This window comes from Flagellimonas nanhaiensis, assembly GCF_003382275.1.
GTDB classification, from domain to species: Bacteria; Bacteroidota; Bacteroidia; order Flavobacteriales; family Flavobacteriaceae; genus Flagellimonas; species Flagellimonas nanhaiensis.
Map to the genome: position 1 here is coordinate 57,672 of NZ_QTJX01000004.1, position 57,671 is coordinate 115,342.

57 protein-coding genes and 1 other RNA gene (2 of these 58 cut by a window edge) are annotated in these 57,671 nt (G+C 40.2%); 25 read left to right on the forward strand and 33 right to left on the reverse strand.

Annotation, left to right across the window (positions count from 1 at the left end; genetic code table 11):
* The 7 genes from DX873_RS15030 to DX873_RS15060 all read right to left on the reverse strand — a co-directional run.
* Positions 1–134 carry the 5' portion of a DUF3817 domain-containing protein gene (locus tag DX873_RS15030; RefSeq protein ID WP_116185326.1) on the reverse strand. Its footprint begins 166 nt before the window's first position, so only the first 134 of its 300 coding nucleotides appear in the window; its start codon is at positions 132–134; its stop codon lies beyond the left edge, outside the window.
* On the reverse strand, positions 134–685 hold the full coding sequence (locus DX873_RS15035) for a PepSY-associated TM helix domain-containing protein (RefSeq protein WP_116185327.1): 552 nt from the start codon (positions 683–685) through the stop codon (positions 134–136). Before DX873_RS15035 ends, DX873_RS15030 begins: the two co-directional genes overlap by 1 nt.
* Before the next feature lie 12 nt (positions 686–697).
* Positions 698–2,089: a dihydrolipoyl dehydrogenase gene (lpdA, locus tag DX873_RS15040; protein ID WP_116185328.1), complete on the reverse strand. Its 1,392-nt coding sequence runs from the start codon at positions 2,087–2,089 to the stop codon at positions 698–700.
* A gap of 119 nt (positions 2,090–2,208) precedes the next feature.
* Complete coding sequence (locus DX873_RS15045; protein WP_116185329.1) at positions 2,209–2,745, reverse strand: DUF1572 family protein; 537 nt, start codon at positions 2,743–2,745, stop codon at positions 2,209–2,211.
* Between the two features lie 2 nt (positions 2,746–2,747).
* Positions 2,748–3,152: a peptide-methionine (R)-S-oxide reductase MsrB gene (msrB, locus tag DX873_RS15050; protein WP_116185330.1), complete on the reverse strand. Its 405-nt coding sequence runs from the start codon at positions 3,150–3,152 to the stop codon at positions 2,748–2,750.
* A 23-nt stretch (positions 3,153–3,175) separates the two neighbouring features.
* Positions 3,176–3,670, reverse strand: coding sequence for a peptide-methionine (R)-S-oxide reductase MsrB (msrB, locus tag DX873_RS15055; protein ID WP_116185474.1), 495 nt, complete (start codon positions 3,668–3,670; stop codon positions 3,176–3,178).
* 108 nt (positions 3,671–3,778) lie between these two features.
* Positions 3,779–4,366: a collagen-like protein gene (locus DX873_RS15060; protein ID WP_116185475.1), complete on the reverse strand. Its 588-nt coding sequence runs from the start codon at positions 4,364–4,366 to the stop codon at positions 3,779–3,781.
* A gap of 151 nt (positions 4,367–4,517) precedes the next feature.
* On the opposite strand from DX873_RS15060, the gene glgB reads away from it, so the two are divergent.
* The 5 genes from glgB to DX873_RS15085 all read left to right on the forward strand — a co-directional run bounded on the left by glgB (position 4,518) and on the right by DX873_RS15085 (position 11,701).
* Entirely contained in the window at positions 4,518–6,413 is a 1,896-nt protein-coding gene (glgB, locus tag DX873_RS15065; protein WP_116185476.1) for a 1,4-alpha-glucan branching protein GlgB, read from the forward strand.
* Between the two features lie 95 nt (positions 6,414–6,508).
* Complete coding sequence (locus tag DX873_RS15070; RefSeq protein ID WP_116185331.1) at positions 6,509–8,908, forward strand: glycoside hydrolase family 31 protein; 2,400 nt, start codon at positions 6,509–6,511, stop codon at positions 8,906–8,908.
* A gap of 38 nt (positions 8,909–8,946) precedes the next feature.
* A complete protein-coding gene (locus DX873_RS15075) occupies positions 8,947–9,756 on the forward strand; it encodes a M48 family metallopeptidase (RefSeq protein ID WP_116185332.1) in 810 nt (269 codons plus the stop codon).
* 109 nt (positions 9,757–9,865) lie between these two features.
* Entirely contained in the window at positions 9,866–11,191 is a 1,326-nt protein-coding gene (locus DX873_RS15080; protein WP_116185333.1) for an MFS transporter, read from the forward strand.
* A gap of 21 nt (positions 11,192–11,212) precedes the next feature.
* Entirely contained in the window at positions 11,213–11,701 is a 489-nt protein-coding gene (locus tag DX873_RS15085) for a nuclear transport factor 2 family protein (RefSeq protein WP_116185334.1), read from the forward strand.
* 56 nt (positions 11,702–11,757) lie between these two features.
* On the opposite strand, the gene DX873_RS15090 is transcribed toward DX873_RS15085, so the two are convergent.
* From DX873_RS15090 to DX873_RS15105, 4 genes are read right to left on the reverse strand one after another with little or no spacing between them, the layout of a single operon-like run.
* Positions 11,758–12,483 (reverse strand): head GIN domain-containing protein, encoded by a 726-nt coding sequence (locus DX873_RS15090; protein ID WP_116185335.1) that lies wholly within the window; start codon positions 12,481–12,483, stop codon positions 11,758–11,760.
* A 36-nt stretch (positions 12,484–12,519) separates the two neighbouring features.
* Positions 12,520–13,611 (reverse strand): DUF4097 family beta strand repeat-containing protein, encoded by a 1,092-nt coding sequence (locus tag DX873_RS15095; protein ID WP_116185336.1) that lies wholly within the window; start codon positions 13,609–13,611, stop codon positions 12,520–12,522.
* Positions 13,592–14,152 (reverse strand): hypothetical protein, encoded by a 561-nt coding sequence (locus DX873_RS15100; protein ID WP_116185337.1) that lies wholly within the window; start codon positions 14,150–14,152, stop codon positions 13,592–13,594. Before DX873_RS15100 ends, DX873_RS15095 begins: the two co-directional genes overlap by 20 nt.
* Before the next feature lie 2 nt (positions 14,153–14,154).
* A complete protein-coding gene (locus DX873_RS15105) occupies positions 14,155–14,712 on the reverse strand; it encodes an RNA polymerase sigma factor (protein WP_116185338.1) in 558 nt (185 codons plus the stop codon).
* 219 nt (positions 14,713–14,931) lie between these two features.
* On the opposite strand from DX873_RS15105, the gene lon reads away from it, so the two are divergent.
* Positions 14,932–17,382 (forward strand): endopeptidase La, encoded by a 2,451-nt coding sequence (lon, locus tag DX873_RS15110; protein ID WP_116185477.1) that lies wholly within the window; start codon positions 14,932–14,934, stop codon positions 17,380–17,382.
* A gap of 85 nt (positions 17,383–17,467) precedes the next feature.
* Here the strand turns inward: lon and DX873_RS15115 are convergent, their stop codons facing one another.
* Positions 17,468–18,379 (reverse strand): PLP-dependent cysteine synthase family protein, encoded by a 912-nt coding sequence (locus tag DX873_RS15115; protein WP_116185478.1) that lies wholly within the window; start codon positions 18,377–18,379, stop codon positions 17,468–17,470.
* 259 nt (positions 18,380–18,638) lie between these two features.
* On the opposite strand from DX873_RS15115, the gene cmk reads away from it, so the two are divergent.
* Complete coding sequence (gene cmk, locus DX873_RS15120; protein WP_116185339.1) at positions 18,639–19,331, forward strand: (d)CMP kinase; 693 nt, start codon at positions 18,639–18,641, stop codon at positions 19,329–19,331.
* 46 nt (positions 19,332–19,377) lie between these two features.
* On the opposite strand, the gene DX873_RS15125 is transcribed toward cmk, so the two are convergent.
* The 5 genes from DX873_RS15125 to DX873_RS15145 all read right to left on the reverse strand — a co-directional run bounded on the left by DX873_RS15125 (position 19,378) and on the right by DX873_RS15145 (position 22,661).
* Positions 19,378–20,160, reverse strand: coding sequence for a GNAT family N-acetyltransferase (locus tag DX873_RS15125; RefSeq protein WP_116185340.1), 783 nt, complete (start codon positions 20,158–20,160; stop codon positions 19,378–19,380).
* Between the two features lie 7 nt (positions 20,161–20,167).
* Positions 20,168–20,704: a TetR/AcrR family transcriptional regulator gene (locus tag DX873_RS15130; RefSeq protein WP_116185341.1), complete on the reverse strand. Its 537-nt coding sequence runs from the start codon at positions 20,702–20,704 to the stop codon at positions 20,168–20,170.
* 209 nt (positions 20,705–20,913) lie between these two features.
* Positions 20,914–21,681, reverse strand: coding sequence for a toll/interleukin-1 receptor domain-containing protein (locus tag DX873_RS15135; RefSeq protein ID WP_116185342.1), 768 nt, complete (start codon positions 21,679–21,681; stop codon positions 20,914–20,916).
* The gene (locus DX873_RS15140; protein WP_116185343.1) at positions 21,671–22,135 is read right to left on the reverse strand and encodes a DUF4760 domain-containing protein; all 465 of its coding nucleotides are present in this window, start codon (positions 22,133–22,135) and stop codon (positions 21,671–21,673) included. The genes DX873_RS15135 and DX873_RS15140 overlap by 11 nt, the downstream gene beginning before the upstream one ends.
* A 145-nt stretch (positions 22,136–22,280) precedes the next feature.
* A complete protein-coding gene (locus tag DX873_RS15145) occupies positions 22,281–22,661 on the reverse strand; it encodes a LysM peptidoglycan-binding domain-containing protein (RefSeq protein ID WP_116185344.1) in 381 nt (126 codons plus the stop codon).
* Between the two features lie 266 nt (positions 22,662–22,927).
* On the opposite strand from DX873_RS15145, the gene rpsA reads away from it, so the two are divergent.
* The 9 genes from rpsA (at position 22,928) to DX873_RS15190 (ending at position 31,902) form a co-directional block, all read left to right on the forward strand.
* Positions 22,928–24,796, forward strand: a complete 1,869-nt coding sequence (rpsA, locus tag DX873_RS15150) for a 30S ribosomal protein S1 (protein ID WP_116185345.1) — start codon at positions 22,928–22,930, stop codon at positions 24,794–24,796.
* Between the two features lie 201 nt (positions 24,797–24,997).
* Positions 24,998–25,537: a bifunctional pyr operon transcriptional regulator/uracil phosphoribosyltransferase PyrR gene (gene pyrR, locus DX873_RS15155; RefSeq protein WP_116185346.1), complete on the forward strand. Its 540-nt coding sequence runs from the start codon at positions 24,998–25,000 to the stop codon at positions 25,535–25,537.
* Between the two features lie 6 nt (positions 25,538–25,543).
* A complete protein-coding gene (locus DX873_RS15160) occupies positions 25,544–26,470 on the forward strand; it encodes an aspartate carbamoyltransferase catalytic subunit (RefSeq protein ID WP_116185347.1) in 927 nt (308 codons plus the stop codon).
* A 1-nt stretch (position 26,471) separates the two neighbouring features.
* Complete coding sequence (locus tag DX873_RS15165; protein ID WP_116185348.1) at positions 26,472–26,804, forward strand: ribonuclease Z; 333 nt, start codon at positions 26,472–26,474, stop codon at positions 26,802–26,804.
* The gene (locus DX873_RS15170) at positions 26,801–27,706 is read left to right on the forward strand and encodes a ribonuclease Z (protein WP_116185349.1); all 906 of its coding nucleotides are present in this window, start codon (positions 26,801–26,803) and stop codon (positions 27,704–27,706) included. The genes DX873_RS15165 and DX873_RS15170 overlap by 4 nt, the downstream gene beginning before the upstream one ends.
* A gap of 77 nt (positions 27,707–27,783) precedes the next feature.
* Positions 27,784–28,431 (forward strand): pyridoxamine 5'-phosphate oxidase, encoded by a 648-nt coding sequence (gene pdxH, locus DX873_RS15175; RefSeq protein ID WP_116185350.1) that lies wholly within the window; start codon positions 27,784–27,786, stop codon positions 28,429–28,431.
* A gap of 10 nt (positions 28,432–28,441) precedes the next feature.
* The gene (locus DX873_RS15180) at positions 28,442–28,930 is read left to right on the forward strand and encodes a SixA phosphatase family protein (RefSeq protein WP_116185351.1); all 489 of its coding nucleotides are present in this window, start codon (positions 28,442–28,444) and stop codon (positions 28,928–28,930) included.
* A complete protein-coding gene (gene ppk1 / locus DX873_RS15185; protein WP_116185352.1) occupies positions 28,931–31,009 on the forward strand; it encodes a polyphosphate kinase 1 in 2,079 nt (692 codons plus the stop codon).
* 11 nt (positions 31,010–31,020) lie between these two features.
* Positions 31,021–31,902 (forward strand): Ppx/GppA phosphatase family protein, encoded by an 882-nt coding sequence (locus DX873_RS15190; protein ID WP_116185353.1) that lies wholly within the window; start codon positions 31,021–31,023, stop codon positions 31,900–31,902.
* A 1-nt stretch (position 31,903) separates the two neighbouring features.
* Here the strand turns inward: DX873_RS15190 and DX873_RS15195 are convergent, their stop codons facing one another.
* Positions 31,904–32,485 carry a MiaE family protein gene (locus tag DX873_RS15195; protein WP_116185354.1) on the reverse strand — a complete coding sequence of 194 codons (582 nt, stop codon included), beginning with the start codon at positions 32,483–32,485 and terminating at the stop codon, positions 31,904–31,906.
* Positions 32,486–32,544: 59 nt separating this feature from the next.
* Positions 32,545–34,353, reverse strand: coding sequence for a DNA polymerase III subunit gamma/tau (locus DX873_RS15200; RefSeq protein WP_232520954.1), 1,809 nt, complete (start codon positions 34,351–34,353; stop codon positions 32,545–32,547).
* Positions 34,354–34,444: 91 nt separating this feature from the next.
* Between DX873_RS15200 and rnpB the strand changes: the two genes are divergently transcribed.
* An RNA gene (rnpB, locus tag DX873_RS15205) (RNase P RNA component class A) lies at positions 34,445–34,777 on the forward strand.
* Here the strand turns inward: rnpB and DX873_RS15210 are convergent.
* From DX873_RS15210 to DX873_RS15220, 3 genes are read right to left on the reverse strand one after another with little or no spacing between them, the layout of a single operon-like run.
* Complete coding sequence (locus tag DX873_RS15210) at positions 34,775–35,311, reverse strand: RsmD family RNA methyltransferase (protein WP_116185355.1); 537 nt, start codon at positions 35,309–35,311, stop codon at positions 34,775–34,777. The genes rnpB and DX873_RS15210 overlap by 3 nt on opposite strands.
* Positions 35,311–36,144, reverse strand: coding sequence for a DUF3822 family protein (locus tag DX873_RS15215; protein ID WP_232520955.1), 834 nt, complete (start codon positions 36,142–36,144; stop codon positions 35,311–35,313). Before DX873_RS15215 ends, DX873_RS15210 begins: the two co-directional genes overlap by 1 nt.
* Positions 36,125–36,859, reverse strand: a complete 735-nt coding sequence (locus DX873_RS15220; protein WP_116185357.1) for a hypothetical protein — start codon at positions 36,857–36,859, stop codon at positions 36,125–36,127. Before DX873_RS15220 ends, DX873_RS15215 begins: the two co-directional genes overlap by 20 nt.
* A gap of 107 nt (positions 36,860–36,966) precedes the next feature.
* Here DX873_RS15220 and DX873_RS15225 point away from each other — a divergent pair, with 107 nt between their 5' ends.
* From DX873_RS15225 to DX873_RS15250, 6 genes are read left to right on the forward strand one after another with little or no spacing between them, the layout of a single operon-like run.
* A complete protein-coding gene (locus DX873_RS15225; protein ID WP_116185358.1) occupies positions 36,967–38,400 on the forward strand; it encodes an ATP-dependent DNA helicase in 1,434 nt (477 codons plus the stop codon).
* A gap of 30 nt (positions 38,401–38,430) precedes the next feature.
* Positions 38,431–38,994 carry a DUF4126 domain-containing protein gene (locus DX873_RS15230; RefSeq protein ID WP_116185480.1) on the forward strand — a complete coding sequence of 188 codons (564 nt, stop codon included), beginning with the start codon at positions 38,431–38,433 and terminating at the stop codon, positions 38,992–38,994.
* Positions 38,995–39,033: 39 nt separating this feature from the next.
* A complete protein-coding gene (gene kdsB, locus DX873_RS15235) occupies positions 39,034–39,747 on the forward strand; it encodes a 3-deoxy-manno-octulosonate cytidylyltransferase (RefSeq protein ID WP_181899526.1) in 714 nt (237 codons plus the stop codon).
* Positions 39,738–40,445: an HAD family hydrolase gene (locus tag DX873_RS15240; protein ID WP_116185360.1), complete on the forward strand. Its 708-nt coding sequence runs from the start codon at positions 39,738–39,740 to the stop codon at positions 40,443–40,445. Before kdsB ends, DX873_RS15240 begins: the two co-directional genes overlap by 10 nt.
* Positions 40,445–41,572, forward strand: coding sequence for an iron-containing alcohol dehydrogenase family protein (locus tag DX873_RS15245; RefSeq protein WP_116185361.1), 1,128 nt, complete (start codon positions 40,445–40,447; stop codon positions 41,570–41,572). The genes DX873_RS15240 and DX873_RS15245 overlap by 1 nt, the downstream gene beginning before the upstream one ends.
* Before the next feature lie 44 nt (positions 41,573–41,616).
* On the forward strand, positions 41,617–42,156 hold the full coding sequence (locus tag DX873_RS15250) for a 1-acyl-sn-glycerol-3-phosphate acyltransferase (RefSeq protein ID WP_116185362.1): 540 nt from the start codon (positions 41,617–41,619) through the stop codon (positions 42,154–42,156).
* Here the strand turns inward: DX873_RS15250 and DX873_RS15255 are convergent.
* The 9 genes from DX873_RS15255 to thrA form a co-directional block, all read right to left on the reverse strand.
* Positions 42,153–42,647 (reverse strand): hypothetical protein, encoded by a 495-nt coding sequence (locus DX873_RS15255; protein ID WP_116185363.1) that lies wholly within the window; start codon positions 42,645–42,647, stop codon positions 42,153–42,155. The two genes, DX873_RS15250 and DX873_RS15255, sit on opposite strands and share 4 nt — an antisense overlap.
* A gap of 67 nt (positions 42,648–42,714) precedes the next feature.
* Entirely contained in the window at positions 42,715–43,425 is a 711-nt protein-coding gene (locus DX873_RS15260) for a YebC/PmpR family DNA-binding transcriptional regulator (protein ID WP_116185364.1), read from the reverse strand.
* A 70-nt stretch (positions 43,426–43,495) separates the two neighbouring features.
* Positions 43,496–43,783 carry a 4a-hydroxytetrahydrobiopterin dehydratase gene (locus tag DX873_RS15265; RefSeq protein ID WP_116185365.1) on the reverse strand — a complete coding sequence of 96 codons (288 nt, stop codon included), beginning with the start codon at positions 43,781–43,783 and terminating at the stop codon, positions 43,496–43,498.
* Between the two features lie 25 nt (positions 43,784–43,808).
* Positions 43,809–44,630, reverse strand: a complete 822-nt coding sequence (locus DX873_RS15270; RefSeq protein WP_116185366.1) for a sugar nucleotide-binding protein — start codon at positions 44,628–44,630, stop codon at positions 43,809–43,811.
* A gap of 3 nt (positions 44,631–44,633) precedes the next feature.
* Positions 44,634–45,548, reverse strand: a complete 915-nt coding sequence (locus DX873_RS15275; RefSeq protein WP_116185367.1) for a glutaminase — start codon at positions 45,546–45,548, stop codon at positions 44,634–44,636.
* Complete coding sequence (gene gcvT, locus DX873_RS15280) at positions 45,545–46,633, reverse strand: glycine cleavage system aminomethyltransferase GcvT (protein ID WP_116185368.1); 1,089 nt, start codon at positions 46,631–46,633, stop codon at positions 45,545–45,547. Before gcvT ends, DX873_RS15275 begins: the two co-directional genes overlap by 4 nt.
* 102 nt (positions 46,634–46,735) lie before the next feature.
* Positions 46,736–48,031 (reverse strand): threonine synthase, encoded by a 1,296-nt coding sequence (gene thrC, locus DX873_RS15285; RefSeq protein WP_116185369.1) that lies wholly within the window; start codon positions 48,029–48,031, stop codon positions 46,736–46,738.
* 4 nt (positions 48,032–48,035) lie between these two features.
* Complete coding sequence (locus tag DX873_RS15290; RefSeq protein WP_116185370.1) at positions 48,036–48,959, reverse strand: homoserine kinase; 924 nt, start codon at positions 48,957–48,959, stop codon at positions 48,036–48,038.
* Between the two features lie 2 nt (positions 48,960–48,961).
* Positions 48,962–51,406, reverse strand: coding sequence for a bifunctional aspartate kinase/homoserine dehydrogenase I (gene thrA, locus DX873_RS15295; RefSeq protein ID WP_116185371.1), 2,445 nt, complete (start codon positions 51,404–51,406; stop codon positions 48,962–48,964).
* A 254-nt stretch (positions 51,407–51,660) separates the two neighbouring features.
* Between thrA and DX873_RS15300 the strand changes: the two genes are divergently transcribed.
* Entirely contained in the window at positions 51,661–53,190 is a 1,530-nt protein-coding gene (locus DX873_RS15300; RefSeq protein ID WP_116185372.1) for an NAD(P)H-hydrate dehydratase, read from the forward strand.
* Here the strand turns inward: DX873_RS15300 and DX873_RS15305 are convergent.
* Together DX873_RS15305 and DX873_RS15310 are read right to left on the reverse strand one after the other, a co-directional pair.
* Entirely contained in the window at positions 53,187–53,606 is a 420-nt protein-coding gene (locus tag DX873_RS15305) for an STAS/SEC14 domain-containing protein (RefSeq protein WP_116185373.1), read from the reverse strand. The two genes, DX873_RS15300 and DX873_RS15305, sit on opposite strands and share 4 nt — an antisense overlap.
* A gap of 156 nt (positions 53,607–53,762) precedes the next feature.
* Positions 53,763–56,318, reverse strand: coding sequence for an ATP-dependent Clp protease ATP-binding subunit (locus tag DX873_RS15310; protein WP_116185374.1), 2,556 nt, complete (start codon positions 56,316–56,318; stop codon positions 53,763–53,765).
* Positions 56,319–56,579: 261 nt separating this feature from the next.
* Between DX873_RS15310 and gyrA the strand changes: the two genes are divergently transcribed.
* Positions 56,580–57,671 carry the start of a DNA gyrase subunit A gene (gene gyrA / locus DX873_RS15315; protein ID WP_116185375.1) on the forward strand. The gene runs 1,479 nt beyond the window's last position, so only the first 1,092 of its 2,571 coding nucleotides appear in the window; it begins with the start codon at positions 56,580–56,582; its stop codon lies off the right edge, out of view.

The following is a 57,671-nucleotide window of genomic DNA, read 5'->3' on the forward strand; positions in this document are numbered from 1 at the left end:
CCACCATGGGCGTAGCCTACAATCTTGTTGGGTTCCAATATTCCTGCCCAATGTTTCAAGGGCATGGTCATTCCAAACAATAGCAAATAAGAAATTCCTTCAAGGATTGCCGTATATCTAAATAGTTTGAGCATTAGGCGAACAGAATTAAGAACAATATTGGAAACAGAACCCCGGTCAAGGCCAATTTCCAGCCTCGTTTTCTAAAACTGTTCTTTCCTTTGGTGATGAACAATCCTGTAAATGCAATTAGCAACATGGCTGCCCCAAAAATATCGGAATACCAAATCCAAAAATTGTTGGTACTCTTATGAAGAAACATGGTATGCCCCAACAATGGAACTTTTCTTTTGTACTCCAAAAAGCCTTTTCCGCTGTTTATGTTGATATCCAGGGTAATGTTGCGCTTAAAACTAACGCGAAGCTCCTCTCCCCGGATTCGGTGACCATCGTATTTATCCTGTAAATCCCATTTTTCGGCAATAGACCTTATGAACTCCTCAGAATCTAGGCTTTTAGGGTTATCTGGTAAAGCAATTTGAACTTCTTCGCTTTCATAGGCATAATCCATGGGATACCAATCTTGCCTGTGATTCAAAATAATACCCGAAAACGAGAAAGCGATAATAAGGCCGATATAGAAATATGCAATATCCCTATGGATATTTCTATTGTTCCATTTCATATAAAAATGTACTTACAGGTGAATTACTTCGTCATAGGCATCGGCTACAGCCTCCATAACCGCTTCGCTCATGGTAGGGTGCGGGTGCACTGCTTTAAGAACTTCGTGTCCGGTGGTTTCCAGCTTTCTTGCTACAACCGCTTCCGCAATCATATCCGTAACCCCAACACCGATCATGTGGCAACCCAACCATTCTCCATATTTGGCATCAAAAATTACTTTGACAAAGCCTTCAGGAGTACCGGAAGCTTTGGCCTTTCCGCTTGCAGAAAATGGAAATTTACCCACTTTTATATCGTAACCTTGCTCTCTGGCCTGTTTCTCTGTTAAGCCTACGGAAGCCACTTCGGGCACACAGTAGGTGCATCCTGGAATATTGCCATAATCCAAAGCTTCAACGTGCATACCTGCAATCTTTTCTACGCAGAGGATTCCTTCTGCCGAGGCAACGTGTGCCAATGCCTGTCCAGGAGTTACGTCTCCTATGGCATAATACCCAGGGATGTTGGTCTGATAGTAATCGTTTACCAAAATTTTATCTCTGTCTACGGCAATACCCACATCTTCCAAGCCAATATTTTCAATATTGGTTTTAATTCCTACTGCTGAAAGAACAATGTCAGCCTCAAGAACTTCTTCTCCTTTTGAAGTTTTAACGGTAGCTTTAACCCCATCTCCAGAAGTATCCACATGGGTAACTTCTGCTGAGGTCTTTATTTTAACCCCTGCTTTTTTGAAACTGCGTTCCAATTGCTTGGATACATCTTCATCTTCAACAGGAACAATATTGGGTAGATACTCCACTACAGTTACTTCAGTGCCCATGGAGTTGTAGAAATAGGCAAACTCAATACCTATGGCACCACTACCTACCACAATCATTTTCTTGGGTTGCTTTTCTAGGGACATGGCTTCTCTATAGCCTATAACCTTTTTGCCATCCTGTGGTAGGCTGGGAAGCTCTCGGCTTCTTGCTCCGGTGGCTATAATGATATGGTCAGCAGAATATTCAGCTGCATCACCATGCTCGCCCTTGACCAATACTTTTTTTCCGGGCTGTACTTTTCCGAATCCATTGAGCACCTCAATCTTGTTCTTTTTCATTAAAAATTGAACACCCTTGCTCATGCTTTCGGCAACACCGCGACTTCTTTTGACCACAGCACCAAAGTCATGCTCTACTTTTTTGGCGCTAAGGCCATAATCTTCGGCATGCTTTAAATACTCAAAAACCTGAGCGGATTTTAAAAGGGCTTTTGTAGGGATACATCCCCAGTTAAGGCAAACACCTCCTAAACTTTCCTTTTCAACAATGGCTGTCTTGAATCCGAGTTGTGATGCCCGTATTGCTGTTACATATCCACCGGGACCACTGCCCAAAACAATTACATCGAAGTTGCTCATCAGATTTTTAATTTTAGTTGTTATGGTTGAAATAGCCCTTAAAGGGCAGGTGCAAAAGTACGGAATTCAATATGCAATTCCCAAGGGCTGAAAAACCAAAATTTTGATGGTTTGTGAAATTAAGATTTATCCTTTCCGAACATTTTTTGATTAAAGGCTTCCGACCCTCCTTTAGGGATTGAGAGTGAGGTCCATTCGGCTCCTTTGACCATTTTTCCGAGGAAAACAATTTGCCCTACGTGACTGGAATAATGGGCCAACTGTCGGTTTACGGCTTCAATAATAGTATGTTCTTCGTTTCTGATTTTGACCTTGGATTCAAAATTTGAAGGAGTAACACTTTCCAGAGCATCAAAAAGGCATTTCCAGCCTTTTTCCCATGCTACCAACATATCGGTTTTGGCAGAGTAGGGGCCTTCAAACTCCATTTCACGATTACGCCATGTCTTTTCGCCATCTTCCGTTAAAAAATTGGTCCATCTGCTCAGCATGTTTCCTACCATATGTTTCACAATTATGGCAATGGAATTGTCCGTTTCCTGGTATTTCCAGTGGATTTCAGGTTCTGAAAGTTGTGCAAATGTTTTGTCTCCCATGGTTTTGTACCGTTGGAATTCAAATTTTGCACTGGACAGATAGTTCTCGATAAAATTCATCATTATTTATCTGGGTCAAAGTCGATACTTACTGAATTTATGCAATACCGTTGCCCTGTAGTCTCCTTTGGTCCATCATTGAAAACGTGCCCTAGATGACTTCCACAATTGGCACATAGGGTCTCTGTCCGAATCATGCCATGTGAAGTATCGCGAATATACTCAATGGCTCCTTCAACGGCCTGGTCAAAAGAGGGCCAGCCACAACCACTTTCAAATTTGTTGCCACTTTCAAAGAGCTTGGCATTGCAAGCCTTGCAGTGATAATCTCCTTTATCGAAATGCAAATTGTACTGTCCGGAAAAGGGACGTTCTGTTCCTTTTTGTCTTAGGACGTGATATTCCTCTGGAGACAGTTCATTTTTCCATTCTTCTTCGGTTTTTTCTACACGATAATTTTTACCCATGGTTGGTTTTGGTTCAAATACTATTAGTTGGCGTCAGGTATAAAATCCAATGCAACGCCATTGATGCAGTGTCTTTTTCCTGTGGTATTTCGTGGTCCATCATTAAAAACATGTCCTAAATGTCCCCCGCAAGTTGCACAATGCTCCTCGGTTCGGGCTACCCCAATTTTATAGTCCACACTATATCCTACATTACCTTCAATTTCGCGGTCAAAACTGGGCCACCCCGTGCCTGACTTAAATTTATACTCACTCCGGAACAAGGGAGTTGCACAGGCCGCACATACATAAGTTCCTTTCTCTTTGTTGTCTAGCAGGTCGCTTGTAAATGCATTTTCGGTGGCTGCTTTCCTGAGTACGTAGTATTCCATATCGGTCAGTTCTGCCCGCCATTCCGCATCGGTTTTGGTGACCGCATAAGCCGTTTCTTCTTTTTCAGTTTCTTTCTTTTCTTCTTGTGAAACACCCTTGCATCCAATAAAGATTAGAAAAACTACCCAAAGCAATTTTTTCCCCATTTTCGTTTTTTTTATTGAATAGACGGTATTTTGACCCTCTCCTTTCAAAAATATGAAACAAAAAAGTCCCATTGAAACCAATGGGACTTAGAATCGCAATTTAGTATACTATTGTAGACTTAATTTTTTAACACCATCTTCTTTAATTCCCAAAGCGGACATCACGTTGTTGATGTTGGAAGTATCCATTCTTGAAGAATTGGCAAAAACACTTGGTACAAAGACAATCCTGAAACTTTGATCGTCGGTAAAACCGGTATCCAATGCAGAGAGATCGAAATTACCATCTATAAAAAGTTCCACATCCACAAAGGTGTGTGCAGAAACATATTGTATGGTACCTTCTGGAAGGAAGAAACTCTGTGGAATTTGGCTCCAAGCGTCTGCAGTACTGTTGTCGTCAAGGTCAACTGTACCATCAAAACGATAGACCAAAACCGCGTCTGATTCAAAGACCTCAAAGTCTGTAATATCACTATAGGTGATTAGGCTACTATATATGTTGCCATCCACATCATAGTCAAAATTGACCCCATCCACTTCAACTACTTGTCCCTGAATTCCGTCTTGGCCATCCAATCCATCCAGTCCATCTCGACCGTCAAGTCCGTCAAAACCTGGAGGGCCGGTAGGTCCTTCACATGCGACAATAAATAATACTAAAAATGCTCCGATAATAGCGTTGAATTTATTCATGATAATTGATTTTTCTTGTTTATGCTTGTTTTCCATAGCTTTCCAAAAAGCGTACCATTCTTTTAAAACCTCTATTTTTTTTAGCAATAATGCGGTAAAGTCGGATTCTTGGACAAAGATGTGTAATATTGTAATTGATAAACCAACTGTAATGTCCAAGGTAGTCTCCCATAGTTTTTTCACTGAGTTTGACATCAATCTTTTTAAGTCGGGAAAGCATTTTCGACTTTATGATAAATTGGGCTCGCATTTGACAGTGGTAGATGGAATCAAAGGAACCTATTTTGCTGTTTGGGCTCCTTCGGCGAAATCGGTTTCTGTTATAGGGGATTTCAATTTTTGGAATGATGGGGAGCATCAACTTCAAGTTAGATGGGATGAGAGTGGAATTTGGGAAGGATTTATCCCAGGAGTTGACAAAGGCTCTAAATACAAGTACAAAATTCAATCGCACCACGATAATATTTGGACGGAAAAGGCCGATCCATTTGCCCGACTTTGTGAGCATCCTCCCAATACCGCCTCTGTGGTTTGGGAAGCCAGCTATAAATGGAAGGATGAAAAATGGATGCAAACCCGGGAAGAAAAAAATGGTTTGGATAAGCCTTATTCGGTATATGAGGTCCATTTGGGCTCCTGGAAGAAAAAGAATGGGTGGCAATACCTGTCTTACCTTGAATTGGCTGATGAATTGGTGGACTATGTGGACAAAATGGGATTCACCCACGTGGAGTTCATGCCCGTGATGGAATATCCGTATGATCCCTCATGGGGATACCAGCTTACCGGATATTTTGCACCTACATCCCGCTTTGGAAAACCGGAGGATTTTAAATTATTGGTAGATAAATTCCATGAAAGGGGGATAGGGGTCATTTTGGACTGGGTTCCGTCACATTTTCCCGAAGATGCCCATGGTCTTGGTTTTTTTGATGGCTCACACCTGTATGAACACCCGGACCGCAGAAAGGGCTATCATCCCGATTGGAAAAGCTTGATTTTCAATTATGGAAGAAATGAGGTAAGGGCTTTTCTCATTAGCAACGCCATTTTTTGGCTGGATCATTTTCATGTAGATGGGCTTAGAGTGGATGCAGTGGCTTCCATGCTATATTTAGATTACTCTAGGGAGGAAGGTGAATGGGAACCCAATATGTATGGAAATAACGAGAATTTGGAGGCCATGTCCTTCATTCGTGAGATGAACACCGAGGTATATGCCAGTTTTAAAGGCGTACAGACCATTGCTGAAGAATCAACCGCTTTTTCTGGAGTGACCAAGCCTGTGGACCTTGGAGGCCTTGGATTTGGAATGAAATGGATGATGGGGTGGATGCACGATACTCTGGAATTCTTCAAAAAAGAGCCGATATACCGATCTTATGATCTAAATGACATTACGTTTAGCATGACTTATGCCTTTACGGAGAATTTTATGCTTCCGTTTTCGCATGATGAGGTGGTCTATGGCAAACAATCTCTCCTGTATCGTATGCCGGGAGATGAATGGCAACGTTTTGCCAACCTTCGACTGTTATTTGGGTATATGTTCACCCATCCAGGTGGAAACTTGCTCTTTATGGGAGGTGAATTTGGACAATCATCAGAATGGAACTACCAACAGAGCCTAGATTGGGATTTGACCCAGTATGATTTCCATTCCGGAATTCAGAAGGTAATCCAGGATTTAAATAAAATATATAAGAGCAATCCGGCACTTTACGAAAAACAGTTTAGTCCTGAAGGTTTTCAATGGATAGAGCATAACGATAGTGAAAATACGGTCCTGACCTATATAAGAAAGGGGCATGATTCCAAAGATGATTTAATCATCGCCTGCAACTTTACACCTGTTCCTAGGGAAAACTATAGGGTGGGGGTTCCAAAAACCTCCCAGTTAAAATTGATTTTTAACAGCGACGATACCAAATATTCAGGTAGTGGCACAGGAAAGAAAACGGTAAAACCTGCAGCCAAACCCTGGAATGGCTTTGATCAATCCGTTGTCTTGACTCTACCTCCTTTGGGTGTAGCTATTTATAGATAAAATGAACACTAAAACGTTATAGTGGAGATGTTTTGAACATCTTTTTAATTTCTCACTCTAAAGTGTTTCTTTTGTTAGTTTCAACGAACTAGGGTATGATCACCAATACAGAGATAGCAAAAAGAGGAAACCAATATCCCAACCATATTGTAGACTTCAAACAGGAGAAAGACAAGTTCTTTTTTACCACCCAGAACGGGGTTATTTTAGAACTGACCATTCTACGGGATAGCGCCATAAGATTCAGGTATGCCACAGAACATGTTTTTGAACCTGATTTTTCCTATGCCATAAGTGATGATGTAAGCTTGGGGTATAACCAACTTTCTATACAGGATGAGGTCCCGGAATATATCATTACCACTTCCAAGGTCAAAATTCATATAGATAAAGCCAATCTTAAAGTTCATATAACGGATTTAGAAGGAACTGTCATCACTCAAGATGAACTTGGCTTCCATTGGGAGGAAAATTACAATTATGGCGGAAACAATGTGAAGATGAGTAAAGTTTGCCATTCCGGTGAAAGCTATTATGGAATGGGCGACAAAGCTTCGCATACCAACTTAAAAGGAAAGAGGGTAAACAATTGGGTAACGGATTCCTATGCCTATGGAAAGGATCAGGAACCCTTATATAAAGCAATTCCTTTCTATGTTGGACTTAAGGAGAATATAGCATATGGTATTTTCTTTGATAATTCCTTCAGTACCTATTTTGATTTTGCGAACGAGAAAAGAAATGTGACCAGTTTTTGGGCAGATGGAGGAGAAATGAACTATTATTTCTTTTATGGCCCTAAAATGAGTCAAGTGGTTGAGGCCTATACCGACCTTACAGGAGTTCCTGAGTTACCCCCGCTATGGGCTTTGGGCTTCCACCAATCCAAATGGAGTTATTTCCCTGAAAAAAAGGTCAAAAAAATTGCATCAACCTTTAGAAAGTTAAAAATTCCCTGCGATGCCATTTACTTGGATATCGACTATATGGAAGGCTTCCGATGCTTTACTTGGAACAATCAACACTTTCCCAATCCAAAAAAAATGATTGAGGAGCTGGAAGAAGATGGATTTAAGACCATCACCATGATCGATCCCGGAATTAAGATAGACAGGGATTATTGGGTTTATCAGCAAGCCATGGACAATGGTTTTTTCTGTAGAAGGGCGGACGGTCCCCATTTTAAGGGGAAAGTATGGCCTGGAGAATGTAAGTTTCCAGATTTCACCAATCCGGAGGTAAGAGAATGGTGGGCTGGATTGTACAAAGAGATGATAGAGGAAATGGGGGTTCATGGCGTATGGAATGACATGAACGAACCCGCCGTAATGGAAGTTCCAACAAAAACTGCCAATCTTGATGTTCGGCACGATTATGACGGACATCCTTGTAGCCATAGAAAGGCGCACAACATCTACGGCATGCAAATGGTAAGGGCTACCTACGAAGGGGTAAAGAAGTTTAGCTTTCCAAAAAGACCTTTTGTGCTGACCCGAGCGGCTTATTCCGGTGCCCAGCGCTATTGTGCCACGTGGACGGGGGACAATGTGGCCACATGGGAACATCTTTGGATTGCCAATGTGCAGATGCAACGCATGTGTATGAGTGGATACTCGTTTGTAGGTTCCGATATTGGTGGTTTTGCAGAACAGCCCAATGGTGAGTTGTTCGCTCGCTGGATTCAACTGGCAATTTTTCACCCATTTTGTAGGGTACATTCAAGTGGAGATCATGGCGACCAAGAACCCTGGTCCTTTGGCGATGAGATTACCGATATTGTTCGAAAGTATATTGAGCTCAGGTATCAACTGTTACCTTATTTGTACACAACCTTCTATAAATACATAAAAAATGGGATGCCCATGATTCAATCGTTGGTATTCTACGATCAAGAAGACCAACAGACCCATTTTAGAACGGATGAGTTCCTTTTTGGAGAACATTTGCTCGTATGTCCTGTACAAGAACCTAATTCCCAAGGTAGACGCATGTATTTTCCTAAAGGAAAATGGTATAGCTACTGGACTGATGAGGTAATCACCGGTGGAGTGGAAAAATGGGTAGCCGCACCTATTCATGTAATTCCGTTATACGTGAAGGAAGGAGCTATGGTTCCAAAATACCCGGTTCAGCAATATGTGGGCGAGTTGGACATCAAAGAGTTGGGAATTGATGTTTACTATAAAGAAGGAATTGAAAATTCTACTGTTTTTGAAGACCAACAGGATGGTTACGACTACAAAAAAGGAAGATTCAGTCTCAGAAGATTCAGGCTACGGGGCAAGAAGAAAGAATTGATTATCCAACAGTTTAAAGATGGTGATTTTATTACTTCATATAGCAAGTTCAAACTTACATTTCACGGATTGCCCTTTACAATTGGCAAGGTAGAATTGGACAATGAAGAAGTAAATCCAAAGGATATAAAACTCAATGGAAATAACTCGTTAGAGGTAAGCAAGGATTTTACCGAACTGCATATTTTCGGAACATAATTTTTCGTAATTTACCTTTACTAAACACTATTAACATGATGAAAAGATTAATTCTTACAGCGGCAGTATTTTTTGCTGTAGCTGCGTGCAAGACAAACCCGTTTACAGGGAAGAGCACACTAAATTTTTATCCGAATAGCCAGATATTTCCGATGGCATTTGCACAATATGACCAGTTTTTGAATGAAAACAAGGTCATTACCGGTACCTCAGAGGCTGAAATGATCACCAGGGTTGGACAGCGAATCGCTACCGCTGCAGAACGTTGGTTGGACGCCAATGGATATCCGGGTTATTTAAAGGATTATAAATGGGAGTACAACCTGGTCAACGACGAGACAGTAAACGCTTGGTGTATGCCAGGAGGTAAAATCGTTTTTTACACTGGAATTCTACCAATTGCTGAAAGCGAAACTGGAATTGCGGTTGTCATGGGCCATGAAGTGGCGCATGCCTTGGCAGACCATGGAGCTCAACGAATGAGCGCAGGAATGGTTCAACAAATAGGAGCTGTTGCCGGTAATGTGGCCATCAAAGACCCTGAAAAAAGAAACATGTTCAATCAAGCCTACGGCTTGGGTTCTACAGTAGGGGTGATGCTTCCTTTCAGTAGAAGCCATGAGACAGAGGCGGATAGAATTGGATTACAAATTATGGCCATCGCAGGTTATAACCCTGATGAGGCGGCCCATCTTTGGAGGAGAATGAAAGCAAAAGCTGGGGGGCAGGCACCTCCGGAATTTTTGAGTACCCACCCCTCCAATGACACAAGAATCAATAATCTAACGGCCTGGGCTCCGGCAGCAAAACAAGAAGCTGCTAAGTTTGGGGTAACGTCATTCAAATAAGATTGGACACCACTAAATAAGTAATGTCATTTCGGTTAAGAGGAGAACCACTTCCGAGTTAGGATTTTCTCCCTTGAAATCGAAATGACATTTTTTTTAAACAAATAGTATGGAAAGAGTTCTGGCAATTAAGGGAAGTAAAAAATTGTTGAATGCCTGGGCATTTTACGACTGGGCCAATTCGGTATACAGTTTGGTCATCTCTTCGGCAATCTTTCCAATATTTTATGGGGCCTTGTTTCGCGTAGCCGAAATTGAAAAGGTTACCATATTCGGGGGTGAAATAGCCAGAGCGCCCTTGATTAGTTATGTAACATCACTTGCATTTGTTTTTATCGCCATAATTACTCCTCTGGTTTCAGGTATTGCGGATTATCTTGGAAACAAAAAGGTTTTCCTTAAGTTCTTTTGCTATTTGGGTGCGCTCTCCTGCATCGGTCTTTATTGGTTTTCATTGGAACACATTTATTTTGGATTGATTTGCTATTTCTTTGGATTGGTAGGTTTTTGGGTAAGTTTTGCCATCAACAACTCCTATTTACCAGATATTGCCTTTCCGGAACAACAAGATAGTATAAGTGCCAAAGGATTCTCGTTGGGCTATGTTGGCAGCGTAATTTTGTTGGTTTTTAACCTTGCCATGGTAATGCAGCCTGATTTTTTCGGAATTACCGATAGTGGAGGGGAAGTGGCAGAAATTAAGGCCATGAAATACTCATTTATTTCAGTGGGGCTGTGGTGGATATTGTTCAGTCAATACACTTTTGCCAATCTGCCTCAGGGAAACAAAAGAGAAGGGGAGCGGACCAATATCATCCTTAATGGTTTTAAAGAGTTGGGAATTGTATGGAAGCAGCTGGGCGAGGAAACCAGGTTGAAGAGATATCTCGGAGCTTTTTTTGTGTACAGTATGGCCGTACAGACCATTATGCTCATTGCAACCTATTTTGGTGAAGAAGAAATTAATTGGGGAACGGATAGCGAGCGAACCACAGGCCTCATCATTAGTATTTTGGTAATTCAGATTGTGGCAATCTTTGGAGCTACCATGACAGCGAAGGCTTCAAAGACTTTTGGGAATATTAAAACCCTGGTAGTTATCAATGTTTTTTGGCTGGCGCTATGTATTTATGCCTATTTTCTGCAGACCCCAATGGATTTTTATATTGCAGCCGGTCTTGTGGGCATTGTTATGGGTGGAATTCAAGCCTTGTCCCGGTCCACCTATTCTAAGTTTTTACCTGAAACCACAGATACCGCGTCCTTTTTTAGTTTCTATGATGTTGCCGAAAAAATTGGAATTATCATAGGAACCTTTATGTATGGTGCGGTTGCCCAACTTACCGGAAGCATGCGAAACAGCACAATATTTTTGGGCATTTTCTTCTTGATGGGTGCATTATTACTATTAAGGGTGAATCGAAGAAAATCATAAATCAAAAACACTGCGGTCTGGATGAAAACAACAAGTTTGCTTGCCATTGTTTTATTCTCATGTACTATCGGATGCACAAACCCAAGTTACAAGATCAAGGAAACAGCGGAAGCCTATTATGAAGTATACAAGACCCGAAATGACTTTGATGAATTTCTTTCCTTTTATGCTGATGAAATCCTGCTGGAAGATTATATCAATGGTGATAGGATAGAAGGTAAACAAGCATTGAGGGAGTTTTTGGATTGGGGAAATCCAAATTACCATACACTGGAACCCTATGCATTGGAATTAAAAGAGTTGATTGTTGACAGAAACAAGGCAGTCGCAAAAGGATATTTTTCCAAGTTTCAGTGGGGTGAATATGAGTTTGGGCCAATGCAATTTGTAACCATTTTGACGTTCAATGAGAATGGTAAGATTGTGCGACATGAGGACTGGATTAATTATCCATCCAATTTAATAGACTACAACACAAGGATAAACTCCAACGATTGGATAGAAAAATAAGACCCTGTCCATTGGACAGGGTCTTAAAGTTTTTTGATTGGTGATAAACTCCTGGTTTATCCTCTGGATATATCTCCCGAACCTGAAGATTTACTTCTGATTTTATCTGGATTTCCCCTATAACTGATATCACCGGAACCAGATACCCGGGCATCAATGGATTGATTGGCCGTAACCTTGATATCTGCAGACCCTGAAACCGATGCTTTGACAAACTCCGCTTCCAGTCCATATGCTTTTACATCTCCAGAACCGGATACCTGAACATCAAAATCTGTTGTTTTTCCGGATAGGTTGATATCTCCAGAACCTGACAGTGAAGCTTCAACATGATCAGCTTCCACAGAAATGTCAATATCTCCGGAACCTGCTATTCTAGCGCTGAAATCATCGGATTTAAGTAATGTTTTTCCAATAATATCCCCAGAACCGGATAGGGAAACCGAGTTGATGTCTTCCACGGGGACCGTAATCAAGATACCTCTTCCCCAATTGGAAGGTCTTAGCTCAACGCCCTTTTCTCTTTTAATGATCAATTTACCGTCCTTGACTTCAGTCCTTATACGGTCCAAAAGATTGGATTCTCCTTTTAACGTGAGCTCGCCTTCCTTTCCGTCAACCAGTTCCACATCGAACCAACCAGCCAGTGCCACAGCGTCGTATTCTCCAACTGAACGCTCTATGGTGACTACATTGCCGTTTCCTTTAACTCTTCTTCCCCATTGGGCATTAACAATGGCTACCATGGATAGGGCCAGTCCTAGTGTGATAATTTTTTTCATGATTGTGTTTGATTTATTGTTTTTTGATATGATTTATTAATTGCGATCAAAGGTTACTCCACCATAATCACTGGTAATGGAAACTAGGTTCCCAGACCCAGGACTTCCGTGGTACCCTTTATAATATCTTTCATTGGATTTTTCCCTGCTAATATTGATTTCAAAGGCATCAATTCCATTTACCCTTGCGTACTCGGTGGAAATTTCAAAATCAAAATGGTATCCTATATCGTATCCAATTCGTATTCCGGTGTAATCACTTTGGATATCCATATCCCCTGCATCAGAAGACATTTCAGTAACCTTTAAAGATCCATAGTCCGAGGTCAGGTTTACATTACCATGCACTGTTCCCAGCTTAATACCGATATAGTCACCTTTTCCTTCCACGTTGTTTACTTCATTGACCTCAATGGAGCCATAGTCATTGGAAAATGCCAAGTTCTCCATTTGTTCGATTACCGAATTGGTGTAATCGGCCTTGATTTCCAGATTTCCCGCTTTCTCCACAGTAAATCCTGAATAATCGGCGGTTATTGTGCCACTGTTGATATACTCGAATGTAGACCTGGAGGTATAATCGAACTTTAGTTCGTTATTTCTTCCCCTGAGTTCTCCAATGTCCATTTTTCCGTAGTCACAGTTGATTTTTGCGTGGCCGTCTATACGGTCCAAATAAATATTCCCGTAATCGTTTTTAAGACTTACGCTGTTTTTTACCGGAAGCTTAATAACGTAGTTTACCTGCACGCTTACCCTTCTGCTCCTTCTCCAGCTCCAACCCCAACTGTTGCTTTTGTTTCCAAAAAGTGTTCGGGCAGAGACCAAACTTGAGCTATTTTCAAAAGCCACATCGATCTCATCGAGTCTTTCCTGCACTTTTTCCTCATTGTTTCCGTTGGCCTTTATCTGTACTTCTACAACCACTCTGTTTTCGTTCCAAGAAGTAATGTTTAGGTTTCCGTAGCTGTTCCTGACCTTGAAAAGGGCATCTGCATTCACATCAAACTCCTTTTTTATGGTTTTTTCCTTGGTATATTTTCCGCCTCCTTTGTATACGTTGGCGCAAACAAGAACCGGTACCAAGAACATAACCCAAAGGGTGCTTTTATATAGTAATGTTTTCATCATTGTACGAGTTTAAATTCTTAATATTTTCAATATTGGTCAATACTTCTTTTAAAAGGTCTATTCTGGTCTGGAAGTTGGTTATCATGGCGTTGAGGATTATTTTGCTATCAGCACCGTTGATAAGTTCTTCTTCCAGGTTTTTATAATTGGCTTCCAGTTTTTCAAGTTGTAGCAATGTATCGTCTACCAATTGTGCAGTCTCCGGGGATTTTTCTTCTCGGAGGAGTTGCACCTGTTCTTCGATTAAACTGGCGAAGTAAAATTCTGTTTGCGAAACTTCGGGGGCAATTTCCACTACTTGTTCCTTTATGCTTGGTCTGGAATTGAACACCTGAATACCGAGCATGGCTATAAGGGCAATGGAAGCAGCTATGGACAATGATTTCCACCATGCAGTTCGCTTCTTGTTCAAGGAAACAGTTCCTTGGGCCTGGTTTAGTTTTTCCAGGAATCGTTCCTGATGTCCTCTTGCAGGCTCCTCAAGGTCAAGTTTACCTTGAAGTCTTTCAAACAACCGATCAATGTTATCATTCTTCATAATCAAGCATTTATTGTCAATTTTTTTCTAAGACTCTCCTTAGCTCTGGAAATTGTGGTTCTACAATTGGCGTAGCTAATGTTCATAATCTCACTTATCTCTTGATAGTCATATCCTTCAACTAAATGTAAGGTCAAAGAAACTCTGTAATTGTCTTTCAAACTTTTCATGGTTTCCATCACTTTTTGAGCCTTCAGTTCTGTATAACCATTATGATCCGAAGCAACTCCATCATCATCTTCGACCTTGTACATTATGTCATCCAAATCCACAGCTCTTGTTTTTTGCTGTTTTTTGTAATGATAAATACTGTTGTTGATCACTATTCTCCTCAACCAGGCTCCAAAGGTGACGTCCCCTTTAAAAGTGTCCAGTTTGGTAAAGGCGCTCAAAAAAGACTCTTGCATTACATCTTCAGCTTCCGCTGAGTCTTTTACGATTCTAAAGGCTGTATTGTACATGGCCTTATAATACCTATTGTATATCTCCATTTGCGCGCTTGGTTTTCCTTGGAGGCACAATTTGAGCAGTGCATCAGTATGTTCATTTTGGTGGCTCAAAAAATGAATGGTTTGTCTTATAGATGGATGAATTTATTAATTGTTACACTTTTTTGGTAAAATTTGGATTTTAATGGCATGGGAATTGCCCTTTACTAGGTGACCATAGGTCAAAATAGCCATGAGAACTATTGATTTGTAAGATGTTAGGGGATTTATGGGTTTTGACGGTAATGGAAAAATTTTGTCAACTATGACAAAATGACTGAAACAGATGATATGGGAGAAATAAAAATTTCAAGTTTTGACAATATGTCCCTTCAAGGGTTGGATGAAGATGCCGAATTGATTCCTCTACTTACCCCGGAGGATGAAGAACAAATGAACAATGAGAGCCTACCGGAAGTACTCCCGGTATTGCCTTTAAGAAATACAGTACTTTTTCCAGGGGTGGTCATTCCGATTACGGCTGGAAGAGACAAATCCATTAACCTGATCAAGGATGCCAATAATGGATCCAAGACCATTGGGGTAGTCTCCCAAAAAGATGAAGAGACTGAAAATCCTGGGGTAGAGGATATCAATACCTTAGGTACGGTTGCACGCATACTTCGTGTACTGCAAATGCCGGATGGAAACACTACTGTGATCATTCAGGGGAAAAAACGCTTTCAAATTGACAGCATCATTGCGGAGAAACCTTACCTGACCGCTACTGTAAAGGAGGCCAAGGAAGAAAGACCTGAGGTGGATAGCGAAGAATTTGAGGCGATTATAGATTCCATCAAGGAGTTGGCCTATAAAATTATCAAGGACAACCCCAATATTCCCACGGAAGCCACATTTGCGATCAAGAACATTCAGAGCAACTCGTTTTTGATCAACTTTGTTTCTTCCAACCTTAATTTGAGTGTTGCCGAAAAACAACAACTTCTGGAAATTCCCAACCTTCAAGAACGCGCACTTGCTACGTTGAAGTACATGAATATGGAGCTTCAGAAGTTGGAGTTGAAAAATGACATCCAGTCTAAGGTGCGTAGTGATATGGATCAACAGCAGCGTGAGTATTTCCTGCACCAACAAATGAAGACCATCCAGGAGGAACTTGGTGGAATTTCCTATGAGGAGGAGATTGATGAAATGCAGGAAAAGGCCAAAAAGAAAAAATGGAGCAAAAAGGTAAAGCAGCACTTTGAGCGCGAGTTGGGAAAAATGCAACGCATGAACCCGCAAGTGGCCGAATATTCCATTCAAAGAAATTATCTGGATCTTATCTTGGATTTACCTTGGGATGAATATTCCAAGGACCAATTTGACCTTAAACGTGCACAGTCGATACTGGATAGGGACCACTATGGTCTTGAGGATGTGAAGCGAAGGATTATTGAATATCTGGCCGTGTTGAAGCTTAGAAACGATATGAAATCACCGATTCTTTGTTTGTATGGACCTCCAGGTGTGGGTAAAACATCATTGGGTAAGTCTGTGGCGGAAGCTTTAGGAAGAGAATATGTGCGTATGTCCTTGGGTGGGCTTCGTGATGAAGCTGAAATACGAGGGCACAGAAAAACCTACATTGGTGCTATGCCAGGGAGAATTGTCCAAAGTATCAAAAAAGCGGGAACTTCCAATCCTGTTTTTATCCTGGACGAAATAGACAAACTTTCCCATAGTCATCAAGGGGATCCTTCTTCTGCAATGTTGGAAGTTTTGGATCCCGAACAAAACAGTGAATTCTATGATAATTTCTTGGAAATGGGCTATGACCTTTCCAAAGTAATGTTCATAGCTACGGCCAATAGTCTGGCCACCATTCAACCTGCCCTAAGGGACAGAATGGAAATCATAAACGTTACCGGGTATACTATTGAAGAAAAGGTAGAGATTGCCAAGCGTCATTTGTTGCCCAAGCAATTGAAAGAACACGGACTTGGCAACAAAGATTTGAAAATTGGCAAGCGCCAACTGGAAAAAATTGTAGAAGGATACACCCGTGAATCCGGAGTTCGGGGATTGGAGAAGCAATTGGCCAAAATGGTCCGGTATGCTGCTAAATCCATTGCCATTGAAGAAGAGTACAATGTTACGGTAACCAATGAAGATGTTGAAAAAATCCTGGGTCCAGCAAGATTGGAAAGGGACAAGTATGAAAACAACGATGTGGCCGGTGTCGTTACAGGTTTGGCATGGACCAGTGTGGGCGGTGATATTCTATTTATAGAATCCATTTTGTCCAAAGGAAAAGGTATGCTGAATATTACCGGGAATTTGGGCAAAGTAATGAAGGAATCCGCTACGATAGCCATGGAGTATATCAAATCCAATGCAACGACGTTCGGAATTGATTCCAGTGTATTTGAAAAGTACAATGTGCATATCCATGTTCCCGAAGGAGCTACCCCAAAAGATGGCCCAAGTGCTGGAGTCACCATGTTGACCTCTCTGGTTTCGCTGTTTACCCAGAAAAAGGTGAAGAAGAGTTTGGCCATGACAGGTGAAATTACCCTAAGAGGTAAAGTATTACCGGTTGGAGGGATAAAAGAAAAAATACTGGCTGCCAAAAGGGCCAAGATAAAGGAGATTATTCTTTGTGAGGAAAACAGGAAGGATGTACAGGAAATCAAGGAAGATTACCTAAAAGGATTGACTTTTCACTATGTGAACGAGATGAGCGAGGTTATAGACATCGCTATCACTGATCGTAAAGTGAAAAATGCCAAAAAGCTGTAAAAGTAAAACGAGGTTTAGGGATTACGCCTAATGGTTTGAGCATGGTGCATGTAAGCATGCACCATGCTCCTTGTTAAATGCAGTTTTATTGATACAAATCGCCTTGTAGATATTTGATGCCCGTATCACAAACGACCGTTACAATTTTTTTCCCCTTTCCAATTTCTCTTGCGCGTTTTAATGCTGCCCAAACATTTGCACCTGACGTTGCTCCACCAAAAATCCCTTCTTTTTTCGCTAAGGCATTTGCTGTTTTATAGGCGTCTTCATCTTTTACCGATATTACTTCATCTATAAGGTCTTTGCGCAGAATAGAAGGAACAAAGGATAGTCCGATCCCTTCTAGTTTGTGGGTTCCACTTGTGTCTCCACCTGAAATGTTTCTAACATTGTAAGGTTCGATTCCAATTATTTTTATGGTTGGGATTTGTTCTTTTAATATTTCAGAATTTCCAGAAATACAACCACCCCCACCAACGGCCATTACAAATTCATCAATATCACTCCCAAGTTCATTCAATATTTCGTTTCCCATGGGATGATAACCAAGCTTATTATCGAGATTGTTGATTTGATTGACCCAAAAAGTATTCGGCTCTTTAATTATCTCCTTGGCTCTTGCAATCATCCTGTTGATTACATCGGCGGTTAGTATGCCATCTTTTGCAGGTATGATTTCTACCGTTGCTCCAAAGGCCCGCATCGTTTGTAATTTCTCTTCGGCAAATCCATTTGAAGAAACAAAGTGTGCCCTATATCCTTTCCTTGCACATACCATAGCCAATGAACTTCCCGTACTTCCTCCGGTATATTCTACTACGGTCATGCCCTTACTCAACTCTCCTCTTTTTTCAGCTCCTTCTATCATTGAAAGTGCCATTCGGTCCTTCATACTTCCAGTAAGATTAGCTCCTTCGAATTTGATATAGATATCAGCACTGTTTGAATCCGTAAGATTTTGAAGTTTAATTAATGGTGTATTTCCGATTCCTTTCATGATAAGTTTCTTTTCAATGACATACAACGACTATGATTTGATGACTCGTTTTAAATGAATTATATCGTCCGGATAAATGAAGTTCCAGAAATTAATTCGAAAAATCTCGTGAGAATTGATGGATAAGGGTTCTGGATCAATACTTTTCAATTCTCAAACCCAAGCAGATTGTCCTTTTGAAGAATTTCCCCGATTGACCAGACGAACTATAGTGGTGTTTTTTTGAAATCTTTTATTCGCTTCTCCTTATTTTTGCCCCATGCAAAAAATCACCATTGCCATAGATGGGTTTTCCTCCACGGGAAAAAGCACCATTGCCAAACGATTGGCTTCCGCCCTTGGCTATATTTACGTGGATACCGGGGCTATGTACCGTGCAGTGACCCTATTTGCAATCAATGAGGATTTTATAGGCGAAAATGAAGATATTCCTGGTTTGCTTCGGTGTTTGAACCAAATTCAACTCAAGTTCGTTCCCAACAAGGAATTGGATAGATCGGAGATGTACTTGAACGGGGAAAATGTGGAGGCCGAAATCCGGACTATGAAGGTTTCCGAGCAGGTAAGCAAGATTGCAACCATTGCAGAAGTGAGGGAGTTGCTAGTGGATATGCAGCAAAAAATGGGAAAAGAAAAGGGACTGGTTATGGATGGAAGGGATATAGGCACGGTGGTCTTTCCAGATGCCGAGCTGAAGATATTTATGACCGCTTCACCTGATGCAAGGGCCACACGACGATATAAGGAATTGTTGGAAAGGGGAGAAGAAGTTACTTATGAAGAAGTGCTTAAAAATGTCCAAGAACGTGATAGAATAGATTCTACCCGTGAAGTTTCCCCATTAAAAAAGGCTGAAGACGCCATAGAGTTTGACAACAGCGATATGGGCCTTGAGGAGCAGTTTGAACGGATTCACAATCTTGCCCAAAGGGTCATCGACTCAAAAGAATAGCCTGTTTTCCTCCTTGTGGGAACCAACAGATATCTAATTATCTTCTTTAAAAATTTATATCAAAAATGATATTTGAACAGTAGAAACCTGATCTTTCAATTGCTTTTTGCGAAGCAACATTGTCCAATGTCGTTGAACAAATCGGTTTTCTGCCAGCTCGTAGAACCCTATTTACCTGCAGCTGCATAATCTTGGTTGCAATTCCCTTACCTTGAAAATCACGGTTTACAATAATTCCCAGGTCTGCAAACTCAGGTTGGGAATCACTCATTCTGCATTCGCTTGTTGCAATAAGGACGTCCGATTGTTTAAGTACGAAAATTTCTTTTCGCGTGACAAGGTTTTCAGTATACCCGAAAGTGTCGTCCATACCGACTTGTTCTTTTAAGAATACTTTTATTTCTGGAATATCATCACTAGTGGCCAACTTAATCTTCAATTCCGGATCTACTGCTACCTTATTATTTAAATGCTCAAAACAAAAGGTATTTGGTTTAATGGATTTTGAATGAAATAAACAAGCGTTAAAAGCCTTTGGCTCATTAGAACTTAAACTAGCCGAATTGATCAATCCAGATGAGATCAGTTCTTTAATTGTTTTATTCATCAGAAGCAGATGTTCTTTTTTGAGAAACAATTGTATCAAACATCCTGCTTGGTTGATGCAACAATACCCTAAAGTGTTGTTTTTACCCTCAATAAGATAATGTTGAGAGGAACTGATGTAAAGTTGTTCCCACATGGCATCAATTGGCGCGGTCAACGATGAATATAGCTGAGACCTAAGGTCATTAATAACTTCTGTAATAGCTGTTTTTGCAAATTTCATCACTATGTTATGCGTATTTTTTCATTATCTGTTCTTTAATCTCTTTTAGCGGGAAATCTTTATAAATCCCTAAATAGCTCAGTGCGATTCCATCCAGTTCCGCAATAAACAGATGACTTTTGACCAAAGCGTTTTCGGCATCGATTTTATCGAATATCTCCTTCGTCTTTTCCAAAATGAAAGATGAACGCTCTTTGATCAGGTCATCTAATATTTCCCGGGTACTGGGCTGTACGATCATATTCAGATTAAACTGGAAGAACAGTTTATCTGCTTCAAGTTGAGAAAAGAAGGATTCCAACAGTTCAACCAGTTGCTCGTTTGGGGATTTATTTTTCTTATCAAATGAGTTTATCTCAACGATAAGGTTTGTGGTTCTTAAAAAAATCTCTCGCAACAACCCATCTTTTGATTTAAAGTGATGGGAAATCAGTCCTTTGGAAACATTGGCCTTTTCGCATACTACGGAGAGCGGCGTATTTTCATACCCTTTTTCCGAGAATAGTTTTGTTGCTATTTCAATAAGTTGTTCCCTTTTGTCCATAAAAACTGTTCTTTTGAGTAAAACTGAACGCACGTGCAGTCAGTGCAAATGTAAAAATTTTTATTAACCTACAAGAGGAATGCCTCGTATAAAGACCACGAGTAAGCAAAGACTTTTTAGGTAACAGGAAGAATAGCTTCTGCTATAGTTTTACTATGAAGCCATTGATGAGGTTGTTCTGCTGAGTGGTTTGTTTTTGGTTTGTGCTTTTACTTAAGTAATTTCTTAGTTTGTCTTACTAGATTAACGTATAATTCTTCTTTTTCTGAATATTCCATCTTAATAACAGGATTACTTGGCGGATTCATGGCCTGGTATTGATTTAAGTTAGGGAATTCCTCAAATAGGCAGGGTTCCAGAATAACAATTAAAATAGTTGCCCCATCTTTTTCTGCAGCTTGTAATAATGGAGGAAGCTCATCTGTCGAAATGAATTCAGAACCTAGGAAATCTGTGCTCAACAATAAGATTGCAACTTTGGTCTGATCAATAGCATTCCTTATTTCCGTTTTCCATTTTGCGCCGGGTTGAATGTTTTCGTCATGCCAAAAATCTATTTCTTTTAAGAATGGTTTAAAATGTCTTTTAATATCATTTAGATAACTTTTGTTTAGATGACTGTAGCTTACAAAAACTTTATTTCTCATATGGGAGGATTCTCTTGCATTTGTATTTTTTGCTATCTTAGGTAAGATGCTCATTTCTTGATTTAGATAGAATAGAAGCTTTTCAGTTTTGATTTCAATAGCACAACCGGGATTGGGCTCCCCATTGTGAGCATCATTTCTGTGATCTTGAAGATTTTTACTAACTATTTGATTTAATTCATCCAAAAAAATTGCTTTAAACTCAGCAGAATACAAACTTGAAAGCCTATTTTTTATCTTATCGACTTCATTGATTACCTCATCTTCTCTTCCCATTTGCCATTCATAAAAATCTTTGGCCTCTGCTCTAATTATTTCTTCATTTGTCATTAAAATCTTTTTTTAGCTTTTCTATCATAGTTTGAAATTCAATATATAATTTCTTGTTTCCAGTATCATTTCTTCGATAATCAATAAAAGGTTTCCATTGTTCGAATACTTTTATAAAGTAGGTTTTTGAGGTTCGGGCTATATAATTGATATCTAATATTCCCATATTCACTGAAGTCGATAGGTTTTCAAAAATCCCAAGTAAATCTCTGATTTTTAGCACAATCTGTGATTTGCTGGTAAATATTTCTTCCACATCCAAAGAACTTAGTTCTTTATTACCAATCTCCTTTTTCAATTCATTGTTACTAAGTTTGAATTTTTCCCTCGCATCTAGAACTACCTTCATTGTTAGTTCCAATTTTTTCTTTTTATTCACTTTGTGAAGAAATACTAATATTAGAATGCAAAATGTTACTAGTATAATTAAAAGTATAATCAGTATAGTTTCCATGGTTACGCTTAAACCTTTTGCTTAAAGGAAAGGACAGCAACTTTTTAACGGGTTATATCCTACGATAAGTGAAGTTCGGGAAAATTATGCTAAAACAAAAAGGCCACCTTTAAAGGCGGCCTTTTTAAATCTTTATTTTGCTTTTTTACAAATTCGGAATCACCAAAACCTGATCGGGGTGAATCAAATCTGGATTGTCCAGAATATTGGTGTTGGCAGCAAAAATCTGCTTGTACTTCATGGGGTCGCCGTAGTAATGCTTTGCAATTTTGCTCAATGACTCTCCACTTTTTACGGTATGTCTATGGTATACAGAGTCATCAGAAACTGTAATATTGGCCTTAATATCCGAAGGACTGCTGCCACCTATCTCTTTGATTTTGTCCCAGATAACGTTTTTTTCATATTGTGTTCCGGCTTCACCTTTTATTTTTAGTACACCGCCTTCTTCGCTTACATCACCGTTTTTTATCTGTAGTTCCTGACCTAGGTCCAACACGGCTTGGTATTTTGCTTTTACGCTCATAATAGTCTTTAATTTTAATGGTTAATATTAAGAAACAAGATATGCATAAAAGTCACATTTTGATTCAAATTTTCTTTAATTATTCAGTGCTTTTGTTTTGATAGTGGGAAGGGTTTGTAAAACAAGGAATTAATTGTATTTTTGCACACCTTTTCAACGATATAACAGGAGGAAAAGGAAATAGAAACAAAATTTTAGTATTAATCGCTTCTGCAACAATCGTTTACTCCTGTGTAAATTTGCAGAATACAAGTAAACATCAGCAAATGGCTGAAGAAAAAAAAGCAGCTGAGGTAGCAGAAGTTACCGAAGCAACACAAGAAGCTAACGAAACTACTGCCCAAGTTAGCGAAACTCCAAAAGAGGAAACCCCAAAACAAGACCCACAGGAATTTTTAGAAAGCTTTGACTGGGTCAAGTACGAAGAGGGTATCGAGAAAGTTGAGGACAGCAAGTTGAGCGAGTTCGAAAAACTTGTTGAAGAGAACTTTGTGGATACCGCAGATGAAGAGGTAGTTGAAGGAAAAGTGGTCCACATGACCGATCGTGAAGCTATCATTGATATCAACGCAAAGTCTGAAGGAGTAATTTCCCTTAATGAGTTCCGCTACAACCCTGACCTTAAAGTTGGGGACAAAGTTGAAGTGCTTATTGATATTCGTGAGGATAAGACAGGACAACTGGTACTATCACACAGAAAAGCAAGGACCATCAAGGCTTGGGATAGAGTAAATGATGCCCACGATAAGGAAGAAATAGTTACCGGTTTTGTAAAATGCAGAACCAAAGGAGGTATGATCGTAGATGTTTTTGGAATTGAAGCGTTCTTGCCAGGTTCACAAATTGATGTGAAACCAATCCGTGATTACGATCAATATGTTGGAAAGACCATGGAATTCAAAGTGGTTAAGATCAACCATGAGTTCAAGAACGTGGTTGTTTCCCACAAAGCACTTATTGAGGCTGATATTGAAGAGCAGAAGAAAGAAATCATCGGTCAGTTGGAAAAAGGCCAGGTATTGGAAGGTGTTGTAAAGAACATTACTTCTTACGGTGTCTTCATCGACCTTGGAGGAGTAGATGGATTGATCCATATTACCGACCTTTCTTGGAGCAGGATCAACCACCCCAACGAAGTGGTGGAGCTTGACCAGAAATTGAACGTGGTTATCCTTGATTTCGATGATAACAAATCAAGAATACAACTTGGACTTAAGCAGTTGGAGAAACATCCATGGGATGCCCTTGGAGATGATATCAAAGTTGGAGACAAAGTAAAAGGTAAAGTAGTTGTAATTGCAGATTACGGTGCCTTTATTGAAGTAGCCGATGGTGTAGAAGGATTGATTCACGTATCCGAAATGTCATGGTCTACCCACTTACGTTCCGCACAAGACTTTGTAAATGTTGGAGATGAAGTGGAAGCCGTTGTATTGACCTTGGATAGAGAAGACCGTAAAATGTCTTTGGGTATCAAGCAATTGACTCCAGACCCATGGACCGATATTACGTCTAAGTACCCCGTTGGTTCAAGACATAAAGGAATCGTTAGAAACTTTACCAACTTCGGTGTATTTGTTGAAATGGAAGAAGGAATCGATGGATTGATCTATATCTCTGACCTTTCTTGGACCAAGAAGATAAAGCACCCATCTGAGTTTGTTACCGTTGGTGACACTTTGGAAGTTGAGGTTTTGGAATTGGATGTTGAAGGTCGTAAGTTGAGCTTGGGCCACAAACAAACTACTGAAAACCCTTGGGACAAATATGCTGAGGAGTTTGCAGAAGGCACGGTTCACAAAGCGGCTATCGCAGAAGTGGTAGACAAAGGAGCTACAATTAACTTCAACGAGGATATTGTTGGGTTTGTTCCTTCTAGACACATGGAAAAAGAAGACGGTAAAAAGCTTGTTAAAGGCGAGGAGACCGAATTCAAGATCATCGAGTTCAATAAAGATTTCAAGCGTGTTGTGGCAAGTCATACCGCAATCTTTAGAGAGCAAGAAGAGAGAAATGTACGCTCTGCCAAGAAAAGGTCTTCATCTTCAGATGAAGCAGCACCTACTTTGGGAGATGCCAATGCGCAACTACAAGCGTTGAAAGATAAGATGGAAGCTGATTCTAAAAAGAAGTAATCAGATAATTCTTTGAGAATAGGAGCCCCGCTGGTAACAGTGGGGCTTTTTTATTATTTCAGGTATTGTCATTGCAATCATTTGAGATCAAGGGATTTTACCCATAATTGGATATCGGGATATTTCCTTAGATTATAGGAGAGACCTTAAATTGAACGGAAATGTCTATTTTTGTGTGGTTAAAGGCACTTTAGTCAAAACATGAGCCAAAGAGTACTTCTTACTTCAAAGGAAATCAACATTATACTGCATCGGCTGGCCTGTCAACTTTTGGAAAACCACCTGGATTTTAGCAACACAGCTTTAATAGGACTGCAACCCAGGGGAATATTTTTAGCAGAACGTTTGACCAAGATTTTGAAAGATGAATATAAGGTGAAGGATATTGCCCTAGGTTCGTTGGACATTACCTTTTTTAGGGACGATTTTGGAAGAGGAGATAAGATCCTAAAGGCCAACTCAACCAAAATGGACTTTTTGGTGGAAGACAAAAAAGTAGTTTTTATTGATGATGTCCTTTATACCGGAAGAAGTATCAGAGCAGCATTAACGGCCATTCAATCATTTGGAAGACCTTTAAGCATTGAACTGTTAACGCTTATTGACCGAAGGTTCAGCAGACATTTGCCCATTCAACCCAACTATAGAGGTAGGCAAGTAGACGCGATCAATGATGAAAAAGTAAAGGTGATGTGGCAGGAGAACGATGGCAAGGACATGGTATATTTAGTCAGTAAATAAAAGAATATGAGTGAATTGAGTGTAAACCATCTATTGGGAATAAAATATCTGAACCAAAAAGATATAGCACTCATTTTTGAAACTGCAGACCATTTTAAGGAGGTTATCAATAGATCTATTAAAAAGGTCCCCACCCTCAGGGATATTACCATAGCCAATATCTTTTTTGAAAACAGTACCCGTACCAAGCTCTCTTTTGAATTGGCCGAAAAAAGATTGTCCGCTGATGTCATCAATTTTTCTGCCTCTCAATCCTCAGTAAAAAAAGGGGAAACATTGATAGATACCGTCAATAATATCCTTTCCATGAAAGTGGATATGGTGGTTATGCGGCATCCCAATCCTGGCGCGGGCATCTTTTTATCAAAACATGTAAAAGCTTCTATTGTAAATGCAGGAGATGGTGCCCATGAGCATCCAACCCAAGCTTTGCTTGATTCCTATTCAATAAGAGAAAGACTTGGAGACGTAGGAGGAAAGAACGTGGTAATTGTTGGAGATATTCTGCATTCACGGGTTGCCCTTTCTAATATTTTCGCACTCAAATTACAAGGAGCCAATGTCATGGTATGTGGGCCCAAGACACTCATTCCAAAACATATTGAATCTTTAGGGGTAACCGTTGAAACCGATTTGCGGAAGGCCCTGGAGTGGTGCGATGTGGCCAATATGCTTCGGGTACAACACGAACGGATGGATATCAGCTACTTTCCATCCACCAGGGAATATGCCCAACAATTTGGTATTAACAAGGCGGTGTTGGACAATTTGGACAAACAAATTGTTATCATGCACCCGGGCCCTATCAATCGCGGAGTGGAAATTACCAGCGATGTTGCAGATTCCAATCAATCTATTATCTTAGACCAAGTAGAAAACGGTGTGGCCATACGCATGGCCGTACTGTATTTATTGGCCGCTAAAATTAAGTAAGATGATTTTCAATAAAGAAGGAACAACCACCATTGTTTTCCAGGAAAAGACTTCTCTTGCCACCTTCTTGGAAAATTTGAACAAAGCGTATCCCAAAATAAAGCACGACAACATCATTGTAAACCTTTTTTCCTTTCAAAAGCTAACTTCAGGGGATGTGCTGGAGTTTTTGAATATTTCCAATACACACAGAGGTTCAAACAAATCTTTTGTCTTGGTTACTTCCAAAGTTTCCTATGATGAAGTGCCGGATGAAATAACTGTGGTGCCGAGCATTCAAGAAGCCAAGGATATTATTGAAATGGAAGAAATTGAACGCGATTTAGGGATATGAAGTTGACTATCCTGGGGTGTTACTCGGCTACGCCTAGAACATTTACAAACCCAACCTCACAAGTTCTGGAAATACGCAATCATCTTTTTTTGATTGATTGCGGCGAAGGAACCCAAGTACAACTTCGAAAATACAAGGTCAAGTTTACCAGGATCAAACATATCTTTATCTCCCACCTTCATGGGGATCATTTTTTTGGACTTCCAGGACTCATTTCTACCTTCCGTTTGTTGGGGAGAGAATCCGAATTGCATATTTATGGCCCCAAAGGCATTAAAGAAGCTGTTACCCTATTCCTTAAACTGGGCGATTCATGGACCAATTATCCGCTCATTTTTCATGAGTTGAATTCTAAGGAATCTGAACTCATCTTTGAAGATGAAAAGGTAAGTGTGTACACGGTTCCCTTGAGACATAGAATCTATACCAACGGATTTCTTTTTAAGGAAAAACCTTTGCCCAGGACATTGAACGTTGAGATGGTTGCCAAACATAAGATTGATAGAAATCAGTTTGGGACCATAAAAAATGGAGCAGATGGAATTACCCAAGAAGGTGTAGTGGTACCCAACTTGGAGCTCACCACGGACCCACCTAAGGCCAAAAGCTATGCTTTTTGTAGTGATACCGCCTATAATGAAGCCATAGTGCCCATAATCAAGAAGACCGACATTCTATATCACGAGTCCACTTTTTTGGAGACAGAATCCAATCTTTGTGAAAAAACAAAACACTCCACGGCCAAACAAGCTGGAGAAATAGCCGAAAAAGCTGAGGTAGGCCAACTGATTTTGGGACATTACTCGTCTCGTTATAAATCATTGGATTTGTTCAAGGAAGAAGCCATGCAAGTTTTTCCGAAAGTGGAACTGGCCGAAGATGGAAAATCCTTTGAGTTCTAGAAACGGCTAAAAAACCAAGTTTTTTACCTTTTTCGTTTGCGTTCTTTTGTTGAACTTTGTTTATCGAAACTCGTCTTATGCAAAAGGACCTCAGTAATTATCGAAAAAACTATAAGAAAAGTGAGTTGATGGAGGAATCCATCGACCCCAATCCAATGCAACAATTTCAGAAATGGTTTTATGAGGTAGAGGAAACTGATGGAATGGATGAACCCAATGCAATGACTATTTCCACCATAGGTCTTGATGGTTTTCCAAAGAACAGGGTTGTGCTGATGAAAAAATACACCTTTGAAGGTTTTATTTTCTATACAAACTATCGCAGTGAAAAAGGGAAGGCCATTGCTAAGGATCCTTCTGTGTGTTTGTCTTTTTTCTGGCCAAATATGGAAAGGCAGGTAATCATTAAGGGTAAAGCAGAAAAAATTGCGGAGAACCTTTCAGATGGCTATTTCGAATCTAGACCAAAGGGCAGCCAGTTGGGAGCTGTGGTCTCTGACCAGAGCGAAGTGGTCGAATCCAGAGAGTTGTTGGAAAAGGAATTGAAAGCTTTGGAAAGGACCTATGAAAATAAGGAAGTAGAACGCCCGACCCACTGGGGAGGCTATTTGGTAAGACCCAGTTCCATTGAATTCTGGCAGGGACGGCCCAATAGATTACATGACAGGATTCGGTATACCCTCCAAGATGATCTGGAATGGAAAATAGAACGACTGGCACCTTAAACTCTAACATATGAAGCATTTGATATTGATGAGACATGGAAAATCCTCTTGGGATTATCAAGTTTCTGACAAAGACAGGCCGCTTAAGGAAAGAGGGATCAATGATGCACATTTAGTGGCCGAAAAGTATGGACAAGAAGGTGCTAAAATAGATTTTGCGTTCTCTAGCCCAGCCAATAGGGCCTTACATACCAGCATGATTTTCCTCAGGAACCAGGGCTTTGATCTAAACAATTTTATAATTTCCAGTGAACTTTATGATTTTTCTGGAAGCAGTGTTCAGGGCTTTGTTAAGCGATTGGACAACGATTTTGACACCGTTATGATATTCGGGCATAATTATGCGTTCACATCACTTGTAAATACTTGGGGAGATGAGTATATTGAAAATGTTCCTACTTCTGGCTTGGTCCATATCAAGTTCAAAACAGATGACTGGGCAAAAATCTCAAAAGGAACTACAGAAAAAATAATATTTCCAAAACACCTAAAACAATAAATGGTCAAAGTCAAAAACGAGTACATCAATAGGGAAATAAGCTGGTTACATTTTAATGCAAGGGTTCTACAGGAGAGTGCGGATAAAAATGTACCGTTGATAGACCGTCTAAGGTTTTTAGGAATTTTCAGTAACAACCTCGATGAATTTTTTAAGGTACGCTATGCCACGGTGAAGCGCATTGTTGATGCGGGAAAGAAAGGTAAAAGTGTTCTTGGTGGGGAGAAAGCAAAAGACTTGTTGGAGGAAATCACCAAAATTGTGATTGCCCAACAGGCACGAAGTTTGGAGATTTTTAAGATAATAGAAAAAGAACTCAAGGCCGAGAACATTTTCATCATCAATGAAAAAGATGTAAATGAAAATCAGGCTGAATTTATTAGGGAATACTTCTTCAAAAAGGTTAACCAAGAATTGATGACCATCATCTTGAACGATCTTACCGAGTTCCCAATACTTAAGGATACGGCAGCCTATTTGGCGGTAAAAATGGTCATGAAAACCAATGATGATGCCAACAATGGAGGTAACCGATATGCCTTAATTGAAATTCCAAAGGGAATAGATCGTTTTGTGGTTTTGCCCAAAGAAGGAGATAAGCACTACATCATTATCCTAGATGATCTGATCAGGTTTTGCTTGGATAGTGTATTTACCATGTTCGAGTTTGAGTCCATTTCGGCGCATATGATCAAAATTACTCGAGATGCTGAACTGGACATTGACAACGACCTGACCAAGAGTTTCATTGAAAAGATTTCTTCCAGTGTGGAGCATAGAAAAATAAGTGATCCTGTCCGTTTTGTGTATGATAAGAGCATAGATAAGGATACACTTCAATTTCTAAAAGAGAAAATGAACATTGTGGATACGGATAGTGTAATTCCAGGAGGAAGATACCACAACCGTAGAGATTATATGGGTTTTCCAAGTTTGGGGAGGCATGATCTCATGTACGAAAAAATAGAACCCTTACCGGTCAAGGGCTTTAGCATGAAGGGGAGTCTTTTGGAGCTTATTGCCCACAAAGACTACATGATTTACACACCTTACCACACTTTTAGTTATGTAACAAAGTTTTTAAGGGAGGCGGCGCTGGACCCAAAGGTTCGAACCATAAAAATTACTGTGTATAGATTGGCCAACGATAGTCAGGTAGCTTCGGCATTGATCAATGCGGCCAAAAACGGAAAGCAGGTTACGGTGCAGATTGAGCTTCAGGCACGTTTTGATGAACAGGCGAATATCGAATATGCCAACCAACTTCAGGCAGAAGGAATCAACCTTATTTTTGGGGTCCCAGGACTTAAAGTCCATAGTAAAATCTGCATGGTAGAAAGAGAAGAAGCGGAAGGAATCAAACGATACGGTTTCGTAAGCACCGGTAATTTTAACGAATCCACAGCAAAAATTTATACGGACTACACCTTGTTTACCTCTCATGAAGGTATCTTAAAAGACATGAGCAAAGTTTTCGATTTCTTTGAGACCAACTACAAAATAAACAAGTACAAACACCTTGTGGTGTCCCCGCACTATACCAAAGCAACTTTTATCAAACTCATTGAAAATGAGATAGAAAATGCGAAAGCCGGCAAAGAGGCTTTCATCAAGATTAAGATGAACAGCTTTACTTCGTACAAAATGGTGGACAAACTATATGAGGCCAGTAGGGCAGGAGTGAAAGTACAGCTTATTATCAGGGGAATTTGTTGCTTGATTCCGGGTGTGGAAGGCATGAGTGAGAATATTGAAGCCATTAGTGTAGTGGATAAGTTCTTGGAGCATCCGCGTCTGTTTATTTTTGGTAATCAAGGAGATCCAAAAGTATATATATCTTCTGCGGATTGGATGACTCGAAACTTGGACTTCAGGGTTGAGGTAGGATGTCCTATTTATGATGAGGACATCAAGCAAGAGCTTTTGGATACTTTTGATATTTCATGGAGGGATAATCTAAAAGCCAGGGTTTTCTCAGACCAACAGGACAATGCGTATAAGATCAGGAATGAAAATGAAGTTGAATTAAGATCCCAGTTTGAACTATACCATTACTATCAAAACAAACTGGATTCCTAAAATCCTACAATTTGGTAATACGAAAATTTGCAGCTATCGATATTGGGTCCAATGCCGTACGATTGCTCATAAACAACGTCATTGAACAAGAGGATAAACCTACTGTATTTAAAAAAAGCGAGTTGGTAAGGGTGCCTGTGCGCTTAGGCGAAGATTCGTTTTTAAGAGGTCATATTTCTGAAAAAAACCTGGAACGACTTGTCATGACCATGCAATCCTTTGAGTTATTGATGCAAGTCTACAGCGTTGAAAAATATATGGCCTGTGCCACTTCGGCACTTAGAGAAGCAAAAAATGGTCAAGAGGTTGTGGAGGCGATCCAGAAAAAGTCGGGAATCAAAATTGACATTATTGATGGAAAACAAGAAGCAGCAATCATTGCATCCACAGATTTAAAGGACCTTATAAAAAAGGATAGGTATTTCCTATATGTGGATGTTGGTGGTGGAAGCACGGAGTTCACCATCTTTGCCAAAGGGCAGCTCTATATGTCCAGGTCTTTTAAAGTGGGTACTGTTCGAATTCTGAACAAATTGGTTGATGACTCGGTCTGGGATGAAATAGAAGAATGGATCACTACCTATATTGAGCCGGATAGCAGGGTGGAAATCATAGGTTCTGGAGGAAATATCAACAAACTTCACAAGATGTCCGGGAGAAAAACAGGACAACCGCTATCTTACATATGGTTGAATGCCCAATATCATTTTTTGAACAGTATGGCCTATGAAGATCGTATTTCTGAATTGGGACTTAACCAAGACCGCGCGGATGTTATCATTCCGGCATCCCGAATATTCTTAAATGCAGCCAAATGGAGTGGTGCAAAGAAAATCCATGTACCAAAGATTGGTCTGGCCGACGGAATGATAAAGACGCTTTATTCTTTATGACCTAGCCGTGCATGGTCTCCTTTTTTCCAAGGTCTTTCATGAGTCCGGCTTCGTATTCCAGTAGCTCTTGCCATTTCTTGTCCACCTCTTCGCGATTTCCATATTTTCTGGCAAAACCTAAGAACATAGTATAATGATTGGCCTCGCTGGCCATTAAACTTCGATAGAATTCTGCCAATTCTTTATCTTGGATTTCTTCGGATAGTAACCTGAAGCGTTCACAACTTCTAGCCTCAATCAAAGCAGCATACAAGAGCTTGTGCACCAAATGGGTTTCTCGACTTCCCCCTTTTGGGAAAAATTTCATCAACTCTATTACATATTCATCCTTGCGTTCCCTGCCTAGGACCCAACCACGTTTCAAAATTTTATCGTGGACCATATTAAAATGTCCCATTTCTTCGCGGACCAATGCCGTCATTTCCTTTACCAATTCAGACTTTTCAGGAAACCCTATTATTAACGAAATAGCCGTACTAGCCGCCTTTTGCTCGCAATACGCATGATCGGTAAGTATTTCTTCAATGTTCTTTTCCACGATATTGACCCATCTTGGGTCCGTTGGTAGCTTTAGCCCTAACATGTACTATTATTTAATGATTTTGTATTGATAAAGATAACGCCAATGAAAGATAGAATGAATCAAAAATCTAGATCAAATTCTTTTCGCAGCACTTCAATGGCGGGATTTTTTTCTTTCAGTTTTTGATATTTTTCTTCCGGTGTAAAAGCAAACTTTTTAGCAGTTTCTTCATTTACCGTAATGTAGAGCGAAATGGAATGATTGTTTAATTTTTCCTTGAGGTAATTGAGCATCAAACTTTGCTCACGTTCCACTTCCTTTTTCATGGAAGTGTTGGGAAGCTCTATCCAGATGGTGTGGTCGTTTTTGAGTTTGGGTACGTCCGTTTGGAAGTTACTCGCCAAAATCTTTCGGCCCTTTTTTTCAAGTTGGTGAACAAAATCATCCCAATGTTTTTGCATTTCCTTTTCCTCAAAAGCATCCTTGGGAAGATCTTCCAACGAAATTGTGGGCGTTTTGATGTTTTCATGCTCTTTTTTGGCCTTAATGCTCGAAATTGAAAGTCCAGATACCCTATTAGCCGAAGCTTTTAGTTCAATCTTCTTTTTTGGCTGATAGTTTTCCTCAGGTTCCTTTACTACCTCGTTTTTTTCAACAGTTTCGGTAACAATAGGTTTTTCTTCCTGATTTTCAACTGCTTTTACTTCAATTTCGGCATTTTCAATCGCCTCCATTTCAACTTCAACAGTCTCTTCGTGAGGTGTTTCTTGAGAAGTAAGGGTTGATTCGGTCTTAGGGATTTCAGAGGTGAAATAGGAAGCCGGAATTATGGAATCAGGCTTTTTTTTTTCGCCATTAAAAGTAATGGAAGCCAATTTCATAAGGGTAAGCTCTACAAGTAGGCGTTGATTTTTGCTCGATTTATATTTTAAATCACAGTCATTGGCCAAATCAATGGCTTTGAGCAAAAAGTCCTTTTGCATTTTCTTGGACTGTTCCTGGTATTGCTTTTTAACATCTTCTCCTACCTCCAAAAGAGTTAGGGTATCAGGATGCATACATACCAACAAGTCCCTAAAATGGGAAGCTAGACCGGTAATAAAATGATGCCCATCAAAACCGAGCGATAAGGTTTTATTCAGAAGAATCAAAAGCTCAGGGATGTTGTTTTCCAGAATCAAATCCGTAGCTGCAAAATAGGTGTCGTAGTCCAGCACATTCAAGTTTTCCGTAACCGCCTTTCTAGTGAGCTCCTTTCCTGAAAAACTAACTACCCGATCAAATATGGAAAGGGCATCCCTCATGGCACCATCGGCTTTTTGCGCAATGATATGGAGCGCACTTTCCTCAGCTGTTATCCCTTGTTGTTCGGCAATATATTTAAGATATTCTGCTGCATCTTTAACTGTGATTCTCTTGAAATCGAATATCTGGCACCTGGAAAGTATGGTTGGAATAATCTTGTGTTTTTCCGTTGTGGCCAAAATGAAAATGGCATGCTTCGGAGGTTCTTCCAGGGTCTTCAAAAAAGCATTGAAAGCCGACTGGGACAACATATGAACCTCATCAATGATGTAGACTTTGTATTTTCCAACCTGAGGAGGAATGCGGACTTGATCTATCAAGCTTCTGATATCATCAACGGAGTTGTTGGAAGCAGCATCCAATTCAAAAATATTGAATGCAAAATCCTCATCTTCCCTTTCTGTTCCGTCTTGATTTATTTTCTTGGCCAAAATTCGTGCACAGGTGGTCTTGCCTACGCCCCTTGGGCCACAAAAAAGTAGAGCCTGCGCCAAATGATTACTTTCAATGGCGTTGAGCAAGGTGTTGGTGATGGCTTCTTGCCCTACAACATCCTTAAAGGTCTGCGGTCTATATTTTCTAGCCGATACTACAAAGGGTTCCAAACCTGGAGAATTTTGCATTACTACAAATATAAAAATAGCTATGGGCAAAGCCACAGCAGTAGGGCGTTGTAACCTTTTTTTTATTAACAATTGGGCGTATCTTTGCAAATTGGCAGACCACCTTATCGCCGTATGACAAACTTGATTCCAAATCCGACAAAATTTGGAGTCAAGTTAGGATTAAGGAGGAAAGTCCGGACACCGTAGTACAGCATAGCGGGTAACGCCCGTCCGTTGAAAGATGAGGACCAGTGCAACAGAAAGCAAGTACAGTTAGGCTGTAGTGAAATCAGGTAAACTCTATGCGGTGAAACGCCATGTAAACCAATGTTTGAGGGTTGTACGCCCAAATTGGAGGGTAGGCGGTTAGAGCTTTTGGGCAACCAAAAGCCTAGATAAATGGTAAGGCTCGACAGAATCCGGCTTATGGTCTGCCTTTTTATTTTTTAAAAAAACTGAATACACTTCCCCCATATTTTCTGTTTTCTGAAAAATGAGGATGGGGGGACAAATCGGTTTGGCTGGCATGTTCCACTATCAAAACACCATCCTCTTCCAAAAGGTCAGAAGCAAATACCGAATCAACAATTTTCAGAAACGCTTCAACCGAAAAATCATAAGGAGGGTCAGCAAAAATGATATCGAATTTTCCTTTGGCTCTTTCCAAATACTTCAAAACATCAGATTTTAAAGCTGTAATTGGTAAATCCAATTCTTTTGAAATTTTGGAAATATACTGCACGCAGCCTGGGTATTTATCGACCGCTACGACTTCTCGGGTACCTCTGGAGGCAAACTCAAAACTAATGTTACCTGTACCAGCAAATAAGTCCAGAACATTAAGTTCATCAAAATGGAACTGGTTGTTCAATATATTGAAAAGCCCTTCCTTAGCCATGTCAGTAGTAGGCCTTACCGGAAGTTTTTTGGGAGCAACAAGCCTCTTTCCCTTATATTTTCCTGAAATAATACGCATTATAGGGAACCAAGTACGGTGAAATCTATGGTCTGGTTTTCCATTTCTTCCAAAGGAAAGTTGGAATTGGTAGGAACAAAAACCGAAGTGTTTCTTACATATTGATGGCAAAGTTGGTACAGTTCATCGTCTTCCTCAATATGTCCAAAAAGTTTCAACAGAACCTTTTCGGGGTCTATTTTTAATTGTTCCAATGTGAACAACAAAAAGTAAAGAGAGTCTTCCTTGGTTTTGTAAATAAACTGATTGTAAAAGAGCAGTTTTTTTTCGGAAACAATAGCCACTTCCATTTCCTTTTTTGATACCTGAACGTAGCATACAGGTTCTGAAGCAGCTTTATTTTGATTGAGCAACATGCTCACCAAAACAGTACCGCTATGCTTATATTCAAATTCACCAAAAAGGTCAAAAATATAATTGTTCACGTTGGTATACGGAACATAAACATTGACAATATCCTGATTGGGGATGTCATCATGGGCTATTTGATCATTGGCCATGATCTTAGCATTGAACTTAAGATAATTTGGTGTTTCTTCTTTATTAAAAAGTGGTTTGGGTACCAAGCTGAACAGGTTATTCTTATGAATGACCAAAACCTCAGAAAAGTCTTTACCGATGGTTTCACTTTGATTTAGGATACCTTTAAGCTCTTTGAGCATTAAATAAGGTGTGGAAGGGGTTTGGAAGTCCACTTTCTCAAACGCCAAAATCTGGTTGGAAATGGTATCCAGTACACAAAAAGAAAGTCCATTCAAACCAACTTGAATGGACAATTTTCTAAAAGTGTTATCTGTTTTTGACTCGGCTATATTAGTTGTCCTTTCTGTCATAGATGGGAGGCCAGTTACCATTGGTACTTACATCGGTAAGAGAGCCTACTTTAATTTCCGTTCCGTTCACTTCTTCAACACTTTGGTGTGCATTTTCACGTGCCAACAAATCTTCAGGTTGATCGTAAAGAACTACATCTTTCTTAACCTTCGCCTCAAATACGGCTGCTTTATAACCACTCTTATCAATGATATCAGCCTTTAAATCAAATTTTTCATTGTTCTGGGCATATGGGACATTCATCATGGTGGTATACCTGTCACTATTTTTAAATAGTGAATCTTTTACTTTAACAAATCCCAAAGTGTCAATGACAATGGTGTCTTTTTGGAGTTCAATTCCATAAGTTCTATCAAACCTCATAAAGGAGGAATCTCGCTGCTGAGTAATGGTATAGCTTCCTGTATCAATGAACTTTACCAAGCTATTAAAATCATTGGCATATTTTCCATTGACCACTTTGTAAGCTTCTTGGGAATCCCTGATATCTTTTAACTTGTTGATAACCTGGGTGAACCTTTCCTTTCTAACTTTCTTGAATTCAATTGGAGCATTAATGGATTTATAGATTTTATAACCTAGAAAAATGCTCAACAATCCGAATAAAATTACCAGAAAGGGCTTTATTTTTTGAGGTAAGAATCTATCAATCAAGAATACAAGGCCTATGGTTAAAAGGCATATCAGTACAACGATAAGAATTAAGTTTAACATAACTGGTTTTGTCTTTCTGAGTTATTTTGTGGTTACTGACAAATCTACAATTTTTTTTTAATCGCGAAACTTTTTGCTCCAAAAAACCGCACTATCTTTGGGTACTTATGGACCACTTATCCGCAACCGGATTTTTAGAGATTTTAACTGAAAAATTCCCACATGTCCCTACATTAAAACAAGCCATGGCCTTGGAGAGGCTATCTCATTTTATCTTTGAAGGGAACAAGGACAAAGTCTTTCTTTTAAAAGGTTTTGCTGGTACTGGAAAAACTACCATAATTGGTACTGTTGTAAGTAATCTCTGGAAAGCAAAGAAGAGCGCTGTACTGTTGGCTCCAACGGGTAGAGCGGCCAAAGTAATGTCTGTATATTCTGGAAATAAGGCCTTTACGATACACAAGAAAATCTATTTTCCCAAAAAACAGATAGCAGGAGGGATTCAATTTGTACTTGCCCCGAACAAGCACAGAAATACGTTGTTCATTGTGGATGAGGCCTCCATGATTCCTGATACTCCAGCAGATACCAAGCTTTTTGAGAATGGCTCGCTATTGGACGATTTGATGTACTATGTACATTCGGGCCATAATTGCAAGCTTATATTAATTGGCGATACCGCCCAGTTGCCTCCCGTTAAATTGGATTTGAGTCCGGCCCTTGATGAACAGCGAATTGCCTTAAACTACGACAAGGAAGTGGAAGACATGGAGTTGGATGAGGTCATGAGGCAGACTGAGGACTCTGGAATTTTGCACAATGCAACGTTATTAAGAGAACAATTACAGCAAGAATTTTTCGAAACATTTCAGTTTGATATAGGACACTTCAAGGATGTGATAAGGTTGATTGATGGAACAGAAATCCAAGAAGCGATTGATAGCTCCTACCACGACCAAGGAAAGGAAGAAACCGCCATCATTGTAAGATCCAACAAAAGGGCAAACCTTTATAATAAGAACATAAGGGAACGAATACTCTTTTTGGACAATGATTTGGCCGTTGGGGACTTCATGATGGTGGTGAAGAACAATTACTTCTGGTTACGGCCAAATTCAGAGGCCGGTTTTATCGCCAATGGCGATATCATTGAAATTTTAGAGCTCTTCGCCATAAAAGAACTTTATGGATTTTCTTTTGCTGAAGTTAAGGTGAAAATGGTGGATTATCCCAATCAAAAACCTTTTGAAACGGTACTGCTACTAGATACCATAAATGCCGAAACTCCTTCGCTTCCTTACGAAGAGGGCAATAAGCTCTATCAAGAAGTGCTAAAGGACTATGCCCATGAAAAGTCAAAATACAAACAGTTTTTGGGGGTAAAGAACAATAGATTTTTTAATGCACTTCAAGTGAAATTTTCTTATGCCATCACCTGTCACAAATCCCAAGGAGGTCAATGGGATACCGTGTTTGTCGAGCAGCCCTATTTGCCAAATGGGGTGGACAAGGATTATTTAAGATGGTTGTACACTGCTGTTACAAGGGCTCGAAGACAATTATACCTTATAGGTTTCAAAGATGATTTTTTTCTTGACTAGGAATACCCTAAATTAGACATCACCATGAACTTGTCACCGGATACCATTATCAGTATTTTTTTAGGAATTGGCCTAGCTGCTTCCGTGGGATTTCGTGTTTTTTTACCTCTTTTCGCACTTAGTTTGGCTTCCTATTTAGGTGTGTGGGAGCTCAATGAAAGTTGGCAGTGGATTGGAAGCTTGGCAGCATTGCTCACCTTAGGCATTGCAACTTTGGTAGAGATTTTTGCCTACTTCATCCCTTGGGTAGATAATGCCCTAGATTCTATTGCTATCCCTCTGGCTGCAATTGCAGGTACGGCCGTTATGGTGTCAACTGTTGCAGATTTAGACCCGGTGATAACCTGGTCCTTGGCCATCATTGCAGGCGGAGGCACCGCTACGGCAATAAAAGGGGCCAATGCAGCTGGCAGATTAACTTCCACGGCCAGTACGGGAGGCTTGGCAAACCCTCTGGTTTCAACTATAGAAACAGGTACAGCGGTAGCAGTATCAACTGCATCTATTTTAGTGCCGCCAATAGCCGCCATATTGGTCATTATTATTTTATTTATCATTTTTCGGATATACCGAAAGCTACGACCAAGAAAGTAACCCCATAAAATTTAGTTTACAGCAGTGAGGATAATTTCAATGATTCCAGCGAGGTACCAAGCCTCAAGATTTCCAGCAAAACTGATGCAGGATCTTCATGGAAAACCCGTGATTGTTAGAACTTATGAAGCTGCTCTTAAAACTGGATTATTCGATGAGGTATTTGTGGTCACGGATAGTGACATCATTGCAAAAGCTGTTTCAAATATTGGAGGGCAGGTGTTAATGAGCAAGGAGGAACATGAGAGTGGTAGTGATAGGATTGCTGAGGCCGTAGAGGATATGGATGTTGATATTGTGATCAATGTGCAAGGGGACGAACCTTTTATAGATGCAGAAAGCCTGGCCAAGATCATTGAGGTTTTTAAAAAAGATGAAAACCAAGAAATTGATTTGGCATCTTTGATGACCCCGATTACCGATTGGAATGAAATTTCCAATCCCAACACAGTTAAGGTTATTGTAAACAATCAAAATTTTGCGCTTTATTTCTCAAGGTCGCCAATACCCTATCCGAGAGATGAAAAAGTAGAGGCTGTTTATTATAAACACAAGGGCATCTATGCTTTCAGAAAAAGAGCGCTAATGGATTTTAAGAGGTTGCCCATGTTGCCGTTGGAGGCAAAGGAGAAAATAGAGGCCATTCGGTTTTTGGAGTATGGAAAGAAAATCAAAATGGTGGAAACCCATGTAACTGGTATAGAAATAGATACCCCAGAGGATTTAGAAAGAGCACAAAAGGCATGGAAATAGATTTTGGTAACATAAAAGTTGTAGGTTTTGATGCCGATGACACCCTTTGGGTGAACGAGACATATTTTAGAGAGACCGAAGAATTGTTCGCAGACCTTTTGGAAGAATATGAAACCAAGAACAAGGTAGATCAAGAGCTCTTTAAAATGGAGATGAAAAACCTGGACATTTATGGATATGGAATCAAAGGGTTTATGTTGTCCATGATAGAATCTGCTTTGGATTTATCCAACAACAAAATCCCACAGGAGACCATTTCCAAAATTCTGGATCTTGGCAAACGAATGATATCGCACCCAGTTGAACTGTTGGATGGAGTAGAAGAGGTGCTATCAAAGCTGGCCGACAAGTATAGATTGATTGTTCTCACCAAAGGTGACCTCCTGGATCAAGAACGAAAACTGGAAAAATCGGGACTCTCCAAATACTTTCACCATGTGGAGGTACTGAGCGATAAAAAAGAAAGCAACTACAGCAATTTGCTAGAGCATCTCAACATAGATGTAAATGAGTTTTTAATGATAGGCAATTCTTTGAAATCCGATGTGTTGCCGATTTTGAACATTGGGGCCAAAGCAGTACACGTACCCTTTCATACCACTTGGGTACACGAAATGGTCTCAAAAGAAGAAGAACAAGTGAACAATCACTTAAAACTGAACAGTCTTAAGGATATTTTGAAGTATTTGGACAACTGATGAAGACGGAAGATAATTTGAAAAAAGAGAAAAATATATCCATAGGAAAAACTACCTACCGTAATTTTCCAATGGTTCCCAGGGTTGTATTTGGGAAAGGCAGTTTTTCCCAACTGGGTGATATTTTACTGCCCAAACGTAAAAATTCTGAAGCTCCATTTATTTTTTTGATAGATGATTTCTTCGAAAATCACATGTTGGCATTACAGATACCGCTATTATTCAATGATGAAATTATTTTTATTTCCGCGGAAGAAGAACCTAAAACAGAACAGGTAGATGCCATTGTAGCAAGGATTAATGAAAAATATGATGAAAAACCGTCCGGGATTGTTGGTATAGGTGGCGGAACACTGTTGGATTTAGCAAAAGCCGTATCTATTCTTTTGAACAATAAGGGAACAGCCAAGGATTATCAGGGATGGGATTTGGTACATAAACCGGCACTTTATCATGTGGGAATCCCAACCATAAGTGGTACTGGGGCCGAGGTTTCCAGAACTACGGTCTTATTGGGACCTGAAAGGAAATTGGGCATCAATTCCGATTATACCACTTATGATCAGGTTATTCTGGATCCAGATTTGACCAAGACGGTTCCTAAGGATCAATGGTTCTATACAGGAATGGACTGTTTTATTCATTGTATTGAGTCGTTGAACGGAACCTATATCAATGCCTTTAGCAAAAGTTATGGAGAAAAGGCACTCGAGCTTTGCAAGGAGGTTTTTTTGGAAGACATTCCTGAATCTGAATCAAGGGATAGGTTGATGATGGCTTCCTGGCATGGAGGTATGAGTATTGCCTATTCCCAGGTTGGTATCGCCCATGCAATGAGTTATGGACTTTCCTATCTATTAGGGGTTAAACACGGTCTTGGAAATTGTTTGGTCTTCCAACATCTGCAGGAGTTCTACCCAGAAGGGGTCAAGCTATTTGATCAAATGTTGGAAAAGCACAATATACAGTTGCCCAAAGGTGTCTGTTCCAATTTAACCCAGGACGATTTTGATATCATGGTACATGTTGCGCTGGGGATGGAGGCTCTTTGGGAAAATGCCCTAGGTCCTCAATGGAAAACCATAATGACCCCAGAAAGATTGCAGGCCCTATACGAAAAGATTTAACCTTTAAGAGGTTATCCCGCGCATTGGGATTCAATGATTAAACTATGCACAGGTTCTCCAAGTTTATTTACTTTAAGATTTTAGGATGGACATTGAATGGTGAATTTCCCAAAGTGGACAAATGCGTGGTCAGTGTTGTGCCTCATACCCACTGGTTGGATTTTTTTCTTGGATTGTTGATCCGAAAAGTGGTCAATCAAGAAATCAATTACATCGGGAAGAAAAGTCTTTTTAAACCACCTTTTGGTTGGTTTTTTCGTTGGACCGGGGGTGCTCCCGTAGATCGTTCAAGAAGCACCAATACGGTAGATAGCATTGTACAAATTTTTAATGAAAGAGAAGTCTTTAGGTTTGCTCTGGCCCCAGAAGGAACACGGAAAAAGGTGAGTTCTCTAAGAACGGGATTTTATCACATAGCAAAAAAGGCCAAAGTTCCCATTGTAATGGTTGCCTTTGATTTTGGAAAGAAAGAAGTCAAAATTTCAGAGCCTTTTCATCCAACCGAAGACATGGAGAAAGATTTTGAGATAATTCATCAATTTTTTAAAGGAGTAAAAGGTAAGATTCCAGCCTACAGCTTTTAAATTTTTTTCAGGATTTTCGGCTTCGGTTTTTCCACTTTTTTATTGTTCCCCGGAAACACCAAATTAGTACTCGAATATGAACTTCCAAAAGTTAGGGCAGCGGCATACACTTGCTTTATGGCATCTGTGACCTGAGATTCTGAAAGTTCCTTGAGTGGGTGTGCATAAACGGACCAAATTATCTCATCGCTCAGGGCATACTTAACATCCAAAACAGAATGAAAGTTTGCGACCAGCGCATTAAGCAACTCTTCTTCACCAAGTTTGGAACGTTCAACAATGGGGGAAATAATTCGCATTCTGTTGGCAGTGTCATCAAAAACACAGATTAACATCGTCTCATTCAACAAAAACTGATAGGAATTGCCAACCACCTTTACGGTATCGGATTCCTGTTCAATAATTTTTAAAAGCTTGGAAGAATCCATGTCCTGGGAATGGCCCAAGAACAACATCAACAGTGATGCAAGCAATAGAATTTGATTTCTCATGGCGCAAGGTTTCTATTTTGGTCGAGAAACCAATCACCTCTTTACAGCATACCCTTGCTGTTGGAAATTACTCTTTCATGGTGTGGTAGACGTTCTGGACATCATCGTCCTCCTCAATTTTTTCAAGCAGCTTTTCAACATCAGCTATTTGCTCCTCGTTCAATTCCTTTGTTACTTGAGGTATGCGCTCAAAACCTGAGGATATAATTTCAATTTCCCGGGACTCCAACTCCTTTTGTATGGAGCCAAAACTTTCAAAAGAGGCATAGATATGAATGCCGTCTTCGTCCACAAAAACTTCTTCGGCACCAAAGTCTATCATTTCCAGTTCAAGCTCTTCGGGATCAAGCCCTTCAGGGTTGATAGCAAAGTTGCAGGTATGGTCAAACATAAACTCTACCGAACCCGATGTTCCCAAACTGCCATTACATTTGTTGAAATAGCTTCTAATATTGGCCACGGTACGGGTATTGTTATCCGTAGCAGTCTCAATTAAAATGGCAATTCCATGGGGAGCATAACCTTCAAAAAGTACTTCTTTGTAATCACCCTGATTTTTGTCCGAAGCCCTTTTAATGGCCCGTTCAATATTTTCCTTGGGCATGTTTGCAGCTTTCGCATTCTGAATTACCGCTCGCAATTTGGAGTTTGAATCGGGATCAGGTCCACCTTCTTTTACCGCTATGACAATATCTTTTCCAATTCGCGTGAAAGCTTTGGACATTGCTGCCCATCGTTTCATTTTACGGGCTTTTCTAAATTCAAACGCTCTTCCCATTTAAGTCTATCTTACGGATGAGGGCAAATTTAGCAAAAAAAGCCCCCCTGTCAAGTCCTGATTTTTTGTCTTAGGAGTTCGAAACAATCTCTTCAATACTTTTTGCCAGTTCAATATCATTTAGGGTTATCCCGCCTACATCGTGGGTGTTGAGTTTAATGGTCAAGCTGTTGTACACGTTTTCCCAGTCCGGATGATGGTTGAGTCTCTCACATTCAAAAGCAATTCGAGTCATAGTAGAGAACGCTTCTTTAAAGTCTTTGAAAACAAACTTCTTGATAATACTCCCATTTTCGTGGCTCCACCCTGCCAAAGATTTTAAATGCGCCTCAATTTGATTGTTGTCCAGTTTTTCCATTTTAGCGATGTTTAATATTTAAAGATCAGTCAACGGTAATATGATGATTTATGATTTCCTGATAGGTAATTCTTAAGTTTTTGGGCAACATATTGTATTTGGGCAAAGCGGCAAGGTAGCGATCTTCATTGGTGGTGAACACTCGTTTGAGAATGGGATGGTAGTTCCCTATTTTTTTAATCACCTCTTTGATGAATTCTTCATGCTGGATCAAATCAATACTTCCCAAATGGAAAATACCGGTTTTATTTCTATTGATGAGATAGTGGATTTGTTGGGTCAATCTATCATCATTGGTGACATTGATAATAAGATTGGGAAAAACCTCAATGGATTCTTTATTGTCCAAGTTGGTCTTGATTTCCCTTATTCGAGGAGAGGTGTTGCCAAAGACCATGGGTATCCTTAGGATGGCCGTCTTTTCCTTCGGCAACCGCATCATCATATTTTCTATTTTGATTTTTAAACGACCATATACACTTTCAGACAAGGTCTTGTCCGTCTCGTATGAAGGGAATTTGCTGTAGGCATCAAATACATTGGCAGAGGAAATAAAGTACAGTTTGCATTCATGTTTTAGTATGTACTCCATTAAATGTTGATGTGCCTGAATCTGTGCTCTAAAATCTCCCCGTAAAGCAGAAACGATTACATCGGGCCTAACTTTTTCCACTACTTGGAAAATGTCATCCTCATGCATGTCGTATTGAAAAAATTGCTGATTTGCTTCAAAAGTTTTGTTTGAACAATAGGTGCCATAGGTGTCAAAATAGGAACAGACCTCTTTGTAAATGGCGTTTCCAATAAAGCCACTTGCACCTAGTATCAGTATTTTTTTCTTGTCCAACTATTAAAAAATTGATTGGCCAGTTTTGGTAGTTAATTTTTCCAAGGCCAACATGCCCAATTTGCTGTTTCCCTTTTCATTTAAGCCAGGAGACCATGTAGCTACGCAAAATTGATTGGGCAATAGGGCAACGATGCCCCCGCCAACACCACTTTTTCCAGGAAGACCTACTTCAAAAGCAAATTCTCCGGCCTCATCATAAAATCCACAGGTAAGCATTATGGCATTGATTCGCTTTACTTGGGAAAGACTCAAGTATGATTTGTTCTTCAAACATTTTCCGCGATTCACGAAAATGTAGAAGAGCTTCACCAATTGCTCACAGGACATGCTAATGGAACAAGAATAGAAATAAAAGTCAAGTACATCCTCCACTTCGTTTTCCAAATTTCCAAACGATTTGATCAAATAAGCCGCGGCGTAGTTTCTAAACCCGGTCTTTTTCTCAGAAATCGCTACTGCGTTGTCATAAGCAATGGAGGAATCATCCGCAATTCCTTGAACGTACTCCAGAAATTCTGACTTTGGATCTTTTAAATGGGAGAGGAGTACATCACAGATTACAATTGCACCTGCATTGATCAATGGGTTTCTTGGAATCCCATTTTCCATTTCAAGGAGCGAAAGGTGATTGAACGGGTCCCCAGATGGTTCAACATCAACACGTTGCCAGAGGTCATCGCCAACAATGGAAAAAGCCATGGAGAGTAGGAGTACCTTGGAAACACTTTGAATGGAAAACGCTTCTTCTGCATCCCCTGCGGAAAATTGCTTTGCATTATTGTCCAACAGTGAAACCCCAAATTTATTTGAATCAATTGAGGCCAATTGCGGAATATAATCAGCTACTTTGCCCCTGTCAGCAATGGCCTGCACATCTTCCACAATTTGATTCAAAATGGGTTGATAGTCCATTATTGCGGCTTATAAAATGGAAGTTTCACTACTGTAGCGGGAACTTTACTCTTTCTAATTTGGATATGGATTTTGGAATCCACTTTGGAAAGCTCCGTGGTAACATATCCCAATCCTATTCCTTTGGAAAGCGAAGGAGACATAGTCCCCGAAGTCACTTTGCCAATTTCGTTCCCTTCCTCATCAAAAATTGCATACCCGTTTCTTGGAATGCCTCTTTCATTAAGCTCAAAGGCTACCAGTTTACGTTTAGGCCCTTCTTCTTTTTCTTTGGCCAAGACAGAACTGTTGACAAACTCCTTGGTGAATTTGGTAATCCATCCAAGTCCGGCTTCAAAAGGAGAAGTAGTGTCATCAATATCATTTCCGTAGAGACAATAGCCCATTTCTAGTCGAAGAGTGTCACGTGCGGCCAATCCAATAGGTTTAATGCCAAAACTGGCGCCAGCTTCAAGCACTTGGTCCCACACCTGCTGCACTTCTGAATTCTTGCAATAAATTTCAAAACCGCCAGATCCTGTATATCCCGTAGCGGAAATAATAACATGTTCAATTCCTGCAAAATCTCCGACCACAAAATTGTAGAATTTGATAGAAGCCAAATCTATAGAAGACAAGGATTGCATAGCTTCAACGGCTTTAGGGCCCTGGATGGCAAGCAAGGAATAATCATCCGAAATGTTTCGCATTTCGGCACCAATGTCTTTGTTATATTTTGAAATGTGTTCCCAGTCCTTTTCAATGTTTGAAGCGTTGACCACCAAAAGGTAAGTCTCGTCCTTTATTCTATATACAATAAGATCATCAACAATACCGCCATTTTCATTGGGAAAACAACTGTACTGTGCTTTTCCAACAACTAATTTTGAAGCATCATTGGAGGTTACTTTTTGAATGAGTTCAAGAGCTTTTGGTCCCTCGATTAAAAATTCACCCATATGGGAAACATCAAAAACTCCTACAGAGTTTCTCACTGTTTCGTGTTCTATGTTCACGCCTTCGTAGGAAACGGGCATATCATAACCGGCAAAGGGGACCATCTTGGCTCCCAAGGCAACATGGGTGCTATGTAAAGCAGTAGTTTTCATTCCACTAAGTTTTGGGGGTAAATTTATCGATTTCGACCAAGATAACGAGTTGTTATGGCCATTGTTTTAAACAAAGCCCTGTTAATTGAAAAAGGAAACTGGTTAACTCTCCAACAGCAAGGATTTTAGCTCAGCGTATGAAGCTATTTTGATCGACTTTTTTTCTTTTCCCATCACTTTTTGGATTTGGGGAGGAATTTCTGGGCTTATACCCAAGGTATCTTCCACAACATCCAAAAACTTCACCGGATGCGCGGTTTCCAGAAATATACCATAGGTATCCGGGTGTTTTTTCTGATATTCCTTGAGCCCAAGATATCCCACAGCACCATGGGGATCCATTACATAACCGGTATTGGTATGGACTTGTTTCATGGCTTCTTGTGTGGTAAGGTCTGAAAAAGAGTAGGAGGAAAGATTTTTCTGCAACGCAACAAAATCATTTTGGTATAGATGTCTAATCCTGACAAAATTACTGGGGTCGCCCACATCCATAGCGTTGGAAATGGTGGCGATTGAGGCCATAGGCTCGTAAGTGCCTTTTTCCATGAATTTGGGTACCACATTGTTAACATTGGTCGAAGCAATAAAATGCCCCACGGGCATACCCAATTTTTGAGCTACCATTCCCGCACAGATGTTTCCAAAATTTCCTGACGGAACAGAAAAGACCACTTTTTTTCCTTTTGATTTTACTTGTTCGTAGGCAAAAAGAAAATAAAACAATTGAGGCAACCATCGAGCTACGTTAATGCTATTTGCCGAGGTCAATTTTCTGTGCTCAGTGATATCAGAATCCAAGAAAGCCGTTTTGACCATATTCTGACAATCGTCAAAGGAGCCGGTGACTTCCAAAGCCTCAATGTTTTGACCCAATGTGGTAAGCTGTTTCTCCTGGATTTCGCTGACCTTGCCACTTGGATAGAGGATGACCACTTTTACCCCTTCAACACCGAGGAAACCATTGGCCACTGCACCTCCCGTATCTCCAGAGGTGGCAACCAGTACGGTAACCTCTTCTTTTTGGTTTTGGGAAAAATAACCAAGGCAATTGGCCATAAATCTTGCACCCACATCCTTAAAAGCCATAGTCGGACCATGGAAGAGCTCCAAGGTAGCTACGTTTTCTTCCAGTTCCACCACAGGAAAACCAAAATCCAAAGTATTGGCAATAATCTCCTTTAGAACAGCATCAGGGATATCTTCATTTACAAACTGATGAATGGCCTCAAAGGCTGTTTGATGAGGGTCATTGGTTTCCTTTGCCTGAAAAAATGCAGGTGATAGCGGGGATATCTTTTCTGGAAAATAAAGTCCTCTGTCTGGTGCAATCCCTGCTATGACGGCTTCCTTAAAGGATACCTTAAAATTTTGATTGTTTAAACTATAAAACCTCATGCAATTAGGCTATTTTTTTTACACCCTTGGTGTTGATTTTTGAGATATGAATGTCGAAAGGAATTCCAACATCACTATAAATTTTGTCCATGGATTGGGCAACTGTTTCGGCAACATCTTGACCTTTGCTCAATGCAAATATTGATGGTCCTGAGCCAGATATGCCGCAGCCTAAAGCACCCGAGTTGATTGCACCCGATTTGATCTGATCAAACCCAGGAATAAGAATAGATCTAATGGGTTCAATGATATGGTCCTCCAGGGAACGCCCAATTAAGTCATAATCACTCTGAAAGAGTCCGGCAATGAGCCCACCCAGATTGCCCCATTGTTGAATTCCCTTTTCAAGGGAAATATTGGTCTTCAGTATTTTGCGAGAGTCCGAAGTCTTAATTTCAATCTGAGGATGAATCACTGTAGCAAACAGCTCATCCGGTGTGGGAATCGGAACAATGTCCAAAGGGTCATAACTACGGACCAAGGTAAAGCCGCCAAATAGGGCTGGGGCCACATTATCTGCATGGGCCACATCGCTGGCCAGTTGCTCCCCTTGCATGGCAAATTGCACCAGTTCCAGTTTGGAAAAAGGTCTTCCCAATAATTCGTTCATTGCCCAAACAGCACCCGCTGAGCTGGCCGCGCTACTTCCAATGCCACTTCCCGGTTTGATTTTTTTGTCGATTTCTATCTCAAATCCACCTTTAAGCCCACTTTTTTCTAAAAGGGCCAATCCAGCTACTCCAGCAACATTCTTTTTGGTTTCTAGGGGAAGTTCTTGACCACTGATTTTTGTAATTCGGATTCCTTCTTCCGTACTTTTCCTAACCGTCATAATATCTCCTACAGAATCTAGCGCAAGGCCAAGTACATCAAAACCGCAAGAAACATTGGCAATGGTGGCGGGGCAAAAAATCTTGATTTCTTCCATGGTCAAAAATTTCCTATTCTAATGATATCTGCAAAGATACCCGAAGCAGTAACATCTGCACCCGCACCCGCACCTTTTACGATCAAAGGTTGATTGGGATAACGTTCCGTGAAAAACAGTACGATATTGTCACTTCCTTCCAAATTATAAAAGTCATGCCCCTTAGGTATTTTTTGCAGCCCTACTTTTGTCTTGCCTTCTTCAAATTGGGCAACGTACTTTAGTTTGCAATCTTGGTCTGCAGCTTGTTTGTAGAGTTTTTGAAAATCATCCTCATATTTTATCAACGACTCAAAAAAGGCCTCGTTGGAATTGGTTTCCAAACTTTCCTTGGGCAAAAAGGATTCATTTTCAATGTCATCAATGTCCAGCTCGTAACCGCTTTCCCTTGCCAGAATCAATATTTTTCGCATTACATCTACGCCGCTGAGGTCAATGGTAGGGTCGGGTTCGGTATAACCCTGCTCTTGAGCTTGTTTGACGACATCATGAAAGGTCACGGAATCATTGAAGGTGTTGAACACAAAGTTTAAACTTCCTGACAACACAGCCTGAATTTTTTTGACTTTGTCACCAGATGCAATCAAATGTTTTAGCGTATCAATAATGGGAAGTCCGGCACCAACATTGGTTTCAAAAAGAAACGGCGCATTAAATTGTTTGGATAGGGATTTAAGATTCTTGTAAAAATCGTAGTCCGAAGAGCATGCGATTTTGTTACATGTAACCACCGAGATATTATTCTTTAAATAATCGGGGTAGCTTTGGGCCACTTCATTATTGGCAGTATTGTCTACAAAAACGCTGTTTCGGTAATTGAGTGATTTCACCGTATCAAAAAAGGTCTGTTTGTCTGCTTTCTCTCCTTTACCCAACTGATTTTGCCAATCTTTCAGGGATATCCCGTTCTCATCAAAGACCATGGTTCTCGAATTGCTGATCCCGATGACCCTTAGGTTGAGTTTTAATTCTTTCTTGAGGTATTTTCTTTGCTGATGTATTTGCTCAAGGAATTTGGAGCCAACATTGCCCACACCCATTACAAATAGGTTGAGTTGTTTGATGTTTTCTTCAAAAAAGGTTTCATGAAGCGAGTTCAAGGCTTTTTTGACATCTTCCTTTTTAATGACAGCAGAGATGTTCCTTTCTGAAGCTCCTTGGGCAATTGCCCTAATATTCACATTGTTCTTGCCCAATGTACTGAACATCTTTCCACTAAGTCCCTGATGACTTTTCATGTTATCACCTACAAGGGCTACGATCGTAAGGTCACGTTCTACAATGGCAGGCTTAATTTTACGGTTCTGCATTTCATATGCAAATGTTTCGTTTACGGCTTCTGCAGCTATTTCAACATCCTCATCGGCTACACCAACACAAATGGAGTGCTCTGAGGATGCCTGTGTAATTAAGACGATGCTTATGTTATTTAACGAAAGTGTTTCAAAAAACCGTTTTGAAATCCCGGGAATACCTATCATTCCTGGCCCTTCCAAAGAGAGCAGGCTGATGTTTCCCACATGGCTGATTCCCCTAACAGTTTTTCCATTGCCATTATCATTTTTTGAAATAATGGTCCCTGGATTTTCAGGATCGAAAGTATTTTTAATGGCGATGGGGATTTCCTTTCCTAAAATCGGTTGGATGGTTGGGGGATACAATACCTTAGCTCCAAAATGAGAGAGTTCCATGGCTTCTTCATAGCTAATATGAGGAACTGCCTTTGCCTGTTTCACCAGTTTGGGATTGGCTGTGTACATGCCATTTACATCGGTCCAGATTTCCAAAAATTCAGAATTTTGTGCTGCTGCCACAATGGCTGCGGTATAATCTGAACCACCTCTTCCCAAGGTGGTGTTGTCACCAGTGCCACTCGAGGATACAAATCCAGGAAGTACAGTTATTTGACAAGGGTTTTCTTTGAAAAACTGGTTACAGTTTTTTGTTGTACTTGAAAAATCCACATTGGCCTTGCCATAATTGCTGTCGGTAATGATTAGCTCACGACTATCCTTAAAAGTGGCATCCAATCCTTCGGATTTAAAATATTCTCCTATGATATATGCAGAAAGCAATTCGCCGAAGCTTACGATTTTATCGGAAAGTTTAGGTGTGAGTTCCCCAATTAAATAGGCACCTTCCAACAAGGTTTCCAAAACGTTTAAATCGCTTTTTATTTTACTCAGAACTGTACTTTGAACTTGTATGGGAATCAATTCCTTTACTGCAGCTAGATGTCGTTCTTCAATGGTCTTTAAAGATTCTGTATAGGTGGGATCTTGCAATGACGCTAGGTGCGAGGTGTCTAATAATAGATCTGTGATGCCGCCAAAAGCAGATACTACAACTGCGGCCTTTTCTTGACCTAAGTCTTGAACAATGTTTTTGACTTTGTTAATGTTTTGTGGATTGGCTACTGAAGTGCCTCCAAATTTTAAGACCTTCATGGTGAATTATTAATGTGAAAATTGAAAAAAATGAATATGAACCGACGGAATAATATATAGCAGACTACCCCCAAGGGGTAATGATGGTCAATGTGAAGATAAAAGAGTATTTTTTCATCTCTTAAAGGTTGCTAGCCTAATACTATGGTTTCTAATTCAAGATTATGGGGGTAAAAGTAGTACATTTGAATCCTTCTTCAAATGTTTGACAAATTTTTACGAAATCCATAGTAATCGTTAAATTTTCTTAGGGAATGAAAATTTTTTCTGCTGATCAAATCTATAAAGCTGACAAATCAACAATAGAAAAAGAGCAGATTTCCAGTGACATGCTCATGGAAAGGGCTGCAACCAGATTGTTTGAGTGGATTCATACCCGTCTGCAAGGTGCCCAGGTAAACATTCAACTGTTCTGCGGAATTGGAAACAATGGCGGGGACGGTATTGTTTTGGCAAGACACCTTCAGGAACATGGATACAATATTCAGGTGCATGTGGTCAATTATAGTGAAAAACGATCCAAAGATTTTTTGCTGAATCTTGAGCGATTGAAGGATAGGAAAATATGGCCGGATTTTATTAATGAGGATAGTAGTTTTCCACTCATCTCCCCAGAAGACATTGTAGTTGATGCCATTTTTGGAATTGGACTGAGCAGACCATTAGATCAATGGGTTGCCAATCTCATTGGCCATATCAATGCCTCCAGGGCTTTTGTATTGTCCGTGGATATTCCATCTGGTTTACCGATGGACAGGCCTCCCGTATCAGAAGTTATAGAGGCCAATCACGTACTTAGTTTTCAGGTTCCCAAATTGGTATTTTTTCTACCACAAACTGGGATTTACATTGACCAGTGGGAAATTTTGGATATTGGCTTGGACACCGAGTTTTTAACTCATGAAGAAGTGGGTTATGAGTTGATTGGCCCCCCGGACGTTCTTCCCTTGTATAGACCTAGAAACAAATTTTCCCATAAGGGAACCTATGGACATGCTGTGATTATTGGGGGATCTTACGGTAAAATTGGTGCAGTTCAATTGGCAAGTAATGCATGTTTAACTGTGGGAAGTGGCTTAGTGACCGCTTTTGTTCCGAAATGTGGTTACCATTCATTGCAAACGGCCTTGCCAGAGATTATGGTTTTGACCGACGACGATGATGAAAATATTGAGCAAATTACTATTCCATTTGTTCCAAATGCCATTGGTATTGGAGTAGGAATGGGAACCTCGGAGGATACGGCAAAAGCCTTTGGCGCTTTTCTAAAGAAACAGGAAAACCCCGTGGTTATTGATGCCGATGGTCTCAATTTATTGGCCAAACACCAAGAATTACTGAAATCTGTGCCTGCACAATCAATTTTAACCCCTCACCCAAAAGAATTGGAAAGATTGATTGGCAAATGGGACAATGATTTTGATAAATTGGAGAAAACAAAAAAGTTTTCCTCTAAAAATGACTGTGTTGTAGTAATCAAGGGAGCTCACAGCATTACTATTTACAAAGACAAGGGATATGTAAATTCCTCTGGTAATCCAGGCATGGCAACAGCAGGGAGTGGGGACGTTCTTACAGGCATGATAACGGGACTGCTATCCCAAGGATATGAGCCGTTGGCTGCTTGCGTTTTTGGTGTTTACCTGCATGGTTTAGCAGGAGATATCGCAGTCCATCAATATGGTTATGAAGCATTAAAGGCTTCTATATTGGTAGAAAATATTGGAAGGGCCTATCAAGAACTTCTTAGACCGCCCAATAGGGAAAATTCACAGGAATCCTAGGAGTTGTCTTTACCTTTATTTGCTTTAAGCCTTTTCTTTATCCACGTAAGGGCATTTTCGTACTCAATAAAAAACTCCATATTTTTCTTATAGAAAAGCTTCTCTATTTTGAAGTTGTGCATATCTATTTCCTTCTTGGAAACTATGGCAAAAGCTTTTAAGTTTTCCAGACCACGCAAATAGTTATATACGGTAGGATCTATGGCATAGGAATTTTTTCTCAAACTGATATAACCAAAATCCTTGTCCCTAAAATGTATTTCTGAAATTCCAATAATTTGATAAGCTCGTTCGAGCGTAATCGTCGCACCGTCATCAAACGTGGATACCATATAATTGTCAAAAACTTGAACGTTTCCAATATCAAGCTGGTATTCACGAACAACAATGGCTTTCTTAGAAGAAGCAATTCTCATTCCCCAAAATAGTTATAGTGTCTCAAGACGAAAGTATATGGAATGTGATTTGACGGGAAAAATTTTAGATTAAAAGCGCAAATATCGTTTGTATGGTAAAATTGCCCATAAAAAAAGCCGACGTTGATAAGCCGGCTTTTAGAATCTATTTTGATTTTATGAATCCGCCTTGGGCGATTTTTCCTTTTTTTCAATCTTGATGGTGAGCTCTTCTTTTTTCTCATCAAGATCCATGAATATGCTATCTCCTTCGTCGAGTTTGGAATTTACAATTTCTTCGGCAAGAGCATCCTCAATATACTTTTGGATTGCCCTTTTTAGTGGACGGGCTCCATACTGTTTGTCAAATCCTTTTTCAGCGATATAATCTTTGGCTTTTTCAGAAAGACTTAGGTCGTAACCGATGTCCTTGATTCTGCCAAAGAGCTTGTCTAATTCTATATCGATGATTTTGTGAATGTCTTCGCGTTCCAGTGGATTAAAGACGATTACATCATCAATTCTGTTTAAAAACTCAGGAGCAAATGCCTTTTTCAAAGCATTTTCAATTACACTTTTTTGGTGACTGTCCGCTTGGGCCTTTTTGGCAGCGGTTCCAAAGCCAACACCTTGTCCAAAGTCCTTAAGCTGACGTGCCCCAATGTTGGAAGTCATTATGATGATTGTATTTCTAAAATCTATCTTTCTTCCCAGGCTGTCCGTTAAGAAACCATCGTCCAATACCTGCAACAACATGTTGAAAACATCTGGGTGGGCTTTTTCTACTTCATCCAAAAGAATAACGGAATAAGGCTTGCGACGTACTTTTTCGGTAAGCTGACCACCTTCTTCGTACCCAACATATCCGGGAGGCGCACCTACCAGTCTGGATATGGCGAATTTTTCCATATACTCGCTCATATCTATACGAATCAGAGCGTCCTCGGAATCAAAAAGTTCTTTGGCCAATATTTTTGCCAATTGGGTTTTGCCCACACCGGTTTGACCTAAGAAAATAAAAGAACCAATAGGTTTGTTGGGATCCTTCAGACCCGCTCTATTTCGTTGGATGGCCTTGGCCACTTTGGCCACAGCTTCATCCTGTCCAATTACAAAACCTTTGATTAAATCGGGCAGTTCCGCCAATTTGTTGCTTTCGGTTTGGGCAATTCTATTGACCGGAATTCCACTCATCATGGAAACTACATCTGCAACATTGTCCTCAGAGACTGTTTCACGGTGGAGTTTACTTTCCTCCTCCCAACGTTCTTGTGCAGAAGCTAGCTCTTTTTCCAATCGTTTTTCATCATCCCGAAGCTTAGCAGCTTCCTCATACTTTTGCTTCTTTACAACGCTGTTCTTCAACTCCCGTACATCTTCAAGTTGACTTTCCAACTCCAAAATTTGTTTGGGAACATCCATATTTACAATATGTACCCGTGAGCCAGCTTCGTCCAATGCATCAATGGCCTTGTCCGGTAAGAACCTATCGGTCATATATCTATTGGTAAGCTTCACACAGGCCACAATGGCATCATCTGTATAGTTTACATTGTGATGGTCCTCGTATTTACCTTTGATGTTCATAAGGATTTCAATGGTCTCCTCAACAGATGTAGGTTCAACCATTACCTTTTGGAAACGTCGCTCCAGGGCACCATCTTTTTCAATGTACTGTCTATATTCATCCAGAGTGGTAGCACCTATACATTGGATCTCACCTCGAGCTAAAGCCGGTTTGAACATGTTGGAGGCGTCCAGACTTCCGGTAGCTCCACCTGCTCCTACAATAGTGTGGATTTCATCAATGAATAGAATGATGTCATCATTTTTCTCCAGTTCGTTCATCACCGCTTTCATGCGCTCTTCAAACTGACCACGGTATTTTGTTCCGGCAACCAAAGACGCCAAATCAAGTGTGACCACACGCTTGTTGTATAGAATCCTGGAAACTTTCTTGTTTATTATACGAAGGGCCAAACCTTCTGCAATGGCACTTTTTCCCACTCCGGGCTCACCAATGAGCAGAGGATTGTTCTTTTTTCTTCGACTAAGTATTTGAGATACCCGTTCTATTTCCTTCTCCCTTCCAACAACCGGGTCCAATTTATTTTCTTCCGCAAGTTTTGTCAGGTCACGTCCAAAATTGTCCAGAACGGGAGTTTTGGATTTTTTGCTTCCTTTTTGGGAAGAACCTGATCCAAAAGCACCTTCTTTGGAATCCCCAGTTTCATCAGGATCGCTTGGAAACGATTCTGCCTGAGGGGAATCAATATAGTCGTCATCACTGGTGATCATAGATTTGAACTGTTCTTTCACATTATCGTAATCAACCTTTAGCTTATGCAGCAATTTGGTGGTTGGATCATTCTCGTTTCTGAGGATACAGAGCAATAGATGTGCTGTATTGATGGAAGAACTTTGAAAAAGCTTTGCTTCCAAAAAAGTGGTTTTAAGGGCCCGCTCTGCCTGTCTGGTCAGATGCAGGTTCTTTTTGTCTTTCTGCATTGTCCCTGTGTTTGGATTGGCGGGACTAAGTATTTCCACTTTTCGTCTCAAGTGGTCCAAGTCCACATCCAGCGCATCCAAAATATTAATGGCCTTGCCATTTCCATCTCTTAAAAGACCGAGCATAAGATGTTCCGTTCCAATAAAGTCGTGACCAAGTCTAAGGGCCTCTTCCTTACTGTAGGCAATAACATCTTTTACTCTGGGGGAGAAATTATCGTCCATACGTACCTTTTTCAGCAATTAAAATTAATAAAACTATTGTTACAGTAGTCAAATACCGTACCCATATTCGATAAACTAGTGGTAAAAGTCGAAATAAAGGGGTCTTTATTCAAGGTTTAACATAGGTTTATCATACTTGAGGATGGGGTAAAATGCTGTTGATAATTTTTTTAATAAAGTAGGTCGCAATTGTTTTGAAAGGTGCGATTTTGCGTATATTGCCATGATATTTTAACCACTAAAAAACTATAAGATTTTAGCATGGCGGAAGGAGAAAAGTTAATTCCTATCAACATTGAGGATGAGATGAAATCTGCCTACATTGATTATTCAATGTCGGTCATTGTGTCACGTGCCCTGCCAGATGTTCGTGATGGTCTTAAACCAGTCCACAGAAGAGTACTTTTTGGAATGCACGAGTTAGGTGTTAGATCAACCAGCTCGCACAAGAAATCTGCACGTATTGTAGGTGAGGTGCTTGGTAAATATCACCCTCACGGTGATACTTCGGTCTATGATACCATGGTGCGTATGGCCCAAGAATGGAGCTTACGCTATATGTTGATCGATGGCCAAGGTAACTTTGGTTCGGTAGATGGCGATAGCCCTGCCGCAATGCGATATACCGAGGCAAAAATGCGGAAGATTGCCGATGAGATGTTGGCAGATATTGACAAGGACACCGTTGATCATCAGTTAAATTTTGATGACTCTCTGCAGGAGCCCACGGTACTTCCTACCAGGATTCCAAATTTATTGGTGAACGGAGCTTCAGGTATTGCGGTAGGTATGGCTACCAATATGCCACCTCACAATCTATCTGAAGTTGTTGATGGTACCATTGCTTATATAGACGATAATAATATTGAGATAGATGAGCTTATTACCCACATTAAAGCTCCGGATTTTCCAACAGGTGGAATCATTTATGGCTATGATGGCGTAAAAGAAGCTTTCCACACCGGAAGAGGCCGCGTGGTAATGCGTGCAAAAGCTTCCTTTGAGGAAGTACAGGGAAGGGAATGTATCATCGTAACAGAAATTCCGTATCAGGTCAATAAGGCGGACATGATCAAAAAGACCGCAGACCTGGTCAACGATAAAAAGATAGAGGGCATTTCATCCATTCGTGATGAATCTGACCGAAAAGGTATGCGTATCGTATATATTTTGAAGCGAGATGCCATTCCTAACATTGTGCTCAATATGCTGTACAAATACACAGCATTACAATCCTCTTTTAGTGTCAACAATATTGCTTTGGTCAATGGAAGGCCTAAATTGTTGAACTTGAAGGAGATCATTGGCCATTTTGTGGACCACAGGCACGATGTGGTTGTTCGAAGAACAAAA

What these genes read in the sequence shown, in the direction of transcription:
- DX873_RS15035 (WP_116185327.1), bottom strand. Translation starts at nt 685, where the DNA reads ATGAAATGGAACAATAGAAATATCCATAGGGATATTGCATATTTCTAT.
- lpdA (WP_116185328.1), bottom strand. Translation starts at nt 2,089, where the DNA reads ATGAGCAACTTCGATGTAATTGTTTTGGGCAGTGGTCCCGGTGGATAT.
- DX873_RS15045 (WP_116185329.1), bottom strand. Translation starts at nt 2,745, where the DNA reads ATGAATTTTATCGAGAACTATCTGTCCAGTGCAAAATTTGAATTCCAA.
- msrB (WP_116185330.1), bottom strand. Translation starts at nt 3,152, where the DNA reads ATGGGTAAAAATTATCGTGTAGAAAAAACCGAAGAAGAATGGAAAAAT.
- msrB (WP_116185474.1), bottom strand. Translation starts at nt 3,670, where the DNA reads ATGGGGAAAAAATTGCTTTGGGTAGTTTTTCTAATCTTTATTGGATGC.
- DX873_RS15060 (WP_116185475.1), bottom strand. Translation starts at nt 4,366, where the DNA reads ATGAATAAATTCAACGCTATTATCGGAGCATTTTTAGTATTATTTATT.
- glgB (WP_116185476.1), top strand. Translation starts at nt 4,518, where the DNA reads ATGTCCAAGGTAGTCTCCCATAGTTTTTTCACTGAGTTTGACATCAAT.
- DX873_RS15070 (WP_116185331.1), top strand. Translation starts at nt 6,509, where the DNA reads ATGATCACCAATACAGAGATAGCAAAAAGAGGAAACCAATATCCCAAC.
- DX873_RS15075 (WP_116185332.1), top strand. Translation starts at nt 8,947, where the DNA reads ATGAAAAGATTAATTCTTACAGCGGCAGTATTTTTTGCTGTAGCTGCG.
- DX873_RS15080 (WP_116185333.1), top strand. Translation starts at nt 9,866, where the DNA reads ATGGAAAGAGTTCTGGCAATTAAGGGAAGTAAAAAATTGTTGAATGCC.
- DX873_RS15085 (WP_116185334.1), top strand. Translation starts at nt 11,213, where the DNA reads ATGAAAACAACAAGTTTGCTTGCCATTGTTTTATTCTCATGTACTATC.
- DX873_RS15090 (WP_116185335.1), bottom strand. Translation starts at nt 12,483, where the DNA reads ATGAAAAAAATTATCACACTAGGACTGGCCCTATCCATGGTAGCCATT.
- DX873_RS15095 (WP_116185336.1), bottom strand. Translation starts at nt 13,611, where the DNA reads ATGAAAACATTACTATATAAAAGCACCCTTTGGGTTATGTTCTTGGTA.
- DX873_RS15100 (WP_116185337.1), bottom strand. Translation starts at nt 14,152, where the DNA reads ATGAAGAATGATAACATTGATCGGTTGTTTGAAAGACTTCAAGGTAAA.
- lon (WP_116185477.1), top strand. Translation starts at nt 14,932, where the DNA reads ATGGGAGAAATAAAAATTTCAAGTTTTGACAATATGTCCCTTCAAGGG.
- DX873_RS15115 (WP_116185478.1), bottom strand. Translation starts at nt 18,379, where the DNA reads ATGAAAGGAATCGGAAATACACCATTAATTAAACTTCAAAATCTTACG.
- cmk (WP_116185339.1), top strand. Translation starts at nt 18,639, where the DNA reads ATGCAAAAAATCACCATTGCCATAGATGGGTTTTCCTCCACGGGAAAA.
- DX873_RS15125 (WP_116185340.1), bottom strand. Translation starts at nt 20,160, where the DNA reads ATGAAATTTGCAAAAACAGCTATTACAGAAGTTATTAATGACCTTAGG.
- DX873_RS15130 (WP_116185341.1), bottom strand. Translation starts at nt 20,704, where the DNA reads ATGGACAAAAGGGAACAACTTATTGAAATAGCAACAAAACTATTCTCG.
- DX873_RS15135 (WP_116185342.1), bottom strand. Translation starts at nt 21,681, where the DNA reads ATGACAAATGAAGAAATAATTAGAGCAGAGGCCAAAGATTTTTATGAA.
- DX873_RS15140 (WP_116185343.1), bottom strand. Translation starts at nt 22,135, where the DNA reads ATGGAAACTATACTGATTATACTTTTAATTATACTAGTAACATTTTGC.
- DX873_RS15145 (WP_116185344.1), bottom strand. Translation starts at nt 22,661, where the DNA reads ATGAGCGTAAAAGCAAAATACCAAGCCGTGTTGGACCTAGGTCAGGAA.
- rpsA (WP_116185345.1), top strand. Translation starts at nt 22,928, where the DNA reads ATGGCTGAAGAAAAAAAAGCAGCTGAGGTAGCAGAAGTTACCGAAGCA.
- pyrR (WP_116185346.1), top strand. Translation starts at nt 24,998, where the DNA reads ATGAGCCAAAGAGTACTTCTTACTTCAAAGGAAATCAACATTATACTG.
- DX873_RS15160 (WP_116185347.1), top strand. Translation starts at nt 25,544, where the DNA reads ATGAGTGAATTGAGTGTAAACCATCTATTGGGAATAAAATATCTGAAC.
- DX873_RS15165 (WP_116185348.1), top strand. Translation starts at nt 26,472, where the DNA reads ATGATTTTCAATAAAGAAGGAACAACCACCATTGTTTTCCAGGAAAAG.
- DX873_RS15170 (WP_116185349.1), top strand. Translation starts at nt 26,801, where the DNA reads ATGAAGTTGACTATCCTGGGGTGTTACTCGGCTACGCCTAGAACATTT.
- pdxH (WP_116185350.1), top strand. Translation starts at nt 27,784, where the DNA reads ATGCAAAAGGACCTCAGTAATTATCGAAAAAACTATAAGAAAAGTGAG.
- DX873_RS15180 (WP_116185351.1), top strand. Translation starts at nt 28,442, where the DNA reads ATGAAGCATTTGATATTGATGAGACATGGAAAATCCTCTTGGGATTAT.
- ppk1 (WP_116185352.1), top strand. Translation starts at nt 28,931, where the DNA reads ATGGTCAAAGTCAAAAACGAGTACATCAATAGGGAAATAAGCTGGTTA.
- DX873_RS15195 (WP_116185354.1), bottom strand. Translation starts at nt 32,485, where the DNA reads ATGTTAGGGCTAAAGCTACCAACGGACCCAAGATGGGTCAATATCGTG.
- DX873_RS15200 (WP_232520954.1), bottom strand. Translation starts at nt 34,353, where the DNA reads ATGCAAAATTCTCCAGGTTTGGAACCCTTTGTAGTATCGGCTAGAAAA.
- DX873_RS15210 (WP_116185355.1), bottom strand. Translation starts at nt 35,311, where the DNA reads ATGCGTATTATTTCAGGAAAATATAAGGGAAAGAGGCTTGTTGCTCCC.
- DX873_RS15215 (WP_232520955.1), bottom strand. Translation starts at nt 36,144, where the DNA reads ATGACAGAAAGGACAACTAATATAGCCGAGTCAAAAACAGATAACACT.
- DX873_RS15220 (WP_116185357.1), bottom strand. Translation starts at nt 36,859, where the DNA reads ATGTTAAACTTAATTCTTATCGTTGTACTGATATGCCTTTTAACCATA.
- DX873_RS15225 (WP_116185358.1), top strand. Translation starts at nt 36,967, where the DNA reads ATGGACCACTTATCCGCAACCGGATTTTTAGAGATTTTAACTGAAAAA.
- kdsB (WP_181899526.1), top strand. Translation starts at nt 39,034, where the DNA reads ATGATTCCAGCGAGGTACCAAGCCTCAAGATTTCCAGCAAAACTGATG.
- DX873_RS15240 (WP_116185360.1), top strand. Translation starts at nt 39,738, where the DNA reads ATGGAAATAGATTTTGGTAACATAAAAGTTGTAGGTTTTGATGCCGAT.
- DX873_RS15245 (WP_116185361.1), top strand. Translation starts at nt 40,445, where the DNA reads ATGAAGACGGAAGATAATTTGAAAAAAGAGAAAAATATATCCATAGGA.
- DX873_RS15250 (WP_116185362.1), top strand. Translation starts at nt 41,617, where the DNA reads ATGCACAGGTTCTCCAAGTTTATTTACTTTAAGATTTTAGGATGGACA.
- DX873_RS15255 (WP_116185363.1), bottom strand. Translation starts at nt 42,647, where the DNA reads ATGAGAAATCAAATTCTATTGCTTGCATCACTGTTGATGTTGTTCTTG.
- DX873_RS15260 (WP_116185364.1), bottom strand. Translation starts at nt 43,425, where the DNA reads ATGGGAAGAGCGTTTGAATTTAGAAAAGCCCGTAAAATGAAACGATGG.
- DX873_RS15265 (WP_116185365.1), bottom strand. Translation starts at nt 43,783, where the DNA reads ATGGAAAAACTGGACAACAATCAAATTGAGGCGCATTTAAAATCTTTG.
- gcvT (WP_116185368.1), bottom strand. Translation starts at nt 46,633, where the DNA reads ATGAAAACTACTGCTTTACATAGCACCCATGTTGCCTTGGGAGCCAAG.
- thrC (WP_116185369.1), bottom strand. Translation starts at nt 48,031, where the DNA reads ATGAGGTTTTATAGTTTAAACAATCAAAATTTTAAGGTATCCTTTAAG.
- DX873_RS15290 (WP_116185370.1), bottom strand. Translation starts at nt 48,959, where the DNA reads ATGGAAGAAATCAAGATTTTTTGCCCCGCCACCATTGCCAATGTTTCT.
- thrA (WP_116185371.1), bottom strand. Translation starts at nt 51,406, where the DNA reads ATGAAGGTCTTAAAATTTGGAGGCACTTCAGTAGCCAATCCACAAAAC.
- DX873_RS15300 (WP_116185372.1), top strand. Translation starts at nt 51,661, where the DNA reads ATGAAAATTTTTTCTGCTGATCAAATCTATAAAGCTGACAAATCAACA.
- DX873_RS15305 (WP_116185373.1), bottom strand. Translation starts at nt 53,606, where the DNA reads ATGAGAATTGCTTCTTCTAAGAAAGCCATTGTTGTTCGTGAATACCAG.
- DX873_RS15310 (WP_116185374.1), bottom strand. Translation starts at nt 56,318, where the DNA reads ATGGACGATAATTTCTCCCCCAGAGTAAAAGATGTTATTGCCTACAGT.